The sequence below is a fragment of the Sphingomonas sp. ABOLG genome (genome assembly GCF_003950435.1).
Taxonomy (GTDB): Bacteria; Pseudomonadota; Alphaproteobacteria; order Sphingomonadales; family Sphingomonadaceae; genus Sphingomonas; species Sphingomonas panaciterrae.
On sequence record NZ_QQWW01000001.1, the window covers coordinates 223,591 to 277,489 of the forward strand.

The 53,899-nt window shown below is 66.1% G+C and carries 66 protein-coding genes and 2 tRNA genes (2 of these 68 running past the window's edge); 23 read left to right on the forward strand and 45 right to left on the reverse strand.

What is annotated here, in order from left to right; genetic code table 11:
* From CA236_RS01120 to CA236_RS01130, 3 genes are all read left to right on the forward strand, one after another.
* Positions 1-224: the 3' portion of a transglutaminase family protein gene (locus CA236_RS01120; RefSeq protein WP_125944201.1), read on the forward strand. It extends 571 nt beyond the left edge of the window; 224 of the gene's 795 nt are visible here — the last part of the coding sequence; its start codon lies beyond the left edge, outside the window; the stop codon is at positions 222-224.
* A gap of 59 nt (positions 225-283) precedes the next feature.
* Positions 284-502 (forward strand): hypothetical protein, encoded by a 219-nt coding sequence (locus CA236_RS01125; RefSeq protein ID WP_186313892.1) that lies wholly within the window; start codon positions 284-286, stop codon positions 500-502.
* A gap of 166 nt (positions 503-668) precedes the next feature.
* Positions 669-1,220: a hypothetical protein gene (locus tag CA236_RS01130; protein ID WP_046409167.1), complete on the forward strand. Its 552-nt coding sequence runs from the start codon at positions 669-671 to the stop codon at positions 1,218-1,220.
* 27 nt (positions 1,221-1,247) lie between these two features.
* Here the strand turns inward: CA236_RS01130 and CA236_RS01135 are convergent, their stop codons facing one another.
* From CA236_RS01135 to CA236_RS01145, 3 genes are all read right to left on the reverse strand, one after another.
* Positions 1,248-2,000 carry an extensin family protein gene (locus tag CA236_RS01135; protein WP_046409168.1) on the reverse strand — a complete coding sequence of 251 codons (753 nt, stop codon included), beginning with the start codon at positions 1,998-2,000 and terminating at the stop codon, positions 1,248-1,250.
* Complete coding sequence (locus CA236_RS01140; protein WP_125944202.1) at positions 2,000-2,758, reverse strand: NUDIX domain-containing protein; 759 nt, start codon at positions 2,756-2,758, stop codon at positions 2,000-2,002. The genes CA236_RS01135 and CA236_RS01140 overlap by 1 nt, the downstream gene beginning before the upstream one ends.
* Positions 2,759-2,904: 146 nt before the next feature.
* A tRNA-OTHER gene (locus CA236_RS01145) sits at positions 2,905-2,970 on the reverse strand.
* A gap of 274 nt (positions 2,971-3,244) precedes the next feature.
* Between CA236_RS01145 and CA236_RS01150 the strand changes: the two genes are divergently transcribed.
* The 3 genes from CA236_RS01150 (at position 3,245) to CA236_RS01160 (ending at position 5,345) form a co-directional block, all read left to right on the forward strand.
* Positions 3,245-4,387, forward strand: coding sequence for an XRE family transcriptional regulator (locus CA236_RS01150; protein ID WP_125944342.1), 1,143 nt, complete (start codon positions 3,245-3,247; stop codon positions 4,385-4,387).
* A 6-nt stretch (positions 4,388-4,393) separates the two neighbouring features.
* Positions 4,394-4,885: a hypothetical protein gene (locus CA236_RS01155; protein ID WP_125944203.1), complete on the forward strand. Its 492-nt coding sequence runs from the start codon at positions 4,394-4,396 to the stop codon at positions 4,883-4,885.
* A 250-nt stretch (positions 4,886-5,135) separates the two neighbouring features.
* Positions 5,136-5,345, forward strand: a complete 210-nt coding sequence (locus CA236_RS01160; protein ID WP_125944204.1) for a hypothetical protein — start codon at positions 5,136-5,138, stop codon at positions 5,343-5,345.
* Here the strand turns inward: CA236_RS01160 and CA236_RS01165 are convergent.
* From CA236_RS01165 to CA236_RS01175, 4 genes are all read right to left on the reverse strand, one after another.
* Positions 5,338-5,655, reverse strand: a complete 318-nt coding sequence (locus tag CA236_RS01165) for a hypothetical protein (protein ID WP_125944205.1) — start codon at positions 5,653-5,655, stop codon at positions 5,338-5,340. The genes CA236_RS01160 and CA236_RS01165 overlap by 8 nt on opposite strands.
* Entirely contained in the window at positions 5,652-5,789 is a 138-nt protein-coding gene (locus tag CA236_RS18615) for a hypothetical protein (RefSeq protein ID WP_164518809.1), read from the reverse strand. The genes CA236_RS01165 and CA236_RS18615 overlap by 4 nt, the downstream gene beginning before the upstream one ends.
* 479 nt (positions 5,790-6,268) lie before the next feature.
* Positions 6,269-6,883 carry a hypothetical protein gene (locus tag CA236_RS01170; protein WP_125944206.1) on the reverse strand — a complete coding sequence of 205 codons (615 nt, stop codon included), beginning with the start codon at positions 6,881-6,883 and terminating at the stop codon, positions 6,269-6,271.
* Positions 6,884-6,933: 50 nt separating this feature from the next.
* Entirely contained in the window at positions 6,934-7,527 is a 594-nt protein-coding gene (locus CA236_RS01175; RefSeq protein WP_125944207.1) for a hypothetical protein, read from the reverse strand.
* A 315-nt stretch (positions 7,528-7,842) separates the two neighbouring features.
* Here CA236_RS01175 and CA236_RS01180 point away from each other — a divergent pair, with 315 nt between their 5' ends.
* The 4 genes from CA236_RS01180 (at position 7,843) to CA236_RS18620 (ending at position 9,092) form a co-directional block, all read left to right on the forward strand.
* A complete protein-coding gene (locus CA236_RS01180; protein ID WP_241212454.1) occupies positions 7,843-8,025 on the forward strand; it encodes a hypothetical protein in 183 nt (60 codons plus the stop codon).
* Between the two features lie 35 nt (positions 8,026-8,060).
* Positions 8,061-8,252: a hypothetical protein gene (locus CA236_RS01185; protein WP_164518810.1), complete on the forward strand. Its 192-nt coding sequence runs from the start codon at positions 8,061-8,063 to the stop codon at positions 8,250-8,252.
* The gene (locus tag CA236_RS01190) at positions 8,249-8,521 is read left to right on the forward strand and encodes a hypothetical protein (RefSeq protein WP_125944209.1); all 273 of its coding nucleotides are present in this window, start codon (positions 8,249-8,251) and stop codon (positions 8,519-8,521) included. Before CA236_RS01185 ends, CA236_RS01190 begins: the two co-directional genes overlap by 4 nt.
* 325 nt (positions 8,522-8,846) lie before the next feature.
* A complete protein-coding gene (locus CA236_RS18620) occupies positions 8,847-9,092 on the forward strand; it encodes a hypothetical protein (protein WP_164518811.1) in 246 nt (81 codons plus the stop codon).
* On the opposite strand, the gene CA236_RS01200 is transcribed toward CA236_RS18620, so the two are convergent.
* The 29 genes from CA236_RS01200 to CA236_RS01335 form a co-directional block, all read right to left on the reverse strand.
* Complete coding sequence (locus tag CA236_RS01200) at positions 9,071-9,577, reverse strand: lysozyme (protein WP_164518812.1); 507 nt, start codon at positions 9,575-9,577, stop codon at positions 9,071-9,073. The two genes, CA236_RS18620 and CA236_RS01200, sit on opposite strands and share 22 nt — an antisense overlap.
* A 154-nt stretch (positions 9,578-9,731) precedes the next feature.
* On the reverse strand, positions 9,732-10,190 hold the full coding sequence (locus CA236_RS01205) for a hypothetical protein (protein ID WP_125944212.1): 459 nt from the start codon (positions 10,188-10,190) through the stop codon (positions 9,732-9,734).
* Positions 10,187-10,729 carry a hypothetical protein gene (locus CA236_RS01210; RefSeq protein WP_241212456.1) on the reverse strand — a complete coding sequence of 181 codons (543 nt, stop codon included), beginning with the start codon at positions 10,727-10,729 and terminating at the stop codon, positions 10,187-10,189. The genes CA236_RS01205 and CA236_RS01210 overlap by 4 nt, the downstream gene beginning before the upstream one ends.
* A 20-nt stretch (positions 10,730-10,749) precedes the next feature.
* Entirely contained in the window at positions 10,750-12,456 is a 1,707-nt protein-coding gene (locus CA236_RS01215) for a hypothetical protein (protein ID WP_125944213.1), read from the reverse strand.
* A gap of 11 nt (positions 12,457-12,467) precedes the next feature.
* Positions 12,468-16,454 carry a hypothetical protein gene (locus tag CA236_RS01220; RefSeq protein WP_125944214.1) on the reverse strand — a complete coding sequence of 1,329 codons (3,987 nt, stop codon included), beginning with the start codon at positions 16,452-16,454 and terminating at the stop codon, positions 12,468-12,470.
* Complete coding sequence (locus CA236_RS01225) at positions 16,451-21,367, reverse strand: hypothetical protein (RefSeq protein WP_125944215.1); 4,917 nt, start codon at positions 21,365-21,367, stop codon at positions 16,451-16,453. The genes CA236_RS01220 and CA236_RS01225 overlap by 4 nt, the downstream gene beginning before the upstream one ends.
* 41 nt (positions 21,368-21,408) lie before the next feature.
* Positions 21,409-21,750, reverse strand: coding sequence for a hypothetical protein (locus tag CA236_RS01230; protein ID WP_241212457.1), 342 nt, complete (start codon positions 21,748-21,750; stop codon positions 21,409-21,411).
* An 89-nt stretch (positions 21,751-21,839) separates the two neighbouring features.
* Complete coding sequence (locus CA236_RS01235) at positions 21,840-22,274, reverse strand: hypothetical protein (RefSeq protein ID WP_125944217.1); 435 nt, start codon at positions 22,272-22,274, stop codon at positions 21,840-21,842.
* Between the two features lie 110 nt (positions 22,275-22,384).
* On the reverse strand, positions 22,385-22,837 hold the full coding sequence (locus tag CA236_RS01240) for a hypothetical protein (RefSeq protein WP_125944218.1): 453 nt from the start codon (positions 22,835-22,837) through the stop codon (positions 22,385-22,387).
* Between the two features lie 67 nt (positions 22,838-22,904).
* Positions 22,905-23,108, reverse strand: a complete 204-nt coding sequence (locus tag CA236_RS01245; RefSeq protein ID WP_125944219.1) for a hypothetical protein — start codon at positions 23,106-23,108, stop codon at positions 22,905-22,907.
* Positions 23,109-23,119: 11 nt separating this feature from the next.
* Positions 23,120-23,539: a hypothetical protein gene (locus tag CA236_RS01250; protein ID WP_125944220.1), complete on the reverse strand. Its 420-nt coding sequence runs from the start codon at positions 23,537-23,539 to the stop codon at positions 23,120-23,122.
* Entirely contained in the window at positions 23,536-23,943 is a 408-nt protein-coding gene (locus tag CA236_RS01255; protein ID WP_125944221.1) for an HK97 gp10 family phage protein, read from the reverse strand. The genes CA236_RS01250 and CA236_RS01255 overlap by 4 nt, the downstream gene beginning before the upstream one ends.
* A gap of 170 nt (positions 23,944-24,113) precedes the next feature.
* Positions 24,114-24,482 carry a head-tail adaptor protein gene (locus tag CA236_RS01260; protein WP_125944222.1) on the reverse strand — a complete coding sequence of 123 codons (369 nt, stop codon included), beginning with the start codon at positions 24,480-24,482 and terminating at the stop codon, positions 24,114-24,116.
* A complete protein-coding gene (locus tag CA236_RS01265) occupies positions 24,479-25,048 on the reverse strand; it encodes a head-tail connector protein (RefSeq protein WP_125944223.1) in 570 nt (189 codons plus the stop codon). Before CA236_RS01265 ends, CA236_RS01260 begins: the two co-directional genes overlap by 4 nt.
* Positions 25,049-25,050: 2 nt before the next feature.
* Positions 25,051-25,527, reverse strand: a complete 477-nt coding sequence (locus tag CA236_RS01270; RefSeq protein ID WP_125944224.1) for a hypothetical protein — start codon at positions 25,525-25,527, stop codon at positions 25,051-25,053.
* Positions 25,528-25,578: 51 nt separating this feature from the next.
* A complete protein-coding gene (locus tag CA236_RS01275; protein WP_206430481.1) occupies positions 25,579-27,003 on the reverse strand; it encodes a phage major capsid protein in 1,425 nt (474 codons plus the stop codon).
* A 108-nt stretch (positions 27,004-27,111) separates the two neighbouring features.
* Positions 27,112-28,008: a S49 family peptidase gene (locus CA236_RS01280; protein ID WP_125944225.1), complete on the reverse strand. Its 897-nt coding sequence runs from the start codon at positions 28,006-28,008 to the stop codon at positions 27,112-27,114.
* Positions 28,005-29,366 carry a phage portal protein gene (locus CA236_RS01285; RefSeq protein ID WP_125944226.1) on the reverse strand — a complete coding sequence of 454 codons (1,362 nt, stop codon included), beginning with the start codon at positions 29,364-29,366 and terminating at the stop codon, positions 28,005-28,007. The genes CA236_RS01280 and CA236_RS01285 overlap by 4 nt, the downstream gene beginning before the upstream one ends.
* Complete coding sequence (locus CA236_RS01290; protein WP_125944227.1) at positions 29,366-31,090, reverse strand: terminase large subunit; 1,725 nt, start codon at positions 31,088-31,090, stop codon at positions 29,366-29,368. Before CA236_RS01290 ends, CA236_RS01285 begins: the two co-directional genes overlap by 1 nt.
* A complete protein-coding gene (locus CA236_RS01295; RefSeq protein WP_125944228.1) occupies positions 31,069-31,524 on the reverse strand; it encodes a hypothetical protein in 456 nt (151 codons plus the stop codon). The genes CA236_RS01290 and CA236_RS01295 overlap by 22 nt, the downstream gene beginning before the upstream one ends.
* A gap of 73 nt (positions 31,525-31,597) precedes the next feature.
* Entirely contained in the window at positions 31,598-31,957 is a 360-nt protein-coding gene (locus tag CA236_RS01300) for an HNH endonuclease signature motif containing protein (RefSeq protein WP_125944229.1), read from the reverse strand.
* A 170-nt stretch (positions 31,958-32,127) separates the two neighbouring features.
* Positions 32,128-32,679, reverse strand: a complete 552-nt coding sequence (locus CA236_RS01305) for a hypothetical protein (RefSeq protein ID WP_164518813.1) — start codon at positions 32,677-32,679, stop codon at positions 32,128-32,130.
* A 257-nt stretch (positions 32,680-32,936) separates the two neighbouring features.
* Entirely contained in the window at positions 32,937-35,945 is a 3,009-nt protein-coding gene (locus CA236_RS01310) for a phage/plasmid primase, P4 family (RefSeq protein ID WP_125944231.1), read from the reverse strand.
* Between the two features lie 28 nt (positions 35,946-35,973).
* On the reverse strand, positions 35,974-36,534 hold the full coding sequence (locus tag CA236_RS01315) for a hypothetical protein (protein WP_125944232.1): 561 nt from the start codon (positions 36,532-36,534) through the stop codon (positions 35,974-35,976).
* A gap of 226 nt (positions 36,535-36,760) precedes the next feature.
* Positions 36,761-36,934 carry a hypothetical protein gene (locus CA236_RS18625; RefSeq protein ID WP_164518814.1) on the reverse strand — a complete coding sequence of 58 codons (174 nt, stop codon included), beginning with the start codon at positions 36,932-36,934 and terminating at the stop codon, positions 36,761-36,763.
* A gap of 14 nt (positions 36,935-36,948) precedes the next feature.
* Positions 36,949-37,431 (reverse strand): hypothetical protein, encoded by a 483-nt coding sequence (locus tag CA236_RS01320; protein ID WP_125944233.1) that lies wholly within the window; start codon positions 37,429-37,431, stop codon positions 36,949-36,951.
* A 125-nt stretch (positions 37,432-37,556) separates the two neighbouring features.
* Positions 37,557-37,847, reverse strand: a complete 291-nt coding sequence (locus CA236_RS01325; protein ID WP_125944234.1) for a hypothetical protein — start codon at positions 37,845-37,847, stop codon at positions 37,557-37,559.
* Positions 37,844-38,338, reverse strand: coding sequence for a hypothetical protein (locus tag CA236_RS01330; RefSeq protein ID WP_125944235.1), 495 nt, complete (start codon positions 38,336-38,338; stop codon positions 37,844-37,846). The genes CA236_RS01325 and CA236_RS01330 overlap by 4 nt, the downstream gene beginning before the upstream one ends.
* The gene (locus CA236_RS01335) at positions 38,335-38,550 is read right to left on the reverse strand and encodes a Rha family transcriptional regulator (RefSeq protein ID WP_125944236.1); all 216 of its coding nucleotides are present in this window, start codon (positions 38,548-38,550) and stop codon (positions 38,335-38,337) included. Before CA236_RS01335 ends, CA236_RS01330 begins: the two co-directional genes overlap by 4 nt.
* A 93-nt stretch (positions 38,551-38,643) precedes the next feature.
* Here CA236_RS01335 and CA236_RS01340 point away from each other — a divergent pair, with 93 nt between their 5' ends.
* From CA236_RS01340 to CA236_RS18635, 7 genes are all read left to right on the forward strand, one after another.
* Positions 38,644-39,231 (forward strand): LexA family transcriptional regulator, encoded by a 588-nt coding sequence (locus CA236_RS01340; RefSeq protein WP_125944237.1) that lies wholly within the window; start codon positions 38,644-38,646, stop codon positions 39,229-39,231.
* Between the two features lie 315 nt (positions 39,232-39,546).
* Complete coding sequence (locus CA236_RS01350; RefSeq protein WP_125944239.1) at positions 39,547-39,822, forward strand: hypothetical protein; 276 nt, start codon at positions 39,547-39,549, stop codon at positions 39,820-39,822.
* The gene (locus CA236_RS18630) at positions 39,822-39,989 is read left to right on the forward strand and encodes a hypothetical protein (RefSeq protein WP_164518815.1); all 168 of its coding nucleotides are present in this window, start codon (positions 39,822-39,824) and stop codon (positions 39,987-39,989) included. The genes CA236_RS01350 and CA236_RS18630 overlap by 1 nt, the downstream gene beginning before the upstream one ends.
* The gene (locus CA236_RS01355; protein ID WP_125944240.1) at positions 39,986-40,219 is read left to right on the forward strand and encodes a hypothetical protein; all 234 of its coding nucleotides are present in this window, start codon (positions 39,986-39,988) and stop codon (positions 40,217-40,219) included. The genes CA236_RS18630 and CA236_RS01355 overlap by 4 nt, the downstream gene beginning before the upstream one ends.
* A gap of 1 nt (position 40,220) precedes the next feature.
* Positions 40,221-40,511, forward strand: coding sequence for a DUF5131 family protein (locus tag CA236_RS01360; protein WP_206430482.1), 291 nt, complete (start codon positions 40,221-40,223; stop codon positions 40,509-40,511).
* Positions 40,508-40,972 (forward strand): hypothetical protein, encoded by a 465-nt coding sequence (locus CA236_RS01365; protein WP_125944241.1) that lies wholly within the window; start codon positions 40,508-40,510, stop codon positions 40,970-40,972. Before CA236_RS01360 ends, CA236_RS01365 begins: the two co-directional genes overlap by 4 nt.
* Positions 40,969-41,340, forward strand: a complete 372-nt coding sequence (locus tag CA236_RS18635; RefSeq protein WP_164518816.1) for a hypothetical protein — start codon at positions 40,969-40,971, stop codon at positions 41,338-41,340. The genes CA236_RS01365 and CA236_RS18635 overlap by 4 nt, the downstream gene beginning before the upstream one ends.
* Positions 41,341-41,518: 178 nt before the next feature.
* On the opposite strand, the gene CA236_RS18640 is transcribed toward CA236_RS18635, so the two are convergent.
* Entirely contained in the window at positions 41,519-41,689 is a 171-nt protein-coding gene (locus tag CA236_RS18640) for a hypothetical protein (protein WP_164518817.1), read from the reverse strand.
* On the opposite strand from CA236_RS18640, the gene CA236_RS18645 reads away from it, so the two are divergent.
* Positions 41,679-42,515 carry a tyrosine-type recombinase/integrase gene (locus tag CA236_RS18645; protein WP_164518818.1) on the forward strand — a complete coding sequence of 279 codons (837 nt, stop codon included), beginning with the start codon at positions 41,679-41,681 and terminating at the stop codon, positions 42,513-42,515. The two genes, CA236_RS18640 and CA236_RS18645, sit on opposite strands and share 11 nt — an antisense overlap.
* A 33-nt stretch (positions 42,516-42,548) precedes the next feature.
* On the opposite strand, the gene CA236_RS01375 is transcribed toward CA236_RS18645, so the two are convergent.
* Positions 42,549-42,624, reverse strand: a tRNA-Ala gene (locus tag CA236_RS01375).
* Positions 42,625-42,857: 233 nt separating this feature from the next.
* Here CA236_RS01375 and CA236_RS18915 point away from each other — a divergent pair.
* On the forward strand, positions 42,858-44,057 hold the full coding sequence (locus CA236_RS18915; protein WP_206430483.1) for a DUF2171 domain-containing protein: 1,200 nt from the start codon (positions 42,858-42,860) through the stop codon (positions 44,055-44,057).
* A gap of 162 nt (positions 44,058-44,219) precedes the next feature.
* Entirely contained in the window at positions 44,220-45,206 is a 987-nt protein-coding gene (locus tag CA236_RS01385; RefSeq protein ID WP_186313893.1) for an NADP-dependent oxidoreductase, read from the forward strand.
* Positions 45,207-45,304: 98 nt separating this feature from the next.
* Here the strand turns inward: CA236_RS01385 and CA236_RS01390 are convergent, their stop codons facing one another.
* Positions 45,305-46,225: a neutral zinc metallopeptidase gene (locus tag CA236_RS01390; protein ID WP_125944243.1), complete on the reverse strand. Its 921-nt coding sequence runs from the start codon at positions 46,223-46,225 to the stop codon at positions 45,305-45,307.
* A 149-nt stretch (positions 46,226-46,374) separates the two neighbouring features.
* On the opposite strand from CA236_RS01390, the gene CA236_RS01395 reads away from it, so the two are divergent.
* Positions 46,375-47,160 (forward strand): 3-hydroxybutyrate dehydrogenase, encoded by a 786-nt coding sequence (locus CA236_RS01395; RefSeq protein WP_125944244.1) that lies wholly within the window; start codon positions 46,375-46,377, stop codon positions 47,158-47,160.
* Between the two features lie 42 nt (positions 47,161-47,202).
* Positions 47,203-47,835 (forward strand): DUF4893 domain-containing protein, encoded by a 633-nt coding sequence (locus CA236_RS01400; protein ID WP_125944245.1) that lies wholly within the window; start codon positions 47,203-47,205, stop codon positions 47,833-47,835.
* Positions 47,836-47,851: 16 nt separating this feature from the next.
* Here CA236_RS01400 and CA236_RS01405 read toward each other — a convergent pair whose 3' ends face one another.
* The 3 genes from CA236_RS01405 to CA236_RS18650 form a co-directional block, all read right to left on the reverse strand.
* Positions 47,852-48,508 (reverse strand): hypothetical protein, encoded by a 657-nt coding sequence (locus CA236_RS01405; RefSeq protein ID WP_046409173.1) that lies wholly within the window; start codon positions 48,506-48,508, stop codon positions 47,852-47,854.
* Positions 48,509-48,760: 252 nt separating this feature from the next.
* A complete protein-coding gene (locus tag CA236_RS01410; protein ID WP_046409305.1) occupies positions 48,761-50,356 on the reverse strand; it encodes an isocitrate lyase in 1,596 nt (531 codons plus the stop codon).
* Between the two features lie 68 nt (positions 50,357-50,424).
* Positions 50,425-50,580, reverse strand: coding sequence for a hypothetical protein (locus CA236_RS18650; RefSeq protein WP_164518819.1), 156 nt, complete (start codon positions 50,578-50,580; stop codon positions 50,425-50,427).
* 173 nt (positions 50,581-50,753) lie between these two features.
* On the opposite strand from CA236_RS18650, the gene CA236_RS01415 reads away from it, so the two are divergent.
* A complete protein-coding gene (locus CA236_RS01415) occupies positions 50,754-52,139 on the forward strand; it encodes a helix-turn-helix transcriptional regulator (RefSeq protein WP_125944246.1) in 1,386 nt (461 codons plus the stop codon).
* A gap of 16 nt (positions 52,140-52,155) precedes the next feature.
* Here CA236_RS01415 and CA236_RS01420 read toward each other — a convergent pair whose 3' ends face one another.
* The 3 genes from CA236_RS01420 to CA236_RS01430 all read right to left on the reverse strand — a co-directional run.
* A complete protein-coding gene (locus CA236_RS01420; protein WP_241212459.1) occupies positions 52,156-52,800 on the reverse strand; it encodes a L,D-transpeptidase family protein in 645 nt (214 codons plus the stop codon).
* An 88-nt stretch (positions 52,801-52,888) separates the two neighbouring features.
* Positions 52,889-53,833 (reverse strand): aldo/keto reductase, encoded by a 945-nt coding sequence (locus CA236_RS01425; protein ID WP_125944248.1) that lies wholly within the window; start codon positions 53,831-53,833, stop codon positions 52,889-52,891.
* Positions 53,830-53,899 carry the 3' end of a hypothetical protein gene (locus CA236_RS01430; protein ID WP_125944249.1) on the reverse strand. It continues 128 nt past the right edge of the window, so the window shows 70 of its 198 coding nt (coding positions 129-198); its start codon lies beyond the right edge, outside the window; its stop codon occupies positions 53,830-53,832. The genes CA236_RS01425 and CA236_RS01430 overlap by 4 nt, the downstream gene beginning before the upstream one ends.

The window sequence follows — 53,899 nt, forward strand, 5'->3', positions numbered from 1 at the left end:
CGCCCGGCGTCGACCCGCCTGACTTTCACGCGGTCGCCGAACTGTGGCTCGACGGGGGGTGGCGGCTGGTCGACCCGACGGGCATGGCGAGCTGCGACGATCTGGCGCGTGTCGCCGTCGGGCTGGACGCGACCGAGATCGCCTTCATGACCATTTTTGGCGTGGCGACGCTGCAGCGGCAGACGGTCTGCGTGCGCCGGATCGACGATGTCGCCTGGCGATGATGCCGCGGGAACAGCCTAGACAAATTGTTCGTTGATGATGGGTAACGAAGGAGAGTTCGATGCCCACGCAGCAGCCACCGTCACAGGATGCCGGTCGCGACGAATCGATTGCCGAGCGTTTGGACAAGGATCCCAAGAACAAGGACGCGCAGCTTGACGCGGGCCTCGATGAATCGATGGACGCCTCCGACCCGCCTTCTTCGACGCAGCCGGGCAGCGGAGACCCCGCCAAGTCGTCGGGATATGATGAGGAAGCCGAGCGGCAGCGCGACGCCTGATTGTTGCGCCAAAGCCGCACTGATCGTCATTCCGTAACAAGAGTGACTCAGTTCGTCGCATCGCTTGTTGCAGTGCGTCATCGGCCATGATCGTATCGCCTTGTGGTCGCGCGGGGCGGATCCTCCCACCCCGCCGATCGCAACAACATGTGCGGGGTGGCTAGCGATGGGCGCGATGATGAGGCCGGCGGAAGGCGCAATGACGCTGGCGGAGATGAAGGAGTTTGCGGGCTTCGGCGCGTCGACCCAGCGCTACATCCGCCGCAGCCTCGACATCGGCCTTGATCGTGAGGATGCGCTGGCCCGCTGGTCGCGAGACGTGGTCGAGGCGGCGAGCATCCGGGCGCAGGCACGCTATTATCGCCGCCTGCCGGAGATTCGTGCGATGATCCCGCAGGACAGCGGCATCGATGCGATCGAGCCGTTCCTGGCGCCGCTGATCGCGGTCAGCGCCTTTGACCTGGGGCAGGGGCGGATCACCAGCTTTTCCGCCTATCGGTTCCTGTACGAGCGGCTGATCGGCGCGTCGGCGCGGCCATGGCTGCCAGGCGCCTTCTGTTCCGCCGCGGCCCTGCCGCACCTCCATCCTGCGCTGCGCCGTGACCTGCTGCAATCGATCAGCGAGGCGGCGGCCACGGCATCGGGCTGGTCGGCGCGGCCGCCGGCGTTCTTCCCCTATTGGGTGGAGAAGGTGGAGAGCCCCGCGATTCCGTATTGAGGCTTGCTGCGCCGGCGCGCGCCGGTGTCAGCGGCAGGAGCGCCAGCTCATCGATCCGCGGTTCGCCTGATCGAGGTGGAAGTGATCGCGGTGGGCGGCATTATAGTCAGGCGACAGGACGGTGGCGAAGAGCTTGCACGCGCCATCGCGCACGTCGCGCAGGAACGCGGCCTTGGCGCCGCCATCCTTCCAGTCGTCGAGCACGCTGATCCGACTGCCATCGGCGAGGCGGAAGCCGGCGATGTCGACCGCGTTGGCGGTGGCGTGTTGGCTGTAATCGCCGCTGCTGCGGCCGTAGAGGCGGCGGCAATTGTAGCTGCCGAGATGGTCGATCCGCGTCACGCGCATCCGCAGGTGCCGTTCGGCGGCGGGCTGCACCACCTCCCATTGCCATAGCGCCAGCGCGGCGGCGACCGGGCAGGAGATGCCCAGCCCGGCGGGTGTGAAGGGGGTGATGCGCGGCTCGTCCGCAGCGAAGCGCAGGGCATTGTCATAGCCGCAATTGTCGCCCTCGCGCAGCGGCGCCAGCACCGTATAGGTGACGCCCGCACGGTCGAGCAGCGACTGGCAGCGGGGAAAATCCTCCCCCAGCGCGACCAGCTTGCGCCCGGTGAACAGCCCGGGCGGCTGCGCCAGGTCGAGCGGCGCCCAGGGCGTATCCTGCGGATGCCGCTGCGCCCAACCATAGGCCAGCAGCGCCAGCAGGCCGACGACGGCCAGCGCAACGATGACGCGCAGCGTGCGCCGCACGCGCCGCGCGGCACGATCCCGCTTGCGCATCAACCGCGCATCGCGCTCGCGATCACCTCGGACGTGATGGGGTAGCCGGCGTCATCGGGGATGCACAGATGCTCCTCCCCGTCGCGCGTTTCGGACCAGGGCGTGACCGTGCGGATCGGCGTGTCATTGGCGTGCGCGGCCGCATCGGCGAAGCTGGTGAATTGCGCCAGTCGTTCCAGGTTGCGGCGGGTGGGGAAGATCACCTCCAGCTTCCCCGCATCGGCATCGTCGAGCACCTGCTGCGCGGTTGCCCAGACCAGCCGGACGTTTTCGGTGTGGTCGACGGTCGCCCGCGGTGCATTCTCCGGCAGTCGCGCCAGATAGAAACGCGTGTCGAAGATGCGCATGTTGCGGTGCGCAGGGCGCCAGCGCGCCCAGGGCACCAGCTGATCGAGGTCGAGCGTCATGCCGGCAGCGGCGAGCGCCTCGGCAAAGGAATCGCCGGCGTGCAGCGCGGCGCGCATCCGCACCAGTTGCTCTGCGGTCGGCAGCGCAGACAGGCCGATCGGCAACCCGGCTTCCTCGATCGTCTCGCGAATGGCGGCGATCCGCGCCGCCGCTTCCTCGCCGCCGCCGTGAAGCGCCGCCATCGCATGGTCGCCCGGGTCGATCCGACCGCCGGGGAACACCATCGCGCCGCCGGCGAAGACCATCGCCTTCGCCCGTTCCACCATCAGCAATTCGGGCGGGCCGTCGGCGGCATCGCGGAAGATGATCAAGGTTGCGGCGGGAATCGCTTCAGGCAGATCGTCACTCATACGACCGACTTAACGATGCTTGCGCCAGAAAGTCACGCGCGCGGGTGCACGAATTGACTCTGACGGTGCTGCGATGATCGCGCGCGGGTGGATCGGAGAGGGCGCCGACGGTCGGCGCGATGCCACGAAGCGACATGATCGGGTGGTGGTGGAGCCGAGGGGAATCGAACCCCTGACCTCTGCAGTGCGATTGCTCCCACTGCTGCAACTCCCCTCCAATTCCGGAGAGAATGTGCAGCGGAACTGGTGTTCTAGGCTCGCTGATACAGCCATTTGCGATACCACTGCGATACCGGACATCATCCGACGATAAGACCTGTGATCATGGTTGCGACGATAAGCAATTCGGTGACCGGGCGATCTGCGTCGATAGCCCCGAAGCGCTGAGGAGGGGGGACCTGCCGACGCAAGAAGCGCCAACTTGAGGAATTGCGCAAGTTTGCTGTTGGCGGTTGAGTGGGACTCAGTTATGGCTATGCGCGCGCCATGGACATCAATTCACCCGACATCCGAACTCCGGGCCAGCTAATCGAGGCTCTGTTGAACGAGCGCGGCTGGAACAAGCGCACATTGGCCGTGGTGCTTGCCGTGGACGAGGCGACCGTCAATCGCTGGATCTCGGACAAGCAGGCGGTAAACGCCAGTATCGCGATATCGCTTGAGGAGGTGCTGGACGCACCAGCCGAGCGATTCCTTGAGTTGCAGCGAGCGTTCGATCTGGCGAAGGCGCGGTTTGCACAGCGTCCCGATCCTGGCCGCCGCACTAGGGCTCAGTTGTTTGGTTCGTTGCCGGTTGCAGCGATGATCAAACGCGGATGGATTGACGCAAGCGACGTTCGCGACATTGCCGCCGTGGAGCGAGGGCTAACCAAGTTTTTTGGTGTCGAACGTGTCGAACAGATCGAGGTGATGCCACACGCCGCCCGAAAGACGGAAGTTAACCGAGAGGCTACCCCAACTCAGATCGCCTGGCTGAACCGTGTGCGGTCGATAGCTGATGAACTTATCGTCCCACCTTTCAACGTGGCAGCTCTTGAGCGAGCCCTGCCACGGCTTCATCAACTCGCAGTCGCGGCTGAAGAAGCGCGCCATGTCCCTCGAATTCTTGCAGAGTGCGGGATCAGGTTCGTGATCGTCGAGGCGCTCCCATCTGCCAAGATCGATGGCGTTTGCTTCTGGCTTGATGACGCGTCGCCGGTGGTTGGTTTGTCGATGCGACACGACCGGATCGATAATTTCTGGTTCGTTCTACGGCACGAACTCGAGCACGTTCGTCTGGGACATGGTCGTTTGGCGATGATCCTAGACGATCTTGAAGGCGAGCGTAGCGGAACAGGCGCTGACATTCCCGAGGAGGAGCGTCTGGCGAACTCGGCGGCGCAGGAGTTCTGTGTCCCCTCCTCCAAGATGGACAGCTTCGTCGCGCGTAAAGCGCCGTTCTTCTCCGAACGCGATATGACAGCGTTCGCTAAGCTTCTTGGCGTTCATGCGGGTCTGGTAGCTGGCCAACTTCAGCACCGAACGGGCAGATACGATCGATTTCGTCAGCATCTTGTGGGCGTCCGGACGCACATCAGGGCGAATGCAGCCGTCGACGGCTGGGGTGACGTGTATCCTTTAGGAGAATAGCAAGGCATGTCGAAGGTAGCAGAGCGCCAGAAGTTCATTCGGCACTGGCAAGAGATCACCGGAAAGGACGAGATCGACCTTAACGAGGTGGCGGATCTCGCGCTCAAGATGGGCTGGGACGCGCCGCCCCCGGTGTCGCCCCGGGAAAGGCTCGCCAAGCAGTTCAAGGACGCGGCGCGGCAGGATGTCCGTCACGATCGTAAGACCGGCCGCCCATATCGAGGCTTTCATGCGGTCCCTACACACACCGCGGATGGCCAGCTCGTGTTCTCTTACATCGACATCGATAATCCGAAGACCAAGCCGCAAAGCTTCAGGAAGGCATGTGTTACCCGGCGCGAACAGTCAGTCGGCGACATGTATCAGCTTTTCCTAGACCAGACGCACTGGAACGATACTCGGCCTGCCGATCAGCAGGTGGAAATTCTGCCGGCCGATCTGGGATTTGACATCGAGCTCCGGCTTGCTGCTGATGATGAGAGGCCGGAGGCGGCCTAGGGACGAGACATTCGCGCGCGGCGGATCTTCGGTCCGTCGGACGCCGTGTTGCGGCCAGCACACCCGCTAGGCCAGAAGCCCCCGGGCGCTCGGTTTCGGTGCCGGAACTGCGGACATCGTGGTGCATCGCTACGGGCGGTGAAGCTCAACCGGCGAGAGAGGGCTCCCGTGACCAAGGTGTTGTGGGAGAGGTGACTGCACTTGTGCGATCGGGTGGGACCGGTCAATCTCACATCAACGTAAATTGGTGATGGGTGAGGCGGATATGAAAGTCGCAGCTTCAATGTTCGCTATCCTCCTGCTGATGGGCTGCGGAGAGGGCGAGACGGCGCAGAGCATTGCGGAAGATGCGGCCGACGACATGGTCGGCCCGGTTGCGGCAAAAGTCGACGCGCTAGAGAACCGCATCACCGAATTAGAAGAGCGCACCGAGCGCCTAGAGCTGGGCGGCGCTATCTGACGTTGGCGGCGATGCAGCGATACTCCGCGGCCGGGTTCGCCTGCTTGAGGCCAGCGATCGCCTTTAGGCACTCACCCTGATCGTCCACGTTGCCGAAGATCAGTCCCGTCCGCTCCCATTCGCCTGCCATGTTGTATTTCTCGATCCACTGATCGCTATCGCGCCCCACAGGGTTGTTCTTGACGTGCCGGATTAGGCTGTTGTGGCCGGGAATTTCGCTGTCGCCGCAACTGGAAAGCGCCAATGCAGCCGCCAACACCACCAGCACACCGAAGAACCCTATCAGGAACCTGCGGTCGATGATCCTCAATGCAGCGTGCTTCCGCGGCGCTCCGCCTCGGCAATGATCGCGTCGGCCTCGGGATCGCCAGGCTGCATGGTCGTACGGAGATAGGCGGCTTCTAGCTCTTCGTCCGTGAGCGAGGCGAGAATGTCGGGGTTCATTCCTCTGCCCTCTACCGATCATCGAACAGAGTCGAGAGCTTCATTGGTGCCAATCTGATAGGCGAGACGTTTCCGTTCGAACAGCTGGGTATTTCCCGTCGATCAACGCACCGTCATCGCCTACATACTGCTTGTCGTCCCAGCCGCGTCGATAACAGCCGCCATCTGGTATGCTCGCCAGAATACACCGCATCGTCGGGCAGTGCGTATCCGTAAGGCTGACAACGCTCGGCACGACGCTCGGATGAAAGAATAGTGGGCTTATAGGTCGAGGCTGCGCCGCTGGATCTCGGTGATGAGTGTTTCGACCGAGGGAGCGCCGGCCCGCCGGTGGTCTGGCGATATAGGGCGATTGCGACTGGGTAGTCTGCCGATTCGTGTTCGACGGGACCTTACACAAGCGAGCAATCTCATTGGTTTGCCTCGGCTACCCAGTCGAGGCAGCGGCAAGAAGATCCGCGGCGTCCGCTGCAGAATGTCTAACCCTCAATCGGCTGCGCCGGCGGCCAATGGCCCGCGGGATTGTTATGTAACAGCGCGGCAATCTCTTGCTTACGGACTTCGTGCTTCTCAAGCTCTCCTCGTAGGAACGTCGGATAGTCCCACGTCGGTTGATCGAACGATAACTGATTGATCCGCGAGATTTCACGAAGGTAAGCAGCGTTCTTGAAGGCCTCCGAACCAAGAGCCAGGGTCCAATACTGTGCGGTTCGGAAGCCGTCATAAGCGCTTCGGCCGAACCCGGCATCAACCGCAATCACCGCGCTGAGCACTCGTCCGGGCAACGCCCTCATTTCTGTAGCGTGGCTGGCATCAAGCGATTGCCACGTGATCGTGTCAGGAAATTTTCCAAAATCTGGAACTCGGGAGACGAGGGCCCCAGGCCGACCTTCCACAAGCAGCCTCCAATTGCCGAAAGCATATGTCGCACATGCGAAGGCATAAGCTTCCAAGTGCTCTGCTACCTGTAAAGCTTGATGCTCCATGTCGCGCTTGCTTCGTGTGCGCTCACGCAATTCGGTTACGGCCAGATTGAGGAGAGCGGACACTGTCCCCGAGCTAATGCCGATCGTAAACAATTCGCCAGGTGTCATGGAGAGACCATGTGTTCGTGAAAGCGTAAAGCAAAGCGGAGAATTCGTAGCTACGAACGCGTCCAGATGGGTCGGCCAGGTCCTGCCGTGCCTGGGAACTGCCAACCATGTGTCGTTACGGTGCTCATCACATATGCGGCGAGCTCAGCGGTCTGCCTTTGAAGAGAAGCCAAATATGTCACGTCCATTGGCTCTTCCCAGATGTCGCCCTTCGTGTTCGTGAAGAATGGCAGCGAGCGACCTTCGACGTCAGGTGATCTCCACGAACCATGGCAGATCACGTTCCGCATAATCGCTACTGCGCGTAATTCCGCGATCACCTCATCAAAGCCAGCCGGATTAGGAGCTTGATGCTTACGCACAGCCGACGCATAGCTGTCAATCAATCGGCCCAGCTGATCAGACAAAGCCTTCTTCAGCTGCGGAAGCCACGCCGCATACGCTGCCTCCCACTCATCAACCATTACTTCCGTAGTGGCGCTAAAGGCGAAAATGGCTTTGCCTAGAACCTCCTCCAGAAAGCCAAACGTGGCCACACAACGGCCCAGCTGCTCCCAAAAAGAGCCGGCGTGCCGATGGGTCGGGAAGTCCATCGGAGCCTTACGTATGTCGATGATGTGCGAGACGATAGCGTCACCCGACATTGAGCTGCCCCCATGTTAACGACCGATCTAAATTGGCGCGTTAGTTTGCGCCTCCCGATTGCCTGAGCACACTCTTTCGCCGTGGACCCGAAAAGTCCTTTAATCTCAACGTAGGTTGCCGCTTTCGATGGTCAATCGCGTGCGTTGTAGATCAATAGCTTACGAGGACGGGGGGACAAGGCGCTCAGTCTGATGGCTGTCGAGCGATGGAACATACGCGGAACAAAGCGTATGAACGGCATTGCTCGATTCGGAGGATGCCGCCATGCCAGAGCCAGCCTTACCCCTGTTCGAACCCAAGCTCGCCTTCGGCGCGTGGCTGCTGCGCCAGAAGGCGCGGGATGGATCGGCGACTTTGCGCTTGCCGCCTCGGCCGACCGCACGTTCCCACGCACCGGCGATCCGGAAGCGGTGCGGCAATGGCTCAGCGGCAAGCGCGCGAGTGGCGACGATTGGGCAGCCCTTGAGGACGCGGAGAACGATTACCTGTGCTATTGATGTCGAGTGACCCGCGCGCGGTTGTGCAGCGGGAAGTGGACGCCCAGGGCACGAGCCTGCATGCGCTCTCGTGCAAGATCGGGCGCAACCCTGCTTACCTTCAGCAATGGATCCAGCGCGGCACGCCCAAGCGCTTGCCGGAAAAGGAGCGCCTGCATCTGGCGATGGCTCTCAACATCGACGAACGGCTGCTCGGCGCCCGCGATCCATGGAGCCCCTTGGCATGAGACAGGTCGACCGTGACGAACTGATCAACCGGATCCAGTCCGCAATAAGATCCTGGCCGAAGTCGGTCCTGAAGGGGCTGGCGGATCACCGGCCGGCCGAACAGCTGCGCGCGCGGCTGCTCGGCGCCGCGATGATCAGCGACAAGCTGAACAAGCTGGAGATCCTATCCGGCAGCCCGCCACCGCCGCCGATCCGCTATGCAGATCTGGAAGGCGTGAGCGGCGTGCCCCAGCAGGACGATATCAAGCCGAACGGACCGATGCGCTAGGCGCTCCTATCGCGCCGGAGGCGACGGGCAAACGAAACCGAGCGCCGCCCCATCCGCCGCTATCGCGCGGCAGACCCGGCGTCCCGCCCGCGACAGGCGCTCGCCCCACAGTTCGACATCGATGCTGTAGGCTGCGCTTGCCGCGTCGTCGGTCACGATCTCCGGGCCGGGCACCGGCTTAGGCTCGATCAGTGCCCTAACGTCCGCCGCAGACACGCTGGAAGGTGCCGCTGGCCGTGGCGCCGGCCGCGCGCAGGCGCTGACAGCCGAGAGCGACAGCAGCAGGGCTGGGCGCAGTGCCCCCGGGAATATCCTTGATCGCATCGTGCATGTCCTTTCCAAGCTGGTCGACGGCGCGATCGTCAGCGAGGCGCTCCAGCGCAGCGCGCTCCAGCTGATCGTTGCGCTTCTTGAGGCGGTCGGCTTCGGCGCCCGCTTCCCGCACCTCAAGCGCAAGCCGATCGGCGCGGGCATCGGCTCGCTGCCAGAGGAAGCCCAGCCCCCCGATCAGCAGCAGGACGACGACGGCGCCCACGAGCGCGCCCCTGATCACGGCTTCACCTTGCCGTAGGTGTGCTTCGCCAGATCCGCAAAGTCAGAGCGATAGAGCGCCGCTTCAGCCTTGCGCCGGCGCACCAGCCCGTCGGACACTTGCCCGCCCGCCCGGGTCCATCCGGCAAATGCCTCGGCCGCGCCCGCGTAGTTGCCAGCGCGATGCAGCCGCAGGACTTCCGATTGGCGAAATCCCTTCTTCAGCCCCGGCACCGACAGGCGCGGCCCCATGCCGATGTTGTAGGCGAGGGACACCATCGCGCCGAACTGCGCGGGCGTGGTCGCCGCGTTACCGATCGCGGCGCGCACGGGGTCCGCGAAATCGCGCTCCAGGACGGCCGCGTACAGCGCGTCTGCATGCTCGGCCGTAATCCGATCACCCATGCGGACGCGAGAGCCATCGAGATAATAGGTATTGCCCCATCCGATTGTGGGCACGTCAGCCGGGCAGCGATACGCAAGCAGCCGCAGCTCTTCAAAGTGATGCATCAGGGCGAGCGCCATCGGCCCCACCCGTAGGTTGGTTGCCATGATCGTTGTTCCTTGTGTTGAGGATCGGAATGGCCGAGGTTGGTCACGCGCGGCCGCGGGCTTCGTCCTGTCGGCCGCCGCGGCGCCTTGCCCACCTGTGTCACTACGGCGGGGTAAGGCGCCGTACTCAGCCCGAGTTTTTCTCGGGATCGGGGATGCGGTGGAGCTGATCCATCGCCAGGGCGATGCCGGCTTCGTCATCGTCGTCACCCACGCCGCCAGGCAACAGCGCGTCGATCAGCTTCCGGCCGCGCACCTCGGCGATCTTTATGATCGAGGCGCCCAGAGCCGCGACGGTGATGCCCAGCACCAGCGCCGTCAGCAGCGACGGTCGTGTCGCGACGACGAGGAAGAACGTCACGCCGCCCGATAGAACGTCGATCGGCACGCGAACCCGCCAGCGGGACACCTTGTCGGATTGGCCGACAATAACCCGCGTCACGATGCAGCCGAACATTGCGGCGATGGCGGTGGCGATCTCAAAGGGCATTCCGAAGAAGCTCGCCGTTGCCGGCTGAGCTGCGGTTGCTGCGCCCACGGCGAGCAAACCAGTTGCGGCCGCGCCGGCCCCGCGCTCGATGATCATCGCGTGCTCACCACTCCAACGGCAGCGACGAAGCAAAGCGCCACGACGATCGCGGGGCGCTTGAGCTGCTCCAGGCTGGCCCACATGTTGATCGGAAAGGGCTGCTTGCGCAGCTGGTCGATGATGCCGCGCTCGGCGAGCACGAACAGGCCGAACCCAAGCCAAGCGAGCCCCGCAGCGAACGGATCGAGCAGGCGCTTCGCGAGGGTGGCCGCTGCCGTCGCAGAAGGATCAGCAGGGTTCCAGCCCCACAGTGCGGCAGCCTCACCGCCGAAGCGCAGAACGCCAGCAAACGCGAAGGCCAGCACGGTCAGGCGCAATATGGTCACCGGCTCGCGAAGCTTATCCCGATACCGGTTGCGCCTCATGTCCCGGACGATCTTGCCCGCGAGCATGACGGTAAGGCAGAAGCCAGCCGTCCTCGCAAATAGGTTCAGCGCGACGAGCCAGCCTTGCCCGTCAAAGCTGGGCGGAGCCCTCGTAGCGGTCACCATGTTGGCGAACGCCCGTTCGGCGATTGTTGGATCGCTCATCGGCATCTCCGCAGAAGGGGTGTCGATCAGCCGTGCTGCACGTCGATCCAGGCACGGCCGTCGCGGATCGCCCAGACCTTGCCGATCCGGCGCATGTATTGCTGCAGCGTGATCTCGTCCGGCCTCACCGCGATCGCCTTGATTCCGGCGCCGGCGGCCGCGGCGATGATGTAGTCGCCGACCTCGAAATCACCGGCAACGTTGCAGGGCACCTGGCCGCAGAACGCGATGCGGTCGACGCGCTGGCGGGCGGCTTCAAGCTCCTGCTCCCACGCTGTCAGGTCGGCGGCATAGGTGTCCGTCGCATGCTGCCAGGCGGCGTATTCGGACTGGTAGGCGGCAAGCAGCGCCGGATAGGCGGTCTGTGCGGCTCGCCATGCCTCGATCGCGCCCTCGTCAGCGTCGACCGCTGGCTCGGCCGGGAGCGCTGGACCGCGCGGCTCTGCGCCGGGCTGCTCGGGCTTGGGCGGCAGGTGAGCGCCCCAGGTGTCACCACCGACCAGCGACGGATCGGTGGACTTCACCACGAAGCTGATCGCGTCCGCCCAGGTCTTGGTCAGCTTGCCGCCGCGATCGACGCCGCAGACGTCGCCCTTGGCAATGACGCCGCAGCCGTCCGCCTTGACCATGTACTCGGCATAGTCCGCGCCCGACGTGTTGACGGTGCCCGCGAAGCTCGCCGTCCTACCGGTGGCCGAGTGCTTGCGTGCGAACAGCAGCGAGGGGGCGGAGCTCTCGCCACCAGCGGTCGCGCCCGAAAAGCCGTAGCTGACCTGGAGCGCAAGATTGCCGTCCAGGTCCTGCACGGCAAGCCCGTCGGCTCCGCGTACGGTCAGCCGATGGCTGCCGGTCGAAACTCCGACCAGCAGGTTGCCGTAATCGTCCAAACGGAGCCGTTCGACCCAACTATGGCCGTTGATCGATGCGCCCCCAGCCTGATCGATCGTGAACGCCCCCAGCTTCATGCCAACGCGAGTGCCGTAGTGCAGACCCGCTGAGCCAGTGTACCGGAACATCTCAAGAGCGGGATTATCCGTTGCGGAGGTGAAGCGGACCCGGGGCCCCGCTCCGGGGAGCATGATGTCGAGACGGGAAGTCGGCTGAGAAGTGCCAATGCCCACGTTGCCACCCGCGTCGATCCGCATCTTCTCGGAGGAGAACTGCCGCTCGACAAAAGTCAGCGCGTTGGTGCCTGTGGGGCAGTCGATCTGCCACGCCGCAACGTTGGAACCGAGCATCACGCGAGGGTTGATGCCGCCAATGCTGAGTGCGTCGGCTAGGTCCACTCCTGTCGGCCCCACACTCATCCGGGTTGCACCGCCAGCAACAAGACCAAGGGTGTTGTTGCCGACCCGTGCAACTCCCGTATCCTGATCGGCAGAGAAGCGGATTGCAGGCGAAGCCAGGCTCCCATCGGGGACCAGCCCTTGCCCGATGCCGTCCCGCACCGCGCCAAAGGTGTTGAGCAGCTGCGAAGCGCCGAGCGCCAGATCTCGCGCGAAGCTCTGGGTAGGTTTGATGCTGTAACCCTGCCCGCCGGCGGTGGCGCCCTGATAGGGGGTGGCGAGCAGGAACTGCGTGGCCGAGACGACCTGTGCAATCTCGTACACGCCGCGATCGGGCGCGATAAAACCATCACCGATGCTGACGTTGCCGACAAAGTCGGTGCCCGCGCCGGTGACGATCGCGGATCCATTGGTCACGGCAACGCTGCCGGCACGATACCAGGGCATGTTCGGTTTCCTTATTGTTCGACGGAGACGAGCGAGAGGCTCTGGATCGGCTCCCCGGCCGGGCCGTCGTTGGGGGAGGAGAAGTTGAAGGTGGCGAGCGTTCGCGACACCAGCGTCAGGCGATAGGAGAAGTCCTGCGCACCTTCAGAATTGTCGGTGATGGTGATCGCACCCGCCATCGTCTGCGTGCCGAGGCCAGGTGTGTTGCCTTCCGGCGCATCGTAGCTGGTTTCGCCGGTGATGGTGCCGGTCTGCAGCTGCACCCATGGCCCATCGGCGCCGCGGCGCCGTTCCAGCACCAGCGTGGCGCTGGGCGTCCCGGTAATCGACCCGCCCGGTGGATTGACCCGCCGGCGCAGGCTGTAGCTGTAGCTCGCAACGACGCTCTTCGGCTTGCCGGTGGTGCCGAATGGGCCAAGCTCAAGCGAGGCGTTGGCGGTGGTCAGCGACGAGGTGACGGCGTTTTTCAGCACGCCGGCTGACAGCGAACCGCCGAAGTAGGCATCGCCGGTGATCGTCTTGTAGCTGATCGCGTTCGCCCGCGTGCAGCTGGTGATCGCCATCGTCGGCCCGAACCATTCGAGCAGATCGCCGTTGGCGCCAAACGCCACGCCCTGCACCTGCATGTAGGTGCCGTTGTTGAAGATGACCCGGCCGGTGCCCATGCGCAGATCGGTGTTGATCAGGTTGAAGGATGCCGGTCCCGCGTCGGAGCCGATCAGCTGGAAGCCGCTTAGATTGCCGTTCGCGTCGATGGTGACGGTGTAGCGACCCTCCACCTTGCCGAGCCGGGTCGCGACCGCGCTGAACGCCTGCTCGACCCCGACACCGCCCACGCCGTCGATGATCGCTCGCGCCTGCTGGATGGCTGAGGCATTCGCGCTGTCACCGTCGATCCGCGCCTGACGATCGCTGGCGACGATCGCGCGGGTTGCCGGCAGTCCCGTTTGCGGGTCGTAGAGCGCGGCCGAGATCGTCTGGATCTCCTGCGCGTTGGCGGCGTCGCCCTGAGTTCGCGCCGTTCGCTCTTGCTCAAGTCCGGCAGCGGTGGCCGGCAGCCCCGTCTGCGGATCGTTCACCTGCGTGCGGACCTGCTCGACTGCCAACGCATTGGCGGCATCACCATCGACGCGCGCCTGACGATCCTGCGCCACGGTGGCGCTGATCGCTGCCAGCCCGTCGCCTTGCCCGCCGACAGTGGCCTCGATCAGCTCCAACTGCTGAGCGAAGGCGGCGTTCTGCGCGGCCGTCGTTTCTTCCAGCGCAACAATGCGCGCGCGCGTGGCGAGCAGCCCGGTGGACGCATCATTGAACGCCACCTCCAATGCGCTGACCCGCTGAGCGGTCGCCTGGTTCGCTTCGGCCGCCACCTTCGCCGTGGTGACGATCGCGGCTTCTGCCGCGTTCATCCGAGCGAGCAGTGACTGGCGCGCGACCGCGGACGCCCGCTCATTCTCGACGAGCGTCGTCGTGAACTCGGTCTGGATCTGCACCGCCTGCGCGATGCGCGCCCGGCCAGCTTCGTCGCCGGCGATCAGCGCGCGCAGCAGCGCCTCATCGCTGCTGTCTGACGCCCCGATCTGCTGCCGGATTGTCATCTGCGCGGAGGCAATGCCGCCGGCGTTGTCTAGCGATACGCGATCGAGCCGCCCGATCGCCGCCGCCTGGTTGTCCAGCGCGCCGCCTTGCGCCTGTAGCTGCTGCGTCAGCAAGTTGTCGCGCGTGACGCTGGCCTGCGCCTCCGACAGCACCGATGCGCGGATCTGCCCGATCTGGACGGTCAGCGCCGTGCGCGCGATCGCCTCGGCGGTGAAGCCATCAACCAGCTTGGTGGTCAGCTCCTGCCGCGCCTCGGCGATCTGCGACAGCTGGTACCGGCTCGCCATGTCGCCGGCGAGCATGCCGCGCAGCGCAGCCTCTGCCGCATCGTCGGCCGCGACGCGCGCCTGGCGCACGGTGACTGAATAGCCCGACACATCCGGCAGCGCGGACAGCATCTGCTCGGCCGAGCCGATGCGGATGCCGAGCTGGTCAACGATCGTGGTGCTTGCCTTGTTCGATACCTCCCCGGCGAGCGCGTCCAGCGTCTGCTCGGTGGTGCTGACGCGACCGCCGATCGCGGTCACCTCGACCAACGACGCCTTCAGCGCGACCGCCGCGTTCAGGCCGTCGATCTCGCTCTCGGCCGACGTGAGCCGGGCAATGATCGGCTCCAGCTCGGCAACCTGCGACGGATCCAGCACCGCCCGCGCGATCAGCTCCTGGACCTGGTTCACCGAGGCCTTGGTCGCCACGACGCCCTTGACCGCGTCGATCGCGATCTCGGCCGTCGACGTGCGGTCGCGCAACTGATCGATGGCATAGATCCGCACCTGGCCGGTCGCGGGATCCACGACGATGCCGGCATCGCGCAGCACCTCGCGCGTGCGGGCGCTCTCCATCAGCGCGCGAAGCAACGCCTCGTCCATGCGGCCGACGTCGCGGGTGATCTGCCGCTGTGCCGCGCCCTGGTCGGCGGTGACGTCGGCAAGCTGCGCCAGCGCGTCGTCATGTCCGAGCTGGACCTGCTGCAGCGCGCTGATGTCCGACGTGATCGGGCTGAACTGCGCCTCGATCGGCTCGATCCGGTCTAGCTGCGCGATCACCTCAGTCGACGGCACGCCGCCGACCGCTTCGGTGTCCTTCGCGGTGTTCTCGCCCGTGACGTCGGCATTGTTCGCCGGCTTGGTGCCGGTCGGATCGGCGATATCCTCCCAGTTCACGCCGGCGCCGAGCGGCTTCGGCTTGGCGGCCTTGCTCAGCCCCTCGATCGACAGCGACAGCTTGCTCAGCGTCGGCCCGACCTCGATCGAGAAATCCTTGAAGAAGCCCACCAGCGTCAGGCAGTCGATCCCGGTCTGCCCGATCCATAGCGATGGCCGCGCGCGCACGGCCGCGATCCGGTTCGCGACCTGATCGACCGCCTCGGTGCGGATCAGCGCCCGGGCGGACATGCGCTTCGCCCAGGCACGCTGCACGACCGTCACCTCGCCGAAATCGTCGACCTCCTTGCGGCTGAAGTCGGTGATCCCGGCAGAAGGCGCAGCCTCGGTGATGCCGAGGCCGACAATCTGGCCGACCAGGAGCGTGCCGACGCCGACATTGCCCGCGCCTGCGATCGTCACTGCGATCGTGCCGGCGACGCCGGGCAGATCGAGGAAGGTGATCGCACCGGCGCCGACCTGCTGCGTGCGGTCATAGCCGGGCGCCTGCACCCGCACCGTCGCCGCCCGAACATCGAGGAGCGCGAGGCCGGTTGCCGCGCCGGCGTTCAGCTGGACCACGATCGCGCCGGCTGCGCTCGTCTCGGTGCCGAGCGCATCGTCGAACATCGCCCAGCGGTTGGTCGGGCCGATGTCGAGCCAGCCCGGGCCGTTCGTCGCGGGGTCATTGCCCTTGTTGTTCGCGACCAAGCTCTCGAAGCGGCGGTGCGCGCGCGCGACGATCGCGCCGGCGGGATAGGTGATGTCGGCCGACCACGCCGGCGCGGGATCCTCGGGCACGCTGCTGTCGACCAGGACGGCATCGGTCACCGGCACCGGTTGCAGTAGCTGGAAGGTCGACGCCTCGCCCTCAGGCGCCGGATCGCCGCCCGCGTCAGGCACGATCTCGTTCCCAGCCAAGCCTTCGACCGTCAGCGTGCAATAGCTGATCGGGGGGACCGCGAGATCCAGCTCGAAGTCCTTGTAATAGCCGTCGGCACTCAGCCAGCTGAAGCGATCGTCAGCGACCCAGCGGACGGGCGTCGCGCGCAGATCCGCGAGCCGGCGCTGCAGCGCGTCGACGTCACCGAACGGCAGCGCCATGCGAACCGACAGCCGTTGCGAGAAGCCGCGCTCGACCACCGTGGTGACGCCGAAATCGTCCGTCACGCGCTTCGAATAGTCGACGATGCCGATACGCGGCGTCGTCTCGGTGGTGCCCAGCTCGATCGTGCCGGTGTCGGTGATGATCTTCATGCTGCCTCCACCGCGATGGCCTCGCCGCCGCTGCTGGCGGTCACATTGTCGAGGTGCCTGGCGATGCGGCCGGTGTTGGCGGCGATCGCCGCGGTGCCGGCGGTCATGTCGGCGCGCAGCTGCGCGATCTCGCCACGCAAGGCGCTCTGCTCGGCCGCGCGATCGTCGTTCGCTGCCGAACTCGGCGCCATCGCCCGGCCGTCGACCGCACTGGCGATCTGCTCGGCCTTGCTCTCCGGCTTGTTGGTCGCCAGCGCACCGACCACGCCATAGGTCGCCTCGAGCGCCGCGGCGGTCTGCGCCTGGACACGCGCCAGCTCCTGCCGGCTGGTCGCAGCATCGGCTGCGGCGCTGAGCAGCGCCTGGCTGAGCTGCGGCAGGCTCTTGGCGGCATCCATGTCGCCGGCGCGTGCCTTGGCATTGGCGGCGTTGAACTGGCCCATCAGCGAGGCGAAGCTGTTGCCGCCGCCGGCATCGGCCAGGCCGCGGATCCGCCGCACCTCGTCCATGATGCTGTCGCCGACTGACGACCAGGCCTTGCGCAGTTCGTCGGCTGCCCGGGCGGCTTCCTGCGCATCCTGCAGGTCATAGATCTGCTGCTGCAGCGCGCGGTTGCTGGCATCGAGCTTCGCCAGCTCGAGCGCGCGGAGCGCCGCGGTATCGCCGCGCAGCTCGAGCAGCCGGCGCTCGAGATCCGCGCGCTCGGAGGCGACGTCGGCGGCAGACTTGGCGCCGGCGAGCTTCTCCTGCAGCTCGGCAAATGCCGGCGCCAGCTGGATCAGCGTCGCATAGGCGGCCTGACCGGCGCTGGTGTTCAGATCCTGCGCGTCCACCAGCTCGCGATAGGCGGCGAGCGTCGCCGGCATCGTGAGGCCGAGATCGCGGAAAACGCGGGTCAGCTGCTCGGTCTTTGCCGCGGTCTGCTCGGCCGGGGTGTAGAACGCCTCGAAATAGCTCCCGATCGCGCCGGTCAGATCGCCGATGCTGTCGAACTGGTCGGCCAGCGCGAGCTTGGCGTCGATCGACATGGCACGCGCGGCGCCACCCATCTGGCCGAGCGCGTTGGTGACTACCTCGGCCGTCGACGCCACGCGCACCAGCGTCTCGAAAGCACCTTCGCCGACCTTCTGGAAACGTTCGATTCCCGGGAAAGCGGCACTGGCCATGTTGTCGGCCGCCGCGCCGAACACAGCCTCGAGCTTCTCCTGGATCTCGGCGCCCGACAGTCCCTTCAGGTCGATCTTGCCGATGTTGACGACGAAGCCCTTCAGGCGTGCCTCGATCGCGCCGGTCGATTGGCCGAGCGGCTCGGCCGCGCCGGCGATCGCGTCGGCAAAGGAGCGCAGCACCAGCGTGAACTGGTTCTCGAGACCCGCGTCGGCCTGGCCGTACTGCGTCGAGTAGGACGTGCCGGTGGTGATCCCGAGGAACTTCTTCTTCTTTTCGACGTCGCTGTAGGTGGAAGCGTCGAAGCCGCCGGCGAGGATCTGCTCAAGCGATTGCGCGCGGCCAAACAGGCCGCTGGCGATGACCGACGTCTTGCTGCCGAACAGCGACGACAGGATGCCGCCCACCAGCGGAATGGCGCCCAGCACCGAGCCGATCGCGTTAGGCTTGAAGCCTTCGGCGACCTTGCTGTCGGCATTGACGTTGCCCGACCGGACCAGGACGGCCGCCAGGCCGCCTATCTGGCCGTCGATCGAGCGGAGCGATCCGGCCATCTGGCGCGCGAACGTGTTGGTCAGCGTATCGACCTCGCGCAGCTGGTCGATCGACCGCTTCAGGCTCTCCGACTGCGCCTTGCCGTCGCCCAGCACCGTGCCGGTGCCGGTATTGGCCGGCTCGAGATCCTTCTTGCTGCCGCCACCAAAGGCGCCGCCGATCGCGATGCCGATCGACGCCAGCACAGCCGCGGTCGCGGCGCCGGCTGCGATGTTGAGCGGGAACGGCAGCGACGAGATCGCCTTCGCGACCGCCTCGGCCGCATGCGCCGCGGCGCGAACGCCGCTCTTTGCGATGGAGCTGGCCGTCTCGATCGCGTCCTGCGCCATGGCGCGCACCGACAGGGCAAACTCGATCGCGCGGAACGCCTTCTCGGCAGCAGCCATGGCTTTGTAGCCGTCGCTTCCTTCCTTGAAGAAGCCCTTGGCGGCCGACGTCAGGTCGCCGAACAAGCCGACCTGCGTCGTCGCCGACGCAAGCGCGAACTTGGCATTGGCGCGCTCGATCGCGACCTTGTCGCTGCCGGCCTTGCGGACCTCCGCCTGGTGCTGCGCATCGAGGCGGGCGCGGTTCGCCTGGAAGCCCGCATAGATGGAGGCGACGTCACCGATCGAGCGGCCGACCTCGCCGAAGGCGTCGGCCATACCACCTGCCGCGTTCTGCACGTTACGGGCGATCAGATCCCATTTGTCAGCGGTGGAGGTCAGCGAGGCGTTGAAGGAATCCTGCGCCTGCGCGAGCTGGACCTGCGTCTCGGCGATCTTGACCTGCTGCTTGACGTAATCGGCGCCCTTCTGCCCGGTCCAGCCATTCGCGGCCGCTTCCTGCGTCGCGCGCAACGTGGCGAGCGCACGCACCCGCACTTCTTCGGTCGCCCCCACTAGGCGCAGCTCTTCCTGCAGCTCTGCCAGGCGATCGGCGCCGGACGTCATCGCGTTGAGCCGCTGCTGTTCGCGTTGCGCCTCGTTGAGCCGCTCGCGCGTCGCTCGCTGCGCATCAAGCGCTTCCGACGCCGCCTTGATGCCCTGCGCATCCTTGACCCTCTCAGCCGCTTCCAGCGCCGCGAGAAGGGGCAGATCCTCGAGCCGGTCGCGGACCAGATCGGCCGCGAGCTGCGCCGGCACGGTGCCCGCAGCGACTTCCGCATTGATCGCCTGCTGGATTGCCAGCTCGTCACGCATGGCGGCCGTCGACTTGGCGGCGTCGGACACGCGCTGCGCGATAGCGAGACGCACCTGGCGCGCAACGCGCTCCTCGATGTCGGCCCGTTTCTTGATCGCCTCGCTCTCGGCCGTCACCCGGGCTTCCGCGATCAGCGCCTCGGCGCCCGACACGCCATAGGCATCGGCCAGCCCGTAGAGGTTGCGGATCTGGGCCTCGATCGCGCGGCCTTCGCGCTCGAGCTGCTCGCCGTGGCGGTCCTTCTTGGGGGTCCGGTCTTCCTTCAGCGCGTCGGCCTGCTTCTTCAGGTCGGCGAGCTTGTTGGAGGCGATCTGCTTGGTGACGTCCTCGCCGAAGCGGACCATCGCGCCGTTGGCCTCGTCGAACGCGCCGGTATAGGCGTCGCCGACGTCGGCCAGGATCTCGCCCACGCCCTTGCCGTCGTACACACCCTTCACGATCGCGGCGATGCCGCGGAAGGTGCCCACGAACATCGAGTAGAGCGCCGCCAGCGACACGCGGCCGGCCTTGGTGATCCAGTCGAGCGCGTCGCCGAAGAACTTGGTCATATCGCCGAGGTGGAAGCCGACGCGTGAGGCCATGACCTGGAACGTCGCCTTGATGACATCGCCGCTGCTGACCGACGTGTTCTTCAGCTTCTCGATCTCGTCCTTGGTAAGACCCAGGCCATCGATCATCGCCTTGGTGTCGACGCCCTTCGACACGGCGCGGTCGAACAGCAGGAAGCCGGCGGTACCGGCCGCCATCACGCCGATCAGCGGCGAGAAGCGCAGAAGGAAGCCGCCGATCTCGCCGGCAAGGCCCTTCACGCCGCCCTCGGCCTGCTGCGCCACCTGAATGATCTGGCCGATCTGCGTGGCGAAGATCTGGAACGGCGGGGATCCTGCCATCGCCATCGTGGCAACGTCGTTCAGCTGGAACGACAGCTGCGTCAGCGAGCCGCTGCCGCGCCGTGCCGCCACCTGCATGATGTCATGCGCCTGGCTGGCTTCGTGGAGGCGCTGCGTCAGCACCATCTGCTGGCGCGCATATTCCGCCGGCGCCGTGGCACCAGCGTAATAAAGCCGGGTGCTCTCGGCGATCTCGGCGTTGATCCGGACGGTCGCCGCGTACAGCGGATCGGTGCTCATGCGCAGCCGCTCGGCCGCGGCCGCGTCAGCTTCCATTGCGAGCTGGGATCCACGCACCTGGTCCGCAAGGCGGGCATGCTCGTCCGCCAGCTGCTTGGCCGATGCCGCGGCTATCGCGGTCGCGCGTGCCTCGTCCTCGGCCGCCTTGGCGGCAAGCGCGCTGAAGGTCGCGCCGGCGTCGGTTGCGCGCGGGCGATCGGATCCATCGATGCGGGCAAGTGCCGCCTGGATCCGCTCGCGCTCGCGCAGCTCGGCGACCAGCTGGGCCTCGGCTGCGGCACGCTCGCGCGCGGCGCCGGCCTCGGCCGCCAGCTGGATGGCGAGCTTCGTTTCCGCCAGCGATTCGCGCGCGGCATCAAGCTGGCGCATGCTGGCCAGCAGCCGGTCGGCCGCGTCGGTGTTGCCCTGCGTGGAGGCGGTCAGAGCGAGCTGCTCCGCACGAAGGGCACGCTGCTCGTCGCGCGTCTTGCCCAGAGAGGCGGCCTCGCGATCGAGCGCCGCGATCAGCTTCTCGATCTCGCTCTCGGTCTTGTTCACCTCGCGCGCGGTCGCCTGCAGCTCGCGCGTCGCGGCCGGGCCACCGGTGCTGAAGTTCAGCGGGCGGCCGAAGATCCGCTCGAGGCCGGCGCGCGACTGGCTGGCAGCGGCGACGACTGATTGAACCTCGCGCGTGGCGGTATCGGCGAACGCCTTGATCCCCGCGGTCGCGGCCGTCGTGTCGACCATGTTGCTGGTGGCGCGCTCGATGCGCTGCGCCTCCGCCAGCACCTTCACCTCGGTCGATTCCATGACCGAGGCCAGGCGGATCAGCTCGTCAGCCGAATTGCCGGTGTCGATCAGAAAATCGGCGTGGAGACCGGGAGCATCGTCGTCGAGCATCGGCGTTCCTCCCGGTCATCGGTGAGCGAACGCGGGATCGATCAGTCGAGCAGCCTTTGCAGCTCGGCCAGTTCGATCTCGCGTTCGCGGGCGGTGGGTTGCGTCCGCCAGGGCGGCGGACAAAGCTCGCTTTCGGCCCGGCGGGTCTCGGCGAGGTAGGCGGCGGAAAGGCGGCGCAGCAGCCGCATCTCCCATGGCTCGATCGTCAGGCCGACGCTCTCGCGCCACGCCTTGATCTCGCGCCAGCTGAGCGGCACCGCGCCCATCCCGGCCGCCTCGGTCAGACCGATCTCGATCAGGCGGTCGGTGATGTGCGGCGCGGCGTTGGGCGGCATCTGCGGATCGATCTTGCGCCGCTTCAGCTGCTCGATGCGGGTGGGCAACGCGACCGGCGCGTCACCCTTTCCCCGTTTGCTCCGGGGATCCGGCTTTGGCGCGGTATGATACCACGCCAGCTGCCGGACCCAGAGGGTCAGGCCGCCTTCGAGGCGTCGCTGAAGTTTCCCCAGTCACCGAAGAACTTTGCGACCTGCTTGGTCACGAAGCCGAGCTTCGGATCGGCATAGACGGCGCGGAAGAGATCCTCGCCGGTCAGCTCGCCCTCGCCATAGGTGAAGTTTTCGAACCGAGCCGTGAGGGTGGCGAGATCCGCGGCCGTCTCGGCGAGACGCTCTTCCGGCGACGCGGCGGTCATCTTGCCGTCGTTCTCCTGATAGCGCTTCAGCGCGCGGGCCGACTGGCGGCTCTCGACGATGCCGGCGATGTCGCTGCCCGGGCCGTGCAGGTGGATGCGGATCGGCAGCTTGCGCTCGGCGTCCGCATAGGCGGGCTGGCCACTCGCATCCTTGACGTGGATCATCGCGGTGGAGGCGACAGCGAGGGCGGCGATGTTGAACAGCTTTGTCATGGATAATCCTTCGCGGGAGGATGGCGCACCGACCCGCCCCGCAAACCCGCGACGTGCGGGGCGAGCCGATGCAAGAAAGCCGGCGTCGCGGGCGCCGGGAAATGGTGGGATCAGCCGGCCGGGTTGATCTTGATCGGCTTCGAGCAGATCTCGATCGCAGGGGCGGCCATCAGCATGGTGTCGGCGCCATCGATCGTCTCGGGCGAGCCGAACACGCGGCCCATAAAGCAGCGCTTCTGGCCGGTCGGATAGGTGACGACGATCGGGTAGAGCTTCTGCGTCTCGTCGTCGGCCGCCGTTTCCATCAGAGCCTGGCCGGCGTCCTCGGCGTCGATCGCGTAGGTCGGCTGCAGGGCGCCGTAGTCGACCGATCCCTTATACTTCTGCTTCGGTCCCTTGAGGGGCTGAAACTCGACCTTGGCGAAGCTGGCGCCGAGCGAGCCGATCTTGTCGACGCCGCCGACTTCGGTCAGCGCCAGCGCCGTGAAGCCTGCTGCGTCATAGGTGGCCGGTGCGGTCGCGCCGATGGCGATCGACGAACCTGCGGCGGTGGAACCACTCATCGGGTGTTCTCCTGTAGATGGGCCGGCAGCGCCGGCGGATTCGCCCGCCGGATGGCGGACGAGCGGGTTAGTCGCGGGGGCGCGGTGCGCGAGCTGCACCGCCAGCCGGCGCTGCGTCCTCCGACGCTGCCTCGACCAGGCCTGCCGCACGGTAGTTGTCGAACACACCGACCTCGAGCGGGACGGTCTTGCCCTTGGTGAAGCGGCTTTCGGAGCCGGCGTCGTTGAAGTCGCGCAGCACCTTTGCGCTGATGGTTTTGGTAGCTGACATGGCTTTTCTCCTCAGAAAGCGGGTTCGTCGAAACTGACCTTGAAGTCCTGCGCCTGTTCGAAGCTGTCGGCGGGTCCATCGACCTCCGGGCCCTTGCCCGCCGTAAGCACCGAGACGCGCTCGGCGCCGGCAATCCTGCCGGTGCGGTCAGCGCAGGCGAGGCGGATGAGCCGGATCGCAAACTTACGGTCGCGGTGGCTCTCGGCGCGGACCGTCACCGAGATGCGATCGGTACGTCGCACCATGCGGCCACGCTTGAGGGTTTGCCGATCGACGCTGCTGATCATGGTAATAACCAGCGCGGGCAGGGGGGTTGTGCCCAAACGACCAGCCTTGATCCGGTCGGAAGGCACGAAGCGGGTCAGCGGTTCATACCCACGCAGCAGCGCACCGATGATATCGCTGCCGGTAACAACATCGGCGCCGCTCATGCGTCATCCTCTTCAGCTGCGGGGCCTGCCAGAAGGCCGGCGCGAGTGGCGCGGGCGTTGATGTAAGTCTGCGCCGCGGCAAGCGCCTCGCGCTCCAGCGTATCCACGGCCGGCCGCAGGAACGGCACCTTGCGAGCACCGGGGTGGTAAACCGTCGCGCCGACCGGCTTGCCGTTGATGACCAGGCTGGTCTTCAGGCTTTCGTTGCCATCAGCGATCGACTTGTTGATCCGCCGGGCGGTCATGCCGTTGCGGTATTGCGGGTCGACGCTGATGAAGTGCGGATCCGTGCCGTACTCAAGCCAGCGGCCGACATAAGCGCCCGGCCCACTCAGCAACACGCGGCCACGCACAACCTCGCCCTTCAGCCTGACACGCACCTTCACGGAATCGGCGATCAGCACCTTTCCACCGCCAGGCCCATCCGCGCTACGCCCGCCTAGCCGCTCCTTCGCACCGTCGGCGATGACAGTTGCTCCACGCCGCGCCGCGCCGCGCAATACGCGCTCGCGAAACAGCTCTGGCAGCTGCTGCATGTAACGGCGCGTCGCGGCGCCTCCACGCGCGCGAGCCATCAGGCGTGGTTGCCAGCGGTCGAGTAATCCTCGACCATAAGCTCGCTGCCATCGCGCCTGCCGATGTCCGCTGGACCAGCGACGATCTGCATCACCCGACCGTCGACGCCGTCGGTGATATCGACGAAGCGCATGTCACTGGTGAGGTGCGGACGATAATCCATGCGGACGCGAGCGGGGCGTGTGGCGATCGTGATACCATCAGCAAGCCGCTCGGCGCGGCTTGGCAGTACATCCTTGATGCCCGCCCAGACGTTATCCTCAACCAGTACCCACGTGCCGGAACCGGCGCCGTCGAAGCTCTCGTCCGCGATCGGCCGCTCAATCCTGATCAGGCGATCCAGTTCGCCGCGCGCCAGCCCGCTCACAAGGTGTAAACTCGGAAGGGATTGAGCAGCGCCTCGACGTTCGTCGACATCGGCACCTTGCTCATCGCGACTGCTGCGGTCGTTTCACGGTTCCGATAGAGATCGCCAACCATCAGGAGGATTGCCACTCGGATCGGCGCCGGCAGGGTCTCGTAGCCCGCGCGGTACGTGATGCGCCCTGCATCGGGCCGGAGCGATGCGCCCTCCCATGGCCAGGTGGAACCGGCCGGCGACACCGCGTCGCCATAAAGGTCGAAGTCGGCCGGATCAGCCGAGCGCTCAGCATCGCTGCGGTCGAGGTACCGAACGGTCAGCAGCTCCACCACGGGCGGATAGGGAAGCCGCAGCGACGGGCGGTCGAACAGGAGGCTGAACCGCGCCTCCAGCGTCTGCACGCCCACCGCGCGGCCCAGCCATCCTTCGGGGCCGTCGATTGTTTGCGTCGCCGCAGCCACCATCCCTTCGATCAGCGCGTCTTCCGCGGAATGGCTGACCTTCAGGTGTTGCTTTGCTTCCGCCAGGCTAACCACCGGAGCGGGCGCAGTCGCCACGACGACGCTGAACATGATTAGGAGCGCTGCTTAGCCGGCTTAGCCGCTGCAGGCTCGGCCGGACCATCTTCGCCCTTGAGGCTGTCGGTCAGATCCTTGACCTGCTGCTCCAGCTGATCGCGCTCGGCCCGAAGAGTGTTTAGATCACCGGTCGCGGCGATCAGTTCGTTGCGCGCAGCTTCCAGCTTGGCCGCGATGTTCTTGCCCGCCTCCGCGAGATCATCGTTCGCGGCGGTCAGCTGACCGACACGCTCATTCAAGCCGATGATCGTGTCGTTGGCGCGGGCAAGCTGGTCGCGAAGATCCACAACCACCGCGTCCGCGTGATCGGTGCCGGGAAGAAGCGGCGCGCCATCCGGAATGAAGTCGAGGCAACCGGCCTTGATGAGGCGTTCGGCCTGTGCCGTATCGGGTTCGGGCAGGAACTCGTCGCCGGCTGCAAACTCTTTGCCAGTGCGCGCGTCGACGCACGGCGAGATCACGAGATATCGCATCGATCACCTATCGATTTGAGGGGCGCCCCGGCTGCTGCCGGGGCGCGTTGGTCAGGCGGGAACGGTCAGGCCGACGAACGGCGACACCTGCCAGCCGTTCTCCTCCCGGATCGGCGCGGTCAGCCAGGGCTTGCCGTCGACGTTCCAGAAGATCTTGATCACCGTCTTGTTCTGCCGGAACAGCACGTGTTCCGACGCCGCCACGAACGGGCCGGAGCCATCCTTGATCAGATACTGCGACCAGTCGACAAGGGTGATGTCGCCCTTGGTGCCGAGTACCGGCGCGCGGTTGTTCCAGCGAACCGGATAGCCCAGCAGCGTGCCGGCGAAGCCATCGCGCGCGTCCGGCTTCCAGATGTAGCGGCCTTCCGGATCCTGAAGCGTGGCGATCTGAACCAGAGCACCCTGCGGCATGGACCACACCGGTGCCGTGCCACCACGCATCAGCAGGTGCGACACCATGTCGAGTAGATCCAGATAGGTGACCTGACCGGCAGTGCGGCGATTGACCAGGAACATCGCCGGCGAGTTGATGGCGCCGAGCGGCTTGCCTACACCATCGCCGCGGAGGAACGCATAATCCTCAGCCTGCGTCACTGCACCCCGCAGAAGGTTTTCGAGGAAGGAACTGGCGGCCTGCCAATTGCGCAGCATCTTGTCAGTGACGACGATCGTGCCGGCGACTTCCTTCGGCTCCAGCGTGATCGAGCGCAGGTTTACGTCCGTTTCCGGCTTGTCGCCGCCTTCCTCGATCCACTGGACCTGCACACCGCCGAAGATGTTGTTCGGACCGGCACCGGATTGATCGAGTGCGGGGATCGTGAGCGCCGCATCGGGCGGCGAGCCGGCCGGGATGACATTGGCGCGCGGACGCACCAGCGCATCCTGCTCCTGCACCCGCATGATCTCCTGACGGAATTGCGTGGGCACCAGGAACCCGCCGCCCGTCTGGTGATCATCCATGCGCAGCTCGGCGCCGATCTCGGTGCCATCCTCGCCCTGCGAGCCGACGCCTTCGACGAAGTTGAGGCGCTGGTCGTTCGGGTTGAACCGGACAGCTGCCATGAACTCGCCAAGGCTCTCGAACTCGCGGCGACCATGCGGGCCGGGCGGGGGAGTGATGCCCTGCCGACGCGAAACGGCCTGAGTGACCGCGGCACCAGCCGCCTCTGCCGTCTCGATGCCGACAAGGCGGTCGATGCGCGTCGTCAGAGATGCGAGCACCGCCTGGTGCTCGTCATAGGCGGCCGTTTCCTCGGCCGTGAAGTCGCGGTTCTCCGTCTCGGCCGCGTTGATCATGCCGCGCATGGTGGCGACAAGGGTGTTGCGCTGCGCCCGCAGGGCAGCAAGGCCGGTCAAGGGGGCGCTGTGCCCGTCACCGTCGCGCATATAGCGCCCGTGACGACGCTCGTTCGCCGACATGGGGCCGATGGCCGCGACCATGGACGCGGCCGCGAGAAGCATGGTCTTCCGCATTGAGGATCTCCCGGCCCGCAGGCCATGTTGTTGAGGTTGTCGGACACGCGCCCGGAACCGCTCGCTCCGACAGCGAACGGGGGCGATCCCTTTCCGAAGGGCAGGATTTCAGATGAGCGCGAGCGCCCGCTTTTCCCGTTCCGGCGCGAAGCGCCGCGGGGCGGGGCCACCAGCGCCAAAGCGCGCAAGCGTTTCCTTCATGGTGGCGATGCGATCCGCCATCTTCTCACGCACGGCCGCCTTGGCGCCGAGCATGCGGCCCTGGCCGAAGCCATCCCGCACTGCGGAGGTCGCTACATCGCGGCCGGCAGCGACGCGGTCGACGAACATGCCGTAATATTCGTCAATTCGTCCCTGCATGTAGGTACGGGTGTCGTCGGAGAGGGGGCCGAGCAGTCCCTCGCCCTTGAACTTGCCGGCCGCGATGATCTCGCGCGACACACCCGACTTGGCGAGCGCCTCAGTCACGTCGTCATATGCGGTGCGAACACCGATCGCTCCCGCGGCCGAGCTGGGCGACATAACGATCTCACTGGCCGAGCAGCCAATCCAATAGCCGGCGCTGGCAAGGTTTCCGGTCACCTGAACGATCACGGGCTTGCGCTCTTTCGCCGCAGCGACTGCAGCGGAGGCTTCGTCGACGCCCAGCACGTTACCGCCAGGCGTATCAGCATCGACAATGATGGCCTTCACGGCGTCATCATCGGCCATGCGGTCGATCGTCGAGGCGAAGCCTTCCGCGGTCGCCCCGCCGCCCGTCGAGCTGTTCTCGACCACGCTGGCGCGCGGCGAGATGATGCCACGAAGCGGCACGACAGCGACGGCGCCGTCTTTGCGGGCCACGGCAGAGGCGGTCGCTGGTGAAATCCGCGCCTCGATCTCCTGTGCCGTGAACTTGTGGCCTTCCGCCTGCATGGCGAGGAAATCGACGATGGCGAGCAGCTTGGTCTCTTCCATCGCCCAGAACTCGGACGCAAAGGCTGCGAGCAGGTAGGGATACTTCATTCGCTGTCCTCTCGTTCGCCCGCCCGAATGCGCGAGATCGGGATCGGCTGGCCGACCTTCGCACGTTCAAGTGTCTGGACGTTGTTCGACACGAAGTTGATGTCGCCGTCCGGCCCGATGCCGTTCATGTCCTCCAGTGCGAGGATCTGGTTCATGGTCATGCCCAGCTCGAACATCGTCTTGTAGAAGGCAGAGCGAGCTTCCATGTCGCCGCGCAGCAGCGCGTTCATGTTGAACTTGACCCGCAGGCCGCGCGCGCGCTCGGCCTCGGTGAACAGCTTCCACGACAGCTCCTGCTCGGTCGCCTGTACCCAAGGCGCGACCGTTTGCATGATGAAGCCGAGCATCAGCTGCTCGATCCCGGATCCCCAGCTGGTCGACTTCTCGTGGCTCTGCAGCAGCACGAGGGGCACGTCGTACATGCGCGCGATCTCGGCGATCTGGAACTCGCGCGTGGCGAGGAACTGGCCATCTTCAGGTGGGATCGTCGTCTGGACGAACTTCATTCCCTCTTCGAGCACCTTCACACGGTGCGCGTTTTCCAACCCGCCCTGCTTCTCGACCACCGACGCAGGATTTTCCGCCGCGGCTTTCTGCTCCCCGTTCGGCCCGTTCACGTTGCCGCGAGCACGCGGGCTGAGCTTGCCAGGGTGCATCAGGAAGCCGCCCGACTTCATGTCGTTGGCGAAGAACTTGCCGCCAAACGTCTCAAGCGCCTTGACCATGCCCATCGCTTCGCGTGCCAGCGCCACCTGCGACAGCCCGACATAGCCATCGTGGCTGAGGTCCATGATGTGCGCGACGTTCTGCTGGTCGAGCTGGTACGTCGTGCCATCGATGTTGGTGCGGAACACCAGGTGGTCGCCCACGCGGTGCGGCCGCGTCCTGTCCGGCAGGAGCGGCCAGAGCCCTACCGCTTCGCCGCGGCCGTTTCGCTCGATTTCCTGATAACCGTTGCCCCAAAGGAGCGCGTGCCCCTGCGTCGTCTTGCGCAACGTGCGCGACGACATGAAATCGTTAGGTCGCAGCCCGAGGCGCTGCGACATGGGATGCTCGTTGACGCGCGTGAACCCGCCTCGGCCGTCCGGCTCGACGATCGACACCGGAAAGTTGGCGATCGGGTTGGCGATCCGGTTCACGCAAGCGAACACAACGGGCGAATAGAGGGCGTTGCCTTCCGACACGAAGGTGCCAGCCTTGGTTGGCCCACCGCCAAGCACCTTCAGGAACCAGCCGTCATTGGCACCGACGCTGCTGGACTGTCCGTAATGCGGGCCGGCGCCGATCTCCGGCGACGCGACCAGCGACTGCTTTGGCGGCGAGGTGAACGCCCTGAGGGCGTTGGCCAGACGTCCCATCAGAGATAATCCACTTCGATTTCGAGGATGCCGCGGTCCTCGTAAACCGAGGGACCGCCCGATGCTTCGGGGCTACGGCTCATAAGCATGAACGCGTTGAACAACGCGATCAGCGGGTCGATCTTGGCCTTGCCGGCTGCTTGCTTCGTAATCAGCACCGCGTTGCCGCGCTGCTCGGCCTTCGCGTTGCTGACGCACCAGTCCATCAAGGCCTGCGGGGCGTGAACGAACGTGCCGTCTTTCAGCTTGCGCTCCAGCCCCCACGTGGCCGGGGAGAGGCGGAAGCCCTGCGTGACGAAGGTGATCTGTTCCTCAGCGAAGCCGCGGGTCAGCAGCTCGTCCATGATTGCCGACACGCCCGCGGGGTCGAAGCCAACCGCGTGCGTTTCGGGGAACAGCCCCGCTTCCAGAACCCGTTCGAGCACATCGGCGACACCGATCATATCCTCGGTCGCGTCGCCGCATTTGATCAGATCGCCTGCTTCCACGAAGTCGTTCAGGCGTGGCGCGATCTCCAGCCTGGTGCGGAACACGTCATCTTGCGCCCACGCTCGACACCAGCCGAGCCAGCGGCGCGTGCCGGTCTCCCGTCCGATGAGAGCCAAGCCCGCAAGATCGTCCAGTCCACCGCCGTCGAAACCGCCCGTGATCACTTCGGACCGCTCGATCAGCTCGTCGAGGCCGAGCAGCGTGAAGTCGGTCGCTTTCGCCCAATAGTCGACGCCGCGCCAGCGGTCGGTGTGCAGCGCGAGCCCGATCTGGATGTTGAGGTGCTGCGACGCCCAGCGCCGCTCTTCCTCCTCACCCTTGTCACGCGCGGTGCGATACTCGGCGACCAGTCGGTCGATCGTGATGGATCGGCCAAGGTTCGGCAGCACCATGTGCCACAGTTTCGGATCGCGCCACGGCTTGTCGTCTGCGGTCTGCATCCCTTCCGGGAACTCGTAGAGCATCGGCAGCATGCGCGGCTCTTCGATCCGGCCGTCGCGAACGGCGCGGGCGTAATCCAGTTCAGACTTGAACACACCGGCCGGCGCTTCGTCCGACTGCGTGGTGATGATGATCAGGAACGATTCCGGATTGGCGATCATGCCGCCGGTCAGCTGCCCGATCACTCGGGCGGCATAGGAGATGTTCCCCATCAGGTGCAGCTCGTCGATCAGAACACCGACCGGCTTGGATCCGGTCGCGACCTTCATGTCGAACGTCTTCACCTTCAGCCGCGCCTTGTTGACGCGGTCGGTGATCGTCTTCGTGTGCTCGGCCACGTGGAACCGACGCTTCAGGAACGCGTCGGCCTCGATCATGCCCACCGCCTGCTGGAAGGCGGTGTCGGCAATCTCCTGCGTGGGGCCGATCAGCTGATACTCGGCCCGAGGCCGTTTGTTGATCAGCATGGCGGTCATCATGATGGCGGCGCCATTCGTCGTCTTGGCGTTCTTCTTCGGCACCATGGCGAAGATGCCCGGCACCTGGCGGATGCCCGCAGCGGAGAGCGAGCCGAATAGCGCTCGCACGATGTCGCGGCCCCACTCGCCGCCAGCATCCTCAAGCCGGGGCTGCCCAGGCACGTCCGGCAGGCGCAGCTCGTTGAAGATCCCGACCGCGCGCTCGGCCTCATCCTCGTCGAGCGGCAGATCCGGAAGGAGCGAACGCCCCTCCCGCAGCCGCTCAACCCAATCAGGGCAGGCGAACTGCCAGCCTAGTTGAGCAGTGAGCCCCAACGGCCCTCACCCGAATTGTCGTGCGCGTCGATCTCGGCCTGCGCCTTCTTGCCGAGCGGCTTAGCCTTGGCAGGCTTCGTTGCCGTAGGCGGCTGGATGCCCCGCGCCAGGTCGTGGCGATCGAGCCGTTTGAACACCTTGTCGATCGCCGAGACGTTACCGGCGTCGACCTCCTTCATGAGCGCGCCGAGCAGCTTGCCCTCGACCCGCTGGCGGGCTTCCAGCTTGGCAGCCAGCTCACGAAAATAATGCTTCTTCAGCGTCGGTACGCTGATGCTCAATGCGGCCGCGATCTGGGCTTCGTTCTTATCGAACGCCATTAAAGCTATGATTTTGCGCCGGTTTTCGTCGGTCGGCAGGTGCGGCGGGCGCCCACGCTTCCCCAGACCCGCCGGGATGGGATCGCCCAACAGGTCAAAATCCCACTCAGCCACAAAAAAATCTCCACGTGAGACGGTATGCGGTCTAGGGGGCCGCGCCCCTGTCGACTTTGACCCACCCCCCGGGTCAGCGGTGCCCGCGGTTCTCCGCGCGCTGCTTCCTGCTGTCGTGGCAGGGCTTGCAGAGGCACTGCAGGTTGTCCGGATCCCAGAACATTGCTTCGTCGCCGCGATGCGGGCGGCGATGGTCAGCGACCAGCTTCGACGTGTCCGCCTCGATCCTGCCGCAGCCCGGCCACTGGCAGGTGAACAGGTCGCGCACCAACACCGACATGCGCAGCCGTTGCCAGCGCGCCGTCTTGTACCACTTGCGCCACTCGCGCTGGTCGCGGTCCCGATCCCGATCCTGCCGTGTCACGGGCAGCGCGCTCCCGAACCGAGGCGGCAGCGATCGGAAGCGCGGCGCCAAGGCACGGAACTTCGTCATGCATCATCACCAAAACGCCGACGGGCGCCGCACCGATGGTGAGACGCCCGTCGCGAGGTTCGGAAAGGGAGAGCTGCCCGGCCGCAGCACGACGCGTTGCCCGAGCATGACGTGAAATATGGCCAAAGAGGCCTAGAGCCCGAATTGTTTATTTGCATGCCGTCCGCTCTCTAGGGCTTGACGGCCTCTAGGTGCGCATTTCTGCGGGTTTCAGCCCTGCCGATGTGCACGCAGATGGCCGTCACAGCGCGCCCGTAGCGCTTGGCGAGGGTGTCTGGATGCCCACCCCAGCCGATGGCCTTCGCCGCTGAGACCCACGCCGGGCGGGCGTTGTCGCGGCTCAGCTGGCCCAGCACGACGCCGAGCAGCTTCCGGTCGCGCGGTTCGACCACCGCGTCGATCCAGCCGAGCGCCTCCCACATGCGGTCAACCTCATGCGAGCGCAGGCCGGGCAAGGAGGGACGCTGGTCACGATCGTAGTCGTCGCTGTCGACCTTGTACTGCGCCCACAGCTCCTGCCGGCTCAGCTGGCCCCGCTGGTAGATCCTGTTGGCCTGCTGGAACCGCAGCCAGCCGGCCTCACGGTCCGGCATCCGGCGCAGAAAGCCCCAGGCTTCGACCAGCCGCTCTTGCACCGCCTCATACTCGGTGAGACCCGCAGCGACCGCCAGAGCCAACCAACGGGGGCGAACAGGCATCCTTCCGGCGCTGGAACCTTCCATTGCCATCCTTCCGCAGCGATGACCTTCATAACTCATTGGAGAAACGCCCTTTATTCTCAACTATGGAAGGTTCGGAAGGATCGGAAGGATATGTCTATGTGATCTATCGTGCGCCTGCGCATGCGCGCACACAGATGCGAAGAAACATCACGACAACCCTTCCGAACCTTCCGAACCCGCGGAAATCCTCGCATTTTCCCTTCCGGTATCCTTCCGGCACCCTTCCAAACCGGAAGGGTCAGTCACGCAGGCCAGCGTCAGGGCGGCAGTTCGTCCTCGCCAAAGGGCGGCGCGTTGTCCGGAGGATCGGCAAACTCGCCGTCGAGCGTGCGCGGCTTGCCGTTGTCGTCGACGAAGTCGCCCACCTCACGCACCAGGCGGATGCCGAGCCACTGCATCCCGTCGGACGCCTTCTTCTGATATCCCTTCTCGACCATCGCGTTCGAGAAGCCCTTGTTCGACCAGTCGCGCTCGCCGGCTGCCTTGCTCCACGCGACGAACACCTCGTGCAGCTTCGACGATTGGACGCGGGAATCCGGATCGCTGACGACGCACAGGCGCAGGAAGCGGGCGAGCGGGTCGCTGGCGTCACGATAGGCGCTGGTGGCCTCGGTGACGCTCTTCGGCTCCACCAGCCCGTTCGACATATAGTCGAGCAAGCCGGCAACCAGCCGGTTGAGCACGCCCGACGCCTCCTGCGTCTTGATCTTGGAGGCGAGGTTCGGATCCTTTTCTGGCCAGTTTGCGACGCCCGGCTCGGGCTTCTCGATGTTCCGCAGCCAGGGGATCAGCTTCATGCGTCCCCAGATCCCGTCGTCGGTGTCGGGGATGTCGAACTTCGTGTTGCCCTGGATGATCAGTTTGAAGATCGGATCGAGGTCGAAGAACCCGCGATGAAGCATGCGAACCGGGATTGGCTCACCGCCCGTCACCAGCTTGATCAGGCCGCTATCCAGTTTCTCGTTGCGGCCCGGCTCGGACGATCGCAGCATGCGGACGCCGGCAAGCTTCGCGAGATCCGGCGATGCCTGGTCGCCACGTTTCTTGATACCTTGATCGAGGAATGAGCCGATCGGAATCGTGCCGCTGTAGTCGCCGGCGACGTGCGCCCAGCTCTCCATCGTCACGCCCTTGCCGTTGCGGCCGCGGCCGTACCAGAACCACAGCTTCTGCTCGCCAGCATCGCCGGTGAGCGCATAACCGCCCACTTGATGCAGATAGCGGCGCATCGTCGCGTCGGGCTGCGCCCATTCGATCATGGCATCATATCGCGGGGCCGTAGCGGCGGGATCGTATTCGACCGGCGACAGCTTGGTCTGCATGTCGCTGCGATCGTGCGGTGACAGCTCGACGACGCCGCGCCGGCCGCCATCGGGCAGATCCACTGTGCGGAAGCGCAGCGTGCCGTTCAGCACGTTGACCGCATATTTGTCGTGGTCGAAGGCCTCGATCGGCACCGTTAGCCAGCGCCGAGCCAGCATCGCCACGGCAACGGGCTTCCCGGTCGTTTCCGATTGCCGGCCGAACACCGCGATCTTCGTCGACAGCAGCTCGAACCCCTTGCCCTTCGCGATCCAGCGATCGAGGCCGTGCGGGTTGCCTTCGTCCTCCAGATCGAGCCGGGCATCCTTGCCTTCGCCGACGAGCGTCCATTTGACGCCGGTGTCAGCGACGAAACGGGCTTCGTCCTGAATGGCACGCACGGTCTCGAACACCGCGGCGACCACCTCAGCAGGCGGCGTCTTTTCGTCCTGATCCAGCACCTTCCAGCGCCGGCCGTCCCAGCCGAGCCAGCCCTTGGCGGTCGTGAACCGGAAATCCTTGCCGAAGCGATCGCGGAACCGCTCGGCGATCCCGAAGTCGGTCAGCGGATGGGCGAGGCAACGCATGGTGACGAGCAGCAGGTCCAGATCGAACCCCCGCGCGAACCCGTCATCGATCGCGCTGACGATATCGTCGCGGCTCACATCGGCCACGTCGCCCCAAACCGCTGCCAGCTGGTCCAGCGCGGCCGGTTCGTCGAGCAGCCCGGCCGCCAGCCGACGGCCGACGCCATAGGCAAGCCGCAGGATCGCATCCCGTTCGGCTTCGACATGCTCCACCCGCCGCGCGAGCCAGCCGGCAGCAACCTTGCGCAGGCGCTCCCGCTCCCCTTCCGACAGCACTTGCAGGCCGTCCATCCTTCCAGACCGGAAGGATGCGGACTTTTCCTCGCGCGCGGCAGCGGCGCGGGCGGGCGGGCGCGGGCGGTCAGAGCGCTCCCTGCGGGAGCGCGATGCAGCCGCGATCTCTCCGAGATCGCGAGGGCTGCTGAGCCCGGCTGTCCATCCGCTGTCGATTGTGGCGGCGAGCTGCCCTGCATCATCGCGGCCGGGATTGTCCCGCGCTGCGGCTTCCACGCTCGCCCGCGCAACGCCGGCATCGAGCGCGCCGGCCGCAACGAGAGTGGCCACCTTGAACGCGGCTTCATTGAGCGCGGCGTTGCGCTGTCCGGATCCAGCCTCCCGGATCGAGCGGCACTCGCCGTCGAGCGCGGACAGCGCGTATTTCCGCACGTCTGCGTCGGCGCCACCGGCAGTGCGAGCGGGCGATTGCGACCGCGACAGCGCGGCCGACCGAGGGGGCGCGCTGCTCGCCGGCCGCTGCTTTGGCGCGCGCAGGATCTCGATCAGGGCGGGCGGCGCTTCGGCGAAGGCGTCATCGTCCCGCCAGTCACCGCGATCGAGCCAGCGATATCGGGCGCCGGTCTCGACCATTACCGACGGGGGCGCGATCACATATCCGCCTTGGCCACGCACGTCGACGTGACGGGGCAGGTTGCCGCGGTTCCTGATCGGCTTGCCGTCCTTCGGCTGTTTGAGCCACACATGGACGCCGTCGGATTGCGTCAGCGCCGTCACCGATCGCGGCAGCGCACAGCCCATCTGCTCTTCAAGATCCGCCTTCAGGCGATCGAGCGTGTAGGCCTCGCCAGTGTCGGGATCGATCTCCGGATCGAAGTCGAGCACGAAGAAGCCATTCTCGCCCAGCGGCAAGCCAATCAGGGCGTCCGGATGCTCCCGCCACCAGGCGAGGATAGTCGGCTCATGCGTGGTGGCGTCCTTCAGCCCCTTGCCTGTGTACGGCGCTTTGGCGTGGAAGGTGCGCTCTTCGCCGCGCACGAACGCCGTCGTTTCCCGCTCCCGACACGGAAAGACGGCCCAGCCCCGGCGCGCATATTGGATTGCCGCCTGCCCCATCGGCGACGGCAGCTTGGATACTGACACGATGAAACCTTCCCCCGCTGCCGGCCGATCAGGCCGACAGAGCCGCGCTCACCTGCGCCAACTTCGCCTTCGCCGCTTCCAGCTCGGCGCCGAGCGCAGCGTTCTCGCGCTTCAGCGCGTCTAGCTCGCCCGACTGGTCGATCCGCTCGCCAAGGTGGGCGAGCAGCACGTCGGCGCCGATGGCGAACAGATCGAGTGTGACAACCTCCCGCGGCGCCGGCTCGGCAGGTGCCCCGCGCTCGATCAGCTGCGCGGCCGCGAGGCCGAGCGATATGTCGTTGTCGCGCGCATGCCGCTCCAGCAAGCCGATCGCGGCCGTTGCCGAGCCCGGCAGCATCACAGACCTTCCATTGGCCATTGACGGTTCCTCTTGCGTGAGGGGCCGGGCAACCGGGGGCTCCCATCCCGGAGGCGGCGTGCGCCCATCGCGGCAGAAGCCGCATTGTCCGTTGACGATGCGGGGCATGTATTCGCCGCAGTCCTCGCACTCGCCGGGCTGACCCGCCGCGATTGGCACGCGCGCGAGAGCGATGCCCAGCGCGATGTGTTCGTCGGTAATCTCGGCCGCGTAATCGACGATGTCGCTCATTCGACAGCTCCCCGGCCGGCTGGGGTAACGGGATGCTCACGCAGCCAGGTCATCGCGTCCGACACGGCGCGGGCAGACAGGTGCGGAGCCTTCGCGTCCCGCGCGTCCCGCATCCGCTGGCGGATATCGCGCGGGATGCGGTCGAAGCAGGTGCGGCAGAAGTCCATCGAGACACGCGGACGCAGGCGCCCGCAGCCCGATCGGCAGGGGTGAGCAGAGGAGTGCATCATGATGCTGCACCTGCCTCGAGCGCGGTGATCGCCCGCTCCAGTCGCGTCCGAGCCTTTGCCGCCCGTGACCAGGCAACATCCCGAACCCCCGGGCGCTCGTCGGGATCGCGCGCGATCTCGATGTTCGCGCGGTAGCTCGCGAAGGCGCTGCGCAGGGTGCGAGCGGTCAAGGCGGGCGCTTGCTTCAAGCGGCTCGGCAAGTTTGCTTGCCAGTGCCGACGATCGTCGCGATGCGCGGCTTGCCCGGCCCCTGATCCTCGATCCGCAGCTGTCCGGATTGCACCAGGCAGCGGATCCGATAGCTGGCAGCCGCGGCATCCTTCAGCCCGCAGCTGGTCGCCAACGACGTGTTGGTCGGGCAGGCGAGCCCGAGGTTCGCGGCACGCCGGATCGCCCGCAGCACCAGCTCCGTCGGATCGTCTTCATTGATCTCGACTGCAGGTGCCGGGATCGGCTGCGCGATCGGCGCCGCGACGCGAACCGCATAGTAGCAGAATACGCGCCTGTTCTCCGGATCGCGCCCACTGGTCAGCGTGATCACCTTGTCGTCGGCCAGCTCGCGCGCATGCGACCAGGCCGGCGCATGCCGCGGGATCTGCTCGCCGCGGGCGTACAGCATGCGCTCGCCCGGCCGCGCACCGGCGACCCAGCGATCGAACGCGGGCACGTCGACGGCCCAGCTCTCCGGGGAGGAGGAAGTGCGGGGGGCTTTCGCCCCTCCTCCCCGGCACGCGCCACCCGGCGGGGGGGAGGCAGGCTGCGCGTGATCCGTGATGATGTTGGCCGGCCGCATCATGCAGCCTTCCGATAGGTGCGGGGGGCAGGGCGATCGAACCATCCGCTCTCAGGGGGCGACCGCCAATCCGACGTGACCACCGCATGCTGGGTGAATAGCGAGACCGCGTACGAAACCTCCGCGCCCGGCTCGATATCGCCAGAGATCCACCGTTCGATCGTGGTGGGCTCGATACGCAGGGTGCTGGCCAGCCGCTTCATGGCATCGCGCGGCTGTTCACAAAGCCACCACGCCAACCGGCGCGCGCCCTCGTTCGGCACCCGAGCGGGCAGACGCAATAGGTTCATCGTGTCTCTCCAGCTTCGATGGCTTCAAGTTCGGCGATCATCGCGAGCAGCACGTCGAGCAGCTCGTGCGCTTCGCTCAGCGCGGCGCGTGCATCAGCCGCGGAGAACTTGCCGTCTGCCAGTCCGCCGACGATTGCGGTGGTCACGTCGCTGGCCTCCCGCGCCTTGCGTGCGAGCAGACCCAACAGATCCTGCTGGGTCGCCATCATCTGCGGGATGCGGACTAGGCGCAGCCCCAGCTGCCGCAGGACAGGATTGGCGAACCGGCCGTCCCATTCCTTGCAGCCGAACAGGAACGATACGGCGCCCATGTCGCCGGCTCCGGCGCGATAGGTTGCGACGCTGTCGGAATGCTTGCCCAGGACGCGGCCCAGGTCCGCATCGATCAGGCCATCTTCGCCTTTGATATCGCGCAGGCTGTCGCCGATCGTTTCGAGCAGAAAACTACCCGAAATAGTCCGATCAGACCGGTGGATTTTCCGGCCGCTCATGCTGCATCAGCCTTCTCATGCAGACGCTCACCGGTGCTCCAGTCGATGCTGAGCCCTTCGCGGTCAGCCACCAGCTTGAGGTGATCCAAGCGGGCGTCCGGGATCCCGTTTTTGCGCCAGCTGTGCACAGTCGAGGTGGGGGTTTTGCTCATCTGCGCGACTGCGGAGGTTCCCCCCATCGCGTCGATGACCCTGTCGGCGTAGCTCTTCATACGTCGTGTTTGCGATATTCGCAGACTAATCGCAAGCGCAAGTTTGCGATAATCGAAATTGCGATAATCGCACGCGAGGGGTTGAACGGCTTTATGACCCCAGACGAGATCAAGGCCGAACTGGACCGCCGCGGTATGACGCAGCGGGATCTCGCGGACGCGATCGGCTTAAACGAGAACTATCTGTCGAAGTCACTGAGCGGCCAGCGCAATTTCAAGGTCTCGGAGATGGACGCGATCAAGCGCGAACTGGCGCCCGAGCCGCAGCCTGCCGACCACCTGCCGATACGCTCGATCCCGCTGCTTGGTCGCGTTCCAGCGGGCCGCTTCCAGCCGCAGGAGCAGCAGGGCGGGCGGCGAGTAATTGTCAGCGATCCAGACGTTCCACCGCGAGCCTACGCCCTCACCGTCACCGGAGACTCGATGGATCTGCTCGTGAGCGACGGGTCGACTATCGTCGTGGATCCAGATGACAAAAGGCTCTGGCCCGGCTTCCGCTATGTCGTTCGGACGGAAGATGGCGAGACCACCTTCAAGGAATATCAGGAAGGCCCGGCTCGCTTAGTGCCTTGCTCATCCAATCCGCAGAACCGCGAAATCGAGTTGGGCGCAGAGCCGGTCGTGATCGAAGGCCGCGTTATTCTTTACCTGATGAGAGACGTGCCTAGGCGCTCAGCCTGACGTCTGCCTCCCGGATCCATTCCACGCGAGCAGGGGCGTTCAGCCAGAATTGGCCCCACTCGTCATACTCGCCCCAGCCCTGATAGATCGCGTCTTGCTCTGCCTGGCGACGCTTTGGGCGCCACGGCCCGCACGGCTTCTGGAAGGCAACGACGCGGTAAAGCAGCGCCACTCTTATTCTCCTGCGACTCAACCGAAAGAGAACATACAAAGAACGCAAATGATGTCTAGAATACCAATATGCGATAATCGAACACAAACCGCTTGACCGCGAGTTTGCGATAATCGCATATGCGCCTCCGAAAGGAGCCGCGCATGTTGCTGGCCAATTCACATACAGACGAGGTTGAACGCCGCGCCGCCCCACGATGGGCAGCGACGATCTGGAACGGTTCTGCACCCCCCGAAGTCGTGCCGCTCCAGCAACGCACGGCTCCCGAGCCGCTCGGGCTCTTAACCTTCTACGGCGAGGATGAGGCGCAGAGCGTCGACGACGTCTGGACCGGCCGGTTCAGCGTCGCAGTCGTTGTCCTAATGGCGCTCTACATGGCTGGGCACTTCATCGCCGCATGGGCGGCGGGGAGGCTCTGATGGCCGGCCTCAGCATCGAACAGCGCGCGGCCGCGATCGCGGACCGCCTGGTGCCAAACAGGAAGGCGCGGGCCGAAGATCCGACGCTTGCCGGCGTGATCGCCCGGCAATGGCAGGCGGCATACGAAGGCGCCCGCGCCGCCTTTACTGAGCGAGGCGCCGCATGAGCATCCTTCGCCATTTGATCCCGCGAGTAGAAGCGGGCGGCTGGACCGGCGCTGCGCTCACCAGTCGCCCGGGCGGCGGGGCAGAGATCCCCGCCGGCCGCTGGCGCAACTGGCTGATTGCCACGGGCCGTCCGACCACAACCCCCGTTCGCGACAGCGTCAACGGCGGGATCATCACCATCCAGTGGCTCGGCCTGATGGTCGAGATCGGCGTGGGAAGGGTGCGATAGCATGGCTGAGAACAGCGCGATCGAAGGGACCGATCACACCTTCAATCCGTGGGAGGGGTGCCAGAAGGTCGGTCCCGGCTGCGACCATTGCTACGCTGAGACGCGCAACGCGCGTTTCGGTGGAGGAACCGCGGCGAATTGGGGGCCAGGCGCCCCCCGGCGCCGGACGAGCGCGGCCAACTGGCGCAAGCCGCTGCAGTGGCAGACACCGGAAGAACTTGCCGCATCGCTGTTGTCTGACGCGCGCAAAGCCATGACCTACAGCGCCGAGGCCGGGGAGCGGCGCGCATGAGCCGACCAGCGCTCACCGGCTATGAGCATCGCGAGCTACTCGCCGAGGCCGCGGCGCGCCTGCTCGCCGATCGCGAACGCAGCTACCCGTCGCTGGTTGAGCGCGGAAAGCTGGAAGCGAACACGGCTGAGGCCGGCCTGCGGTGCGGCGGAGCGTTGGTCGCGCAGTGGCGCTGGATCGTCGATCGCACGAACCCGCCGCTGCCGACGATGGATGAGGCGACCGGTGGGCACTTCGGCGCACCAGCAAGCGAGATCGCCGCGGATCTGGGGCGGGCTACCGCGCGCGCGCGGGATCTCGCCCGCCGCCGTGGTGACGAACAGCTCGTGCTACTGGCGGATTGTTATGCGGCGCTCGCCTGGCTTCAGCAGGGCAACTGGATCGTCGAAATGATCAGCGGCGCCCGCATCATCACCGCGCAGCTGCGCCGCGCCGGAGAGAAGGGGAGGCTTGCCGCGTGACGATCGCCGAGCCGGTCTTTACCGAAATGCTGAGCCGGATCCGACGGGCGGCAAAGAACGGGACGCGGCTCCATCTTGAGCCGGAACACGTGACGGCCTTGCTCGACGACGACATCTATGCAGTTCTAAGCGCCCGCGAGGCCATGGAGATCAGAAGGAAATGCCGGCCGGTTCAGCAGGAGGAAAGCGCCGCGGCACCGCCGCAGCCGCAGCCGGGCGCTTCGAACTTGGTCCCTTCTGGCTTTGGTATCGTGCCGATCGCGACGACTGGAACATCTGTTGGCTCGACGGCCGTGTCACGCGCCGCGCATCGACGGGTATCGGAGGTCGCGGCGAACATCCGCCAGAAGAGGCGAAAGAGCGCCTAGCCGACCATTGGACGGAGTGGCGCGCGAAGGCCAAGGCGATGCAGCCGGCGGTCGCGACAGCGCCCGGTGACGTGTTGCTCGCGGATCTCACCGCGATGTGGCTGGAAGAGCATGTCGCGCATCTTGAGGCTCCCGAACGCTACATCGATTCGGTCGAGATCCTTGAGACGTTTTGGGATCACATGCGCGCGAAGCGACTGCTGCCCGAGCCGCTCACCGTCCTCTCGATCACGAACGGCCTGGTCGACGCATTCATCGCGTGGCGATCGGCGCAGGGCGCTTCGGCCCCGACGATTTCGCGCGACATAGCGGCCCTGCGCGGACCGATCAGCTGGGCGATGAAGAACAACCACCTGACGGCCGCGCCCCGGATCAAGGATGTGAAGGGCCGGAAGAAGCGGAAGGAGCTGGAATGGAGCCCCGAGCAGGTTGCGGCTATTCTGGACGCGGCCGCTGCGAATCCGGCGCGCCAGCACGTCCACCTCTTCACGATGATCAACCTGTCCACGCACGGCCGGACTGAGGCGATCCTCGAACTGGATGCCGACACGCAGATCCGCAACGGGCTGATCTACTTCCTGCGGCCGGACGAAGAGCAGACGCGCAAGCGCCGCGCGATCGTCCCGATCTGCCCGACGCTCGCACCTTGGGTGGATAGCCTCACCGGCAAGGCGATCGTCTATCGCGTGCCGACGTCCGAGAAGACGCGAGCTGCGGACGGGCCGGAATGGTTCGAGCGACCGACCGCCAACATCGCCAACGCTTTCGAGGGCGTGTTGCTGGCGGCGCACGAGGCGCGGCCGGATCTCGGACTGGCCCGCCAGGCGCTCGATGCAGACGGCAAGCCGATCTGGCTTGAGCCGCGCCGGAAGCTCGGCGAGACAGAACGCCGACCGAAGATGGTGGGGATCGGATCGCCGAACACGCTGCGGCACACGATCCATACATGGCACAAGCGGCAAGGCGTGCCTGAAGCGCAGATCGACGCGGCCGCGGGGCACAGCGAACAGGGCACCGGCGCCAACTACACGCACCTGCGGCCGGAGTATCTGCGGGAGTTTATCGCCTCCACCGAGGCGTTCTGGGCAGCGGTCGGGGAGTTCACGGACAGCCACTTGCGATACCACCGCGATACCAACGTGGTTGCGCTGGTAGGGAGCAAGATTCGCAGGTGAAGGTAAAAGGTCGCTAATTCAGCGACTTGCGGGTGGTGGAGCCGAGGGGAATCGAACCCCTGACCTCTGCAGTGCGATTGCAGCGCTCTCCCATCTGAGCTACGGCCCCGCCCGGTCCCGGCACAGCCGGGAGCGACGCCCTTAGCTCGCAATCCGGGGCGATGCAACGGCTTCTCGCCCTATCCTGAAACGTCGCCATCGGTGACCAGAGCCGCCTTCACGACGGGTACCTTGATGCGCCTGCGTAACGACAGGAACATATCCCGGTGTCGTTGCTTGGTTTTGTAGCGCGACCGGGCCGCAGAACCCCCGGCGCCGTCCGACAGGCAAGGAGTTTCTGGCATGGTTTACGATCGAAACGGGCGCGGTGATCCAGCCGGCCGTGAACAGGACTATGGCCGCGATTATGGCTCAGGCCGTGACTATACATATTCCAGCGCGCGCGACTACGCGGCCGCGGGGCGCCTTGGGCGCGGCGGCGGTGGCAGCACGCGCCGCGACCGCGACGATGACAGCCGCAACTATGTGCGCGATTTCGTGCCTTATGGTGAGCGCGACTATGGCCATGAGGGCTATGGCCAGCGCGACCGGCGCTACGCCAGCTACGACGATGACAACAGCACCCGCGACTGGGGCGATGGCCGCCGCATGAGCCGCGACGGCGACTATTATGGTGCTGGCGAGCGATATGGCCGGTCGACGTACGGTCAGTCGCGCGACAACCGCTGGGATCGTGGGCAGCAGGGCTATGGCGCCGGCTCAGGCTATGGATCGTGGCAGGGCCGCGACGACTATCGTGGCGGCGGACAGGGACGCGGTTGGGGCCGCGACCATGACGAGCATCGCCGGCACGAGCATCAGGGCCGCGGGCGCCATCGTCACGGCGGCGGCTACGCCGGGATGCCGCAGGGCTATGATTATGACGAGCGCGGTTTCTTCGCCCGCGCCGGGGACGAGGTGCGTTCCTGGTTCGGCGACGAGGAGGCGGAGCGCCGTCGCGAAGAAGACATGCGCCTCGACGAGCGGGACTATGGTGATCGCTACGGCAACCACCGCGACAGCGATTATGGCTCGTGGCGCCGCTCGCAGATCGCGTCGCTCGACCGCGATTATGACGAATATCGCCGCGAGAACCGGAGCAAGTTCGAGAATGAATTCTCCAGCTGGCGCACCAACCGCCAGACGCAGCGCGATTCGCTGAACAAGGTGACCGAGCATATGGAGGTCGTCGGCATGGACGGCAGCCATGTCGGCACGGTCGACAAGGTGCGCGGTGACCGCATCCTGCTGACCAAGAACGACGCCGATGCCGAAGGGCGCCACCATTCGATCCCGTCGAGCTGGCTGGCGACCGTCGATACCAAGGTCACGCTGACCAAGACCGCCGACGAAGCCAAGAAGCACTGGCGTGACGAGGAAAACAGCTCGGCGCTGTTCGGCTATGGCGATCGCACCGGCGACCAGAACCGCGACAAGACGCGGACCGATGGCAAGGACGAGGGACGCACGTCGCTCGATCGGAGCTTTTCGGGCACGTATTGATTGAGCTAGCTGCCGGCCGTCCCCCTCTGCGGTCGGCACTAGGGAGCCCGGGCATCGTGCCCGGGCTCTTTGCGTCTGGGCGCTGTGCCGCGTGGGCTTTTTTGCCTGGAAGCCGGGGCTCATGCATAACCCGGGCGCAAGAACCGAAACTGGGAGATGATGATGCCACGCGCCTGGACCTTGCGAGCGCGCCCGTCGGGCATGCCGCAGCACAGCGACTTTGAACTGATCGAACAGCCCTCCGCCCCGCTGGGCGAGAATGAAGTGCGGATCGCCAACCGCTGGCTGTCGGTCGATCCCTATATGCGCGGCCGGATGAACGACGTGAAAAGCTACGTCCCGCCGTTTGCCTTGGGTGAGCCCATGCAGGGCGGGGCGATCGGCGAGGTGGTGGAGAGCCGCGCCGCCGACCTTCCCGTCGGCACCAAGGTGCAGCACATGCTGGGCTGGCGCGAGGAAGCCGTGCTGCCGGCTGCGCAGGTGCAGAAGCTGCCGCCGATCGACGTGCCGGAGGAAGCGTTCCTGGGGCAGCTCGGCATGCCGGGCATGACCGCCTATTTCGGCCTGCTCGATGTCGCGCAGGCAAAGGAAGGCGAGGTCGTGTTCGTTTCCGCCGCCGCCGGCGCGGTGGGATCGACGGTGGTGCAGATCGCCAAGGCCAAGGGGATGACCGTCATCGGTTCGGCCGGCGGCGCGGCCAAGGCGGAATGGGTGAAGTCGCTCGGCGCCGACAAGGTGATCGATTACAAGGCGGGCAATGTCGTGCAGGCCCTGGCCGATGCGGCACCCGAGGGAATCGACGTCTATTTCGACAATGTCGGCGGCGATCATCTGGACGCGGCGCTGCTGGCGGCGCGGCTCCACGCGCGTTTCGCGATCTGCGGGATGATCGACATCTACAATGACGGCAAACCGCAGTCGCTGAAGTATCTGGCGAAGGTGATCGGCGCGCGGATCACCATCAAGGGCTTCCTTGTCGGCGACCATCTGGCGCGGGTGGCGGATTTCTATGCCGACATGGGCCGCTGGCAGGCGGAAGGGCGCTTGCGCCGCGAAGAGACGGTGTTCGACGGGATCGAGGCGACGCCGGACGCCTTCCTCGGCCTGTTCACCGGCGGTAATACCGGCAAGATGCTGGTGAAGCTCTGATCTAGCGCGCTGCGCCGCTGGCCTGATCGGTCGGCGTCGCAGGTATCACAGGCGGCGGCGTCCGGTTCGGACGGCCGCCGCTTTTTCATGCGGTCGCGTCAGATCGCGCCGCTGAACGTGTCGCACACGGCGGGGTCGCCGCTCTGCAGGCCGCGCTGCAGCCATGTCTGGCGCTGCGCCGAGGTGCCGTGGGTGAAGCTTTCGGGCGCGACGCGGCCCGTCGCCTCACGCTGCAGCGTGTCGTCGCCGATCGCCTCGGCAGCGCGCATCCCTTCAGCCACGTCGCCCGGATCCATGCGGTTGCGGTTCTGCGCCGCCCAGACACCGGCGTAGCAATCGGCCTGCAATTCCAGCCGGACCGACAGCGCATTGCCCTCCGCCTCGCTGGCGCGCGCCTGCAGGCGGCGAACCTGGTCGGAGGTGCCGGTCAGCGTCTGGATATGGTGGCCGAATTCGTGCGCCATGACGTAATATTGCGCGAAATCACCGGCCGCGCGGAACCGCTGCTCCAGCTCGTTGAAGAAGCCGGTGTCGATATAGATGCCCTGGTCCGACGGGCAGTAGAACGGGCCCATGGCGGACATCGCCGCGCCGCAGCCCGACTGGCCACGGCCGCTGTAGAATACCAGCTTGGGTGCCTGGAACGGAGCGCCGGACTGCGCGAACAATTGCTCCCAGGTGTTTTCGGCCGAGGAGAAGGCGTTGCAGGTCGCGCGCGTTACCGCATCGACCGAGCAGGCCGCCGCCGCCCCGCCGCCCGCGCCCGCGGGCGCATTGCCGCGCGACACGTGGGTGTGCGGCGCGCTGCCGGTGCCGCCACCGCTCAGCAGCCCGCCAAGATTGCCGAGCCCGCCGAACACCGCAAAGACGATCAGCAGGACGACGATGCCGCCACAGCCGAACCGGCTGCCGACCAGTGGGAGCAGGCCGAGCAGCAGGCCGCCCCCGCCGCCCCCGCCGAAGCTCTGGCCCCGCTGATCCTCGACGTTGATGTCCCTGTCGAAATCGTCGAGCCGCATCGCGGTGCCCCCTGGTTGGTGTCTTTGATGATCTTGTTACCGGTGCGGCATGAATGCGCGAGGGGGATCGGCGGTTGCAAGCCGCCCGCTTGATGCCCGACGCCGCGCGGCGCATGGCGATGGCCCCGGCCATGCACAGGAGGTGCCCCATGTTGCTCAAGGGAAAGACGGCGCTGATCACCGGATCGACCTCCGGCATCGGGCTGGCCTATGCGCGAGCGTTCGCCGCCGAGGGCGCGGCGGTCATGCTGAACGGTTTTGGCGCGCCAGATGCGATTGCCGACATATGCCGCACGCTCAGCGGCTTGAGCGGGGCGGAGGCGCTACACGATGGCGCCGACATGACCGATCCTGCCGCGATCGCCGCGATGGTCGCGCGCTGCCATGCCGACCTCGGCGGGCCCGATGTGGTCGTCAACAATGCCGGGGTCCAGCATGTTGCGCCGATTGCCGATTTCCCGGTCGACCGCTGGGACGCGATCCTCGCGATCAACCTGTCGAGCGCCTTTCATGTCATGCGCGCGAGCGTGCCGCTGATGCGGGGGGCGGGATGGGGGCGGATCATCTCCACCGCATCGGCGCACAGCCTGGTCGCGAGCCCGAACAAGGCGGCCTATGTTGCCGCGAAACATGGCCTTGTCGGGCTGACCAAGACGGTGGCGCTGGAAACCGCCACCGATGGCATCACCGTCAATTGCATCTCGCCCGGCTATGTCTGGACGCCGCTGGTGGAAAACCAGATCCCCGACACGATGGCGGCGCGCGGCCTGACGCGCGAGCAGGTGATCAATGACGTGCTGCTGGCCGCCCAGCCGACCAAGGCGTTCGTCACGCCTGAACAGGTGGCGGCAATGGCGGTGTTCCTGTGCCGCGAGGAGGCCGCGTCGATCACCGGCACCAACCTGTCGATGGACGGTGGCTGGACCGCGGCGTGATCAGGGACTAGCCCCTTGGCCGAACAGGGAAAGGTCTCAGCGATGAAGCGGGCGGTGGTCGCGCTGATGACGGCGGCGACGCTGGCAGGGTGCGGCGGACGGCAGGAGCCGGAGACGGTAGCGGGCGCGCGTGCCCCGGTCGCGGACTGGCGCCGGGTGGCGACATTGTCCGATCGCGATCGCCTGCGCACGTGGCGCACCGTCTGGCTCGACGCGCTGGGCCGCGCACGGGCGAGCGGCGCCACGCGCGAGATCGACGCGCAGGGCGCCTTGTTCAATCCCGACCATGGACTTCCCGACCCTATTCCCCCCGCGGGCGATTACCGCTGCCGCGTCTTCAAGCTGGGCGCAAAGGCCAAGGGCGGGCGCGATTATGTCGCCTATCCCGCCTATACCTGCCGGGTCAGCGGGGAGGGGCCGGTGCGGATGTTCGAAAAGACCGCCGGGTCACAGCGCCCGGCCGGGCGGATCTTCCCGCTGCGCGCCGCGCGGGCAGTGTTCCTGGGTACGCTGGCGATCGGCGACGAGGCGCGCTGGCTGCCCTACGGACGCGACAGCGCGCGCGACATGGCGGGCTTCGTCGACCGGATCGGTGACGATCGCTGGCGTATCGCGCTGCCGCAGCCGGCGTTCGATTCGACGCTCGATATCATCGAACTCGTCCCCGCGCGCTGAGCGGGGCGGGGGCGGATCAGCCGACCGGAACCGGTGCTGGTGGCGGGGCGCTGACCTCAATTGCCGCCGCAGGCGCTGCAACCGCGGCATTCGCGCCGGCGGCAGGTGCGGGTGATTGCGCGTCGAGCGATGCCAGATATTCCTTTCCATGGCGGTCGATCAGCGTGACCTGCGCCGCATTCGCCTTCGCCACCGCCTTCAGGAAGGAGCGAGGCTTCTTCATCAGGTCCGGGAAATCGAGCGTGACGAGACCCGCCCGGCGCGCTGCTTCCTGCGCGAAATGCACGCAGTTGCGGCTGTTCATCCGGTAGGTGCCATCGCCCTTCTTGTCGTCCCACTCATCGACCAGCCGCAGAATGGAGGCATATTGTGCGTCGGTGAGGACGAGCGAGAATTGCGCGTCGCTCCCCTCCATGTAGCTGCGCTTGGCGACATCGATCCGCCCGCCCACTGGGCCGAAGAGGATGGCGGGGGTCACCGCCTTGGGCGTGAAGCCGTAATTGAGGTCGACCGGCTCGCCACCCGCCTCTGGCGTGCCCCGCAGGGTGAAGAAGGCGTGGGGGAAATGATTGCCGAACTCATGGCTCCAGAAGGTGATGACCACCTGGGCGTGGGCCGGCAGTGCTGCGAGCGAGAGCAGCAGGGCGAGGGCGGCGGCAGCGACGCGCTTCATGACGCCGAGTGTGTCATTCCACGGGGGCAGGCTCAAGCGGGAAGCGTGCCGGTCACCGCTTCATCGCCGTAACCTGCCGCAAGGCGGGACGCGGAAATGCCCGCCGGTGACGAGCACCGACGGGCATCCTTCCTCCCCAGGAACTTGGTGGCCGGTGGCGCCGCGGCGAAGCCGCGTCGTCGACCGGCGCCTGGGCGGCGCCGCCGGCCAGGCTTGCGCGAGGTGAGGGCAGCAAGGCTGCCCTTGCCCGCGCTACGCCGCGAACTGGTTCATCGTGTTGTGGACGCCGCCGGCCTTCAGCGCGGCCTCGCCGGCGAAATATTCCTTGTGATCGTCGCCGATGTCGCTGCCTGACATGTTCTGGTGCTTCACGCAGGCGATCCCTTCGCGGATTTCCTTCCGCTGCACGCCCTTGACGTAGCCGAGCATCCCCGCCTCGCCGAAATACTCCTTGGCGAGATTGTCGGTCGACAGCGCCGCGGTGTGATAGGTCGGCAGCGTGATGAGGTGGTGGAAGATGCCGGCCCGCGCCGCCGCATCCTTCTGGAAGGTGCGGATCCGCTCGTCGGCCTCTGCCGCCAGATCGCTGTCGTCATAATCGACGCTCATCAGCTTCGCCCGGTCATAGGCGGAGACATCCTTGCCGGCCTCCACCCAGGCGTCGAACACCTGCTGTCGGAAGTTCAGCGTCCAGTTGAAGCTGGGGCTGTTGTTGTACACCAGCTTCGCATTGGGGACGACTTCGCGGATGCGATCGACCATCGAGGCGATCTGCTCGATGTGCGGCTTCTCGGTCTCGATCCACAACAGGTCGGCGCCATTCTGCAGCGACGTGATGCAATCCAGCACGCAGCGGTCGGCACCGGTCCCTTCGCGGAACTGGAACAGGTTCGACGGCAGGCGCTTCGGACGCATCAGCTTGCCGTCACGCTCGATCACGACATCGCCGCGCAGGGTCGACAGATCGGTGACTTCCTCGCAATCGAGGAAGGCATTGTACTGGTCGCCGATGTCGCCCTTCTCCTTCGAAAAAGCGATCTGCTTGGTGAGGCCGGCGCCAAGCGAGTCGGTGCGCGTCACGATGATGCCGTCATCGACGCCCAGCTCGAGGAAGGCGTAGCGGCAGGCGCGGACCTTGGCGAGGAAGTCCTCATGCGGCACGGTGACCTTGCCGTCCTGGTGGCCGCACTGCTTTTCGTCCGACACCTGGTTCTCGATCTGGAGCGCGCAGGCGCCCGCCTCGATCATCTTCTTGGCGAGGAGATACGTCGCCTCGGCATTGCCGAAGCCGGCGTCGATATCGGCGATGATCGGCACGACGTGAGTCTCGTAATTGTCGATCGCCTGCGTCAGCCGCTGCGCCTCAATCTCGTTGCCCGTCTCGCGTGCCTTGTCGAGATCGCGGAACATCATGCCCAGTTCGCGGGCATCGGCCTGCTTCAGGAAGGTGTAGAGTTCCTCGATCAGCGCGGGAACGCTGGTCTTTTCGTGCATCGACTGGTCGGGCAGCGGGCCGAACTCGCTGCGCAGCGCGGCGACCATCCAGCCGGAGAGGTACAGATACCGCCCCTTGGTGGTGCCGAAATGCTTCTTGATCGAGATGAGCTTCTGCTGCCCGATGAAGCCGTGCCAGCAGCCCAGCGACTGGGTGTAATTGGCCGGATCGGCGTCATAGGCGGCCATGTCGCGGCGCATGATGCCGGCGGTGTAGCGCGCAATGTCGAGGCCGGTGCGGAACCGGTTCTGCAGCCGCATCCGCGCCACGGATTCAGCGTCGATCCCGTCCCACGTGCCATTATAGCTGGCAACGAGCTGGCCGATCTGACTGGTCTGTTCCTGGTAGGTCATCATTGTTCCTGTCGCGGATGGTGGCACGCGGGACCGGTCCCGCACGATTGGATCAGGCGGGTTCGCGGTCAGCCGAGGCGGCCGAGGCGATGGTACAGGTTGGAGAATTTGGCCGAGCGGGGTTCGTCGGCGATCTTCTTGATATACTCGCCGATCGCTTCCTTCATGAGGCCGAAGTCCTCGGTCGAGAAAACGGCGCGGCTGCGCTGCGGGGTAGCGTCCATGGTCGTTCCTCCTGTGTGAATGCTTACAACTGCGATCATAAGAACAGCATGGAGCGGGTATTCACAACGCGGCGCTCTGATGATTCGGTGTCATCGGGTCGGACAAGCGGCAGACATCATCTGTATTGCTGTAAAGAATTGACAGAATAACTCGGCTCGGTCAGCGTGGCGGGATGGCTGAGCGAAAGTTGATGGCGGGGCATGTGGTGCGGCGGCTGCGGCGGCAGCAGGCGCTGAGTCAGGCGGCGATGGCCGAGATGCTGGCGATCAGCCCCAGCTACCTCAATCTGGTCGAGCGCAACCAGCGCCCGGTATCAGCGACCCTGCTGGTGAAACTGGCGGAGACGTTCGATTTCGATCCGCGCGCATTGACCGCGGCCGAGCCGGGCGGTGGGCGGGACGCAATGCGGCGGCGGCTCGCCGACCCGATGTTCGCCGACCTTGAGATCGATCGCAACGAGCTGGAGGAATGGCTCGCCGCCGCGCCGGGCGGGGCGGAGGCATTCGCGCGCGCCTTCGACCGCGCGGGGCAGGGGGCAGCAACGGCGGCGCCCAGCGATGATCCGGTGGCGCTGGTACGGCGGGAGATCGGCCGGTGGCGCAACCATTTCCCCGATCTGGACGCAGCGGCGGAGGCGCTGGCCGACGAGCTGCGGCTCGGCGCGGGCGACCTGTATGGCGCGATCGCCGAGCGGCTGCGGGTGAAGCACAGCCTCGCCATCCGCATCCTGCCGGTCGATGTGATGCCCGATGTGCTGCGGCGGCTGGACCTTCATGCGCGCCAGCTTCAGCTGTCCGAATTGCTCGATCCGGCGAGCCGCACCTTTGCCGCGGCGTTCCAGCTGGCGCTGATCGAATCTCGGGCTGAAATCGACGCGCTGGTGACCGGCGCCGGCTTCGACCAGATCGCCGCCGATCGCCTGTTCCGCCGCCATCTCGCCAGCTATTTCGCCGCAGCGGTGATGATGCCCTATGCCCGCTTCCTGCGCGCCTGCGAGGCGACGGGTTACGACATCGAGCTGCTGCAGCGCCGCTTTGGTGCCGGGTTCGAGCATGTCGCACACCGGTTGACGACGCTTCAGCGGGTCGGCGCGCGGGGGCTGCCCTTCTTCATGATCCGCGTCGACCGGGCGGGGCAGTCATCGAAACGCTATGCCGGGGCGAGCGGCGCGGCGCTGGTCGAGGCGGAGGGGCGCTGCCCCTTGTGGCATTTGCACCATGCGTTCGATCGGCCGGGGCACCTCGCGGTTCAGTTGGTCGAACTGGAGGATGGCGAGCGCTGGCTTACGATGGCGCGCACGGTGACGCCGCAGGGGCAGCGATACGGACTGGTTTCGGCCGAATTTGCGGTCGGCATCGGTGTGGCGGCGGAACATGCCGGGACGCTGGCGGTCGCTCGCGGCTTCGACCTTGCCGGCGTGGCGATGCCGATCGGGCTGGGGTGCCGCCAGTGCTTCCGCCAGGAATGTCCGCAGCGTGCCGCCGCGCCGGCGGGCCGCGCGCTGACGATCAACGAGCGGGAGCGGCGGATCACCGCGCTGACCTTTGCCGGGGATTGATCGGCGACGCCGCGGCTCAGGCAGCCTTTACCGCCTGTCCAATCTCCAGCGCCTCACCGCGGGTGATGATGACCTTGTCGCCCAGCTTCGCGGTCTCGAACAGTTTCTTGGCGAAGGGCTTGGGCACGCCGATGCAACCGTGCGTCATATAGCCGTCAGCCACCTCGCTGGCGTGCACCGCGATCCCATCATTGGTCAGGCGAAGCATGTACGGCATCGGCGCATGATAGATGTTGGAAACGTGATCCTTGCTCTTCTGCGTGATCGGATAGACGCCGAGCGGGGTCGGCTTCGAATCGGCGCCGAACAGGATCGCCGCCGCGCCAATCTCATGCCCGTCGCGAAAGACGCTGAGCACCTGCGCGGCAAGATCGACGGTGATGATGAGCGTGCCGGTCGCCGGGGCGGCGCTTTCGTCCCAATGATGGTCGCCCATCTTCATCGGCCCTTCGATAGGCAGGATCGACTTGATGGTATAGGCCGCGTCCTGCGCCGCGGCGGGCGGCTTGGACACAGGCGTCGTTTCGGTAACGACGGGCCGGGCAGGGGGAATGATCTGGCTGGCGAGCACGCGTGGCGGCGGCGGACGGGTGGCGGCAAAGGCCACCGAGCCGGCAGCGATCGCTAGGGCGAGCAGCACGAGTCGGAGTGGCGAAAGCATGGTCATCCGATAGCATGAAGGCATTGCGGCGCACTGACGCGATCTGGTTAACGCCGCTTTGCCTCCCTCTTGCCCCTGAGGTCGCGCCTCAGGCGCCGGCGTTGGTCAGCCGATCGAGTTGGTCCGCCGACAGCTTGAGCGTCATGGCCGGCAGCAGATCCTCGACCTGCGCGACGCTGGTCGCGCTGGCGATCGGCGCGGTGACGCCCTCCTGGGCGATCAGCCAGGCGAGCGAGATCTGCGCCAGCGTTGCGCCGGTTTCCGCGGCGACACTGTCGAGCGCGTCGAGCACGGCCTTGCCCTTACCCTCCAGCAGATCGCCCATCCGGCCGCCGCGCACACTCTTCGACAGGTCGTCGCGGGTGCGGTACTTGCCGGTGAGGAAGCCGGAGGCGAGGCCGTAATAGGGCACCACGCCGACATTCTGCTCGACGCAATAATCCTGAAGCTCGCCCTCGAACTTGGTCCGGCTGACGAGATTATATTCGGGCTGAAGCACGTCGTAGCGCGGCAGTCCCGCGGCACGCGCGGCCTCATTGGCGGATTTCAGCCGCATCGCGCTGAAGTTCGACGCGCCGAGCACGCGGACCTTGCCGGCCTTCACCAAGGCGGCGAACGCCTCCAGCGCCGCCTCCTGCGGCGTGTCCTCGTCATCCTGATGCGCGAAATACAGGTCGATCCGATCGGTACCGAGCCGCTTCAGCGATGCCTCGCACGCCGCCGCGATCCGTGCCGGCGCCAGCTTCTCGCCGCCGTCGCCCGGCAACATGCCGACCTTGGTCGAGATCAACACCGCGTCGCGCTTACCCGAGGCCTTCAGCCATTCGCCGATCATCGTCTCGGATTCGCCGCCTTTGTGGCCGGGGACCCAGGCGGAATAGACGTCGGCGGTGTCGATCATCGTGCCGCCGCCGGCGACAAAGGCGTCGAGCACGGCGAAGCTCGCGTCACGATCGGCCGTCCAGCCGAATACGTTGCCGCCCAGCACCAGCGGCGCGATCTGCAGGTCGGAGGAGCCGAGGCGTGTCTTCACTGAACATTCCCGTCGGTAGGGGCGACCTCATCGAGCCGGATGCTGTTCGCCTCCAGCATGGCCGCC

Coding starts and splice junctions, on each gene's coding strand:
- CA236_RS18645 (WP_164518818.1), top strand. CDS start 41,679: ATGAAGAACAACCACCTGACGGCCGCGCCCCGGATCAAGGATGTGAAG.
- CA236_RS01420 (WP_241212459.1), bottom strand. CDS start 52,800: ATGCTTTCGCCACTCCGACTCGTGCTGCTCGCCCTAGCGATCGCTGCC.
- CA236_RS18615 (WP_164518809.1), bottom strand. CDS start 5,789: ATGAACCCCGACATTCTCGCCTCGCTCACGGACGAAGAGCTAGAAGCC.
- CA236_RS01305 (WP_164518813.1), bottom strand. CDS start 32,679: ATGGAAGGTTCCAGCGCCGGAAGGATGCCTGTTCGCCCCCGTTGGTTG.
- CA236_RS01410 (WP_046409305.1), bottom strand. CDS start 50,356: ATGACCTACCAGGAACAGACCAGTCAGATCGGCCAGCTCGTTGCCAGC.
- CA236_RS01270 (WP_125944224.1), bottom strand. CDS start 25,527: ATGCGATATCTCGTGATCTCGCCGTGCGTCGACGCGCGCACTGGCAAA.
- CA236_RS01190 (WP_125944209.1), top strand. CDS start 8,249: ATGAGACAGGTCGACCGTGACGAACTGATCAACCGGATCCAGTCCGCA.
- CA236_RS01135 (WP_046409168.1), bottom strand. CDS start 2,000: ATGCGCAAGCGGGATCGTGCCGCGCGGCGCGTGCGGCGCACGCTGCGC.
- CA236_RS01275 (WP_206430481.1), bottom strand. CDS start 27,003: ATGCGGAAGACCATGCTTCTCGCGGCCGCGTCCATGGTCGCGGCCATC.
- CA236_RS01265 (WP_125944223.1), bottom strand. CDS start 25,048: ATGTTCAGCGTCGTCGTGGCGACTGCGCCCGCTCCGGTGGTTAGCCTG.
- CA236_RS01215 (WP_125944213.1), bottom strand. CDS start 12,456: ATGCCCTGGTATCGTGCCGGCAGCGTTGCCGTGACCAATGGATCCGCG.
- CA236_RS01130 (WP_046409167.1), top strand. CDS start 669: ATGGGCGCGATGATGAGGCCGGCGGAAGGCGCAATGACGCTGGCGGAG.
- CA236_RS01335 (WP_125944236.1), bottom strand. CDS start 38,550: ATGAAGAGCTACGCCGACAGGGTCATCGACGCGATGGGGGGAACCTCC.
- CA236_RS01415 (WP_125944246.1), top strand. CDS start 50,754: ATGGCTGAGCGAAAGTTGATGGCGGGGCATGTGGTGCGGCGGCTGCGG.
- CA236_RS01385 (WP_186313893.1), top strand. CDS start 44,220: ATGCCACGCGCCTGGACCTTGCGAGCGCGCCCGTCGGGCATGCCGCAG.
- CA236_RS01315 (WP_125944232.1), bottom strand. CDS start 36,534: ATGAGCGACATCGTCGATTACGCGGCCGAGATTACCGACGAACACATC.
- CA236_RS01350 (WP_125944239.1), top strand. CDS start 39,547: ATGTTGCTGGCCAATTCACATACAGACGAGGTTGAACGCCGCGCCGCC.
- CA236_RS01175 (WP_125944207.1), bottom strand. CDS start 7,527: ATGTCGGGTGACGCTATCGTCTCGCACATCATCGACATACGTAAGGCT.
- CA236_RS01280 (WP_125944225.1), bottom strand. CDS start 28,008: ATGAAGTATCCCTACCTGCTCGCAGCCTTTGCGTCCGAGTTCTGGGCG.
- CA236_RS01325 (WP_125944234.1), bottom strand. CDS start 37,847: ATGAACCTATTGCGTCTGCCCGCTCGGGTGCCGAACGAGGGCGCGCGC.
- CA236_RS01210 (WP_241212456.1), bottom strand. CDS start 10,729: ATGCCGATGAGCGATCCAACAATCGCCGAACGGGCGTTCGCCAACATG.
- CA236_RS01285 (WP_125944226.1), bottom strand. CDS start 29,366: ATGGGACGTCTGGCCAACGCCCTCAGGGCGTTCACCTCGCCGCCAAAG.
- CA236_RS01155 (WP_125944203.1), top strand. CDS start 4,394: ATGTCGAAGGTAGCAGAGCGCCAGAAGTTCATTCGGCACTGGCAAGAG.
- CA236_RS18915 (WP_206430483.1), top strand. CDS start 42,858: ATGGTTTACGATCGAAACGGGCGCGGTGATCCAGCCGGCCGTGAACAG.
- CA236_RS01365 (WP_125944241.1), top strand. CDS start 40,508: ATGAGCCGACCAGCGCTCACCGGCTATGAGCATCGCGAGCTACTCGCC.
- CA236_RS01360 (WP_206430482.1), top strand. CDS start 40,221: ATGGCTGAGAACAGCGCGATCGAAGGGACCGATCACACCTTCAATCCG.
- CA236_RS01400 (WP_125944245.1), top strand. CDS start 47,203: ATGAAGCGGGCGGTGGTCGCGCTGATGACGGCGGCGACGCTGGCAGGG.
- CA236_RS01225 (WP_125944215.1), bottom strand. CDS start 21,367: ATGCTCGACGACGATGCTCCCGGTCTCCACGCCGATTTTCTGATCGAC.
- CA236_RS01240 (WP_125944218.1), bottom strand. CDS start 22,837: ATGAGTGGTTCCACCGCCGCAGGTTCGTCGATCGCCATCGGCGCGACC.
- CA236_RS01150 (WP_125944342.1), top strand. CDS start 3,245: ATGGACATCAATTCACCCGACATCCGAACTCCGGGCCAGCTAATCGAG.
- CA236_RS01200 (WP_164518812.1), bottom strand. CDS start 9,577: ATGGCGCTCGCCCTGATGCATCACTTTGAAGAGCTGCGGCTGCTTGCG.
- CA236_RS18630 (WP_164518815.1), top strand. CDS start 39,822: ATGGCCGGCCTCAGCATCGAACAGCGCGCGGCCGCGATCGCGGACCGC.
- CA236_RS01125 (WP_186313892.1), top strand. CDS start 284: ATGCCCACGCAGCAGCCACCGTCACAGGATGCCGGTCGCGACGAATCG.
- CA236_RS01340 (WP_125944237.1), top strand. CDS start 38,644: ATGACCCCAGACGAGATCAAGGCCGAACTGGACCGCCGCGGTATGACG.
- CA236_RS01405 (WP_046409173.1), bottom strand. CDS start 48,508: ATGAAGCGCGTCGCTGCCGCCGCCCTCGCCCTGCTGCTCTCGCTCGCA.
- CA236_RS01170 (WP_125944206.1), bottom strand. CDS start 6,883: ATGACACCTGGCGAATTGTTTACGATCGGCATTAGCTCGGGGACAGTG.
- CA236_RS01395 (WP_125944244.1), top strand. CDS start 46,375: ATGTTGCTCAAGGGAAAGACGGCGCTGATCACCGGATCGACCTCCGGC.
- CA236_RS01330 (WP_125944235.1), bottom strand. CDS start 38,338: ATGAGCGGCCGGAAAATCCACCGGTCTGATCGGACTATTTCGGGTAGT.
- CA236_RS01140 (WP_125944202.1), bottom strand. CDS start 2,758: ATGAGTGACGATCTGCCTGAAGCGATTCCCGCCGCAACCTTGATCATC.
- CA236_RS01245 (WP_125944219.1), bottom strand. CDS start 23,108: ATGTCAGCTACCAAAACCATCAGCGCAAAGGTGCTGCGCGACTTCAAC.
- CA236_RS01160 (WP_125944204.1), top strand. CDS start 5,136: ATGGGTGAGGCGGATATGAAAGTCGCAGCTTCAATGTTCGCTATCCTC.
- CA236_RS01235 (WP_125944217.1), bottom strand. CDS start 22,274: ATGACAAAGCTGTTCAACATCGCCGCCCTCGCTGTCGCCTCCACCGCG.
- CA236_RS01205 (WP_125944212.1), bottom strand. CDS start 10,190: ATGATCATCGAGCGCGGGGCCGGCGCGGCCGCAACTGGTTTGCTCGCC.
- CA236_RS01390 (WP_125944243.1), bottom strand. CDS start 46,225: ATGCGGCTCGACGATTTCGACAGGGACATCAACGTCGAGGATCAGCGG.
- CA236_RS01220 (WP_125944214.1), bottom strand. CDS start 16,454: ATGAAGATCATCACCGACACCGGCACGATCGAGCTGGGCACCACCGAG.
- CA236_RS01355 (WP_125944240.1), top strand. CDS start 39,986: ATGAGCATCCTTCGCCATTTGATCCCGCGAGTAGAAGCGGGCGGCTGG.
- CA236_RS01300 (WP_125944229.1), bottom strand. CDS start 31,957: ATGACGAAGTTCCGTGCCTTGGCGCCGCGCTTCCGATCGCTGCCGCCT.
- CA236_RS01250 (WP_125944220.1), bottom strand. CDS start 23,539: ATGAGCGGCGCCGATGTTGTTACCGGCAGCGATATCATCGGTGCGCTG.
- CA236_RS18650 (WP_164518819.1), bottom strand. CDS start 50,580: ATGGACGCTACCCCGCAGCGCAGCCGCGCCGTTTTCTCGACCGAGGAC.